The organism is Methylobacterium sp. Leaf104 (assembly GCF_001422885.1).
GTDB lineage: Bacteria > Pseudomonadota > Alphaproteobacteria > Rhizobiales > Beijerinckiaceae > Methylobacterium.
Window position 1 is genome coordinate 338,792 of record NZ_LMMZ01000023.1, and the last position, 56,916, is coordinate 395,707.

The window sequence follows — 56,916 nt, forward strand, 5'->3', positions numbered from 1 at the left end:
AGAGGCCTTCAGCGGTAAGGCCGAGACCGTCAAGATGGCCACCTCGGTCACCTGCGAGGTCTGCTCGGGCTCGGGAGCCAAGGCCGGATCCAAGCCGCGTCCATGCCAAACCTGTGGCGGCTACGGCCGCGTCCGCGCGGCGCAAGGCTTCTTCGCGATCGAGCGGACCTGTCCGAACTGCCACGGTCGTGGTGAAATGATCGATGATCCCTGTGGCGCCTGCAGCGGCGCGGGCCGGGTGACGCGCGATCGCACCTTGTCGATCAACGTTCCGGCCGGTGTCGATGATGGCCTGCGCATTCGCTTGGCTGGGGAGGGTGAGACGGGCCTCCGCGGAGGCCCGGCGGGAGATCTCTACGTCTTCCTCTCGATCAAACCGCACGAGTTCTTTCAGCGCGATGGGGCGGATCTGTTCTGCCGCGTCCCGATCTCAATGGTGACAGCAGCGCTATCGGGCGAGATCACCGTGCCGGTTATCGACGGCTCGCAGACCCAGGTCCGCATCCCCGCTGGGACCCAGACCGCGAAGCAGTTCCGCATCAAGGGGAAAGGCATGCCGGTACTGCGCTCGCGGGATGTGGGCGACCTCTACATCCAGGTCTTCGTCGAGACCCCGCAGAACCTCTCGAAGCGCCAGCGCGAACTGCTCCAGGAGTTCGATCAGTCGGCATCTGACGAGAACCACCCGGAGAGCGCGGGCTTCTTCTCCAAGGTCAAGGATTTCTTCGATGGGCTCGGTGGAGCGGCCAGGACGTAGACTTGCAATATCCTGCGGATCAAAAGTCGTTCGGCCACGGTTATCGCATGTGGCGGTCTGGCACCGCTTGCGCGATCCTTGTGAGCGCTGGGGCGTGTTCGAGAGTTGCAAGCTTGACTGCCGGAGAGCTTCGTCGTCTAGCCTTTCCTTCCCAACCCGTGATCTGAGGACATAGGGTCTTGCCGCCGCTACGCCGCTCCAGCGCAAAAGCCGACCTCGCCTCCGGTGCCAGCCGTACGAAGCGGGACCCGCTGGAGGACGAGGCTCGCTTTCTGCGTTCCTGGTTCGAGCGGCCCCTCGTTACAGGGGCCGTAACGCCGTCGGGCAGGATGCTTGCCCGCACGATGGCTTCCTATGTCGATCCGCGCGTCGGTGGACCCGTGATTGAGCTCGGTCCGGGGACTGGCCCCGTCACCGAGGCCTTGATCCGTCGCGGCATTGAACAGGAGCGTCTGATCCTGGTCGAGTACAATCCCGACTTCTGCAAGCTGCTGCAGAAGCGCTTCCCCCGAGCCACCGTCCTGCGGGGCGACGCCTACAACATTCGCGAGACCTTCGGCGCGATGCTGACGGAGAAGGCGGCGGCAATGGTCTCGAGTCTGCCGCTGTTCACGAAGCCGCTGGAACAGCGCCTCGATCTCCTGAACGCCGCCCACGAGATGATGCATCCGAGCGCGCCCTTCGTGCAATTCACCTACGCCGTAGTTCCGCCGATCCCGGCGCGTTGCGATGCCGGCACCTATACCGCCAGCCGCTCGAACCGGGTCTGGCTCAACCTGCCGCCGGCCCGCGTCTGGGTCTATCGGCGGCCATAAGCGCAACAGGGCTTTCCCGAACGCAGGCTGAAGGGCGCCATCAGGCCCGGTTCAGTGCTGACCTCCTATTCATGATCCGAGGGGTGCCATTCACCTTCGCGATCGCAACAGGAGTTTCACGATGACCACTTCACGCGCAGCCTCCTCTCGGGGACTGAAGGTCCTGTTCGTCGCGATGAGCCTCGCCGGTGGTTTCGCAGCGACCACGGCGCAGTCCGCGCCTCTGACCGCGCCCATCCATGGCGATCCGCAGAGCGTCGTCACATCTGTCCAGTATTGGGATGGCCACCGCGACTGGGGCCATCATCGGCACCATCATCACGATCACGGCTATGGCCACCATCGCCGCCATCACGGCTGGGGTCACCGCCATCACGGATGGGATCATCACCGTGGTTGGGACCGGCACCACCATCACCACCATCATCACCGTGGACACGGCCGCTACGACTACTGAGCGCCGCGGTCGTGGCGCTCTGAGCTCGGCGTGCGAGCTCAGCATCAGCCTATCCTGTAATCCGCTCCAGGATTGCGGGTCCTGACCCGGACGGCGCCGGCGCAATGCGATACGCCGACCGCAGGATGGCTTCGGCACGCTCGGCCGTCTGGATATCCCGGGCATGGATCGTCGCGAGCGGCAGACCGCGGGCGATTCTGGCTCCCACGCGCGGCAGATCGGTGAGGCCGACGCGCGGATCGATGTCGTCCTGCGGCCGGGTCCGCCCCCCGCCGAGCGCGATCACCGCGATCCCCAACTCCCGCGTCGCGACGGAGGCGACGAAGCCGTCCGCTTCCGCCAGAACGGTCCGCACCACCGGCGACGGCGGCAGGTAAGCCCCCGTTCGTTCGACGAAATCGACCGGGCCTCCGAGCCCAGCGACCATCCGGGCGAAGATCTCGATCGCGCGTCCCGAATTCAGAGCCTCCTCCAGCCGCATGGAGGCTTCCGCGAGGTCGGGGCTGAGACCGCCGACCACCAGCATCTCGGCGGCAAGCGCCAGCGTGACCGCGTGGAAGGCCGGCTCGCGGGCGCGGCCGGTCAGATAGTCGAGAGTGTAGGTGACCTCCAAGGCGTTTCCGGCGGCTGAGGCGAGGGGCGAATCCATGTCGGTGATCAGCGCCACCGTGCGCAGGCCCGCCCCGCCCGCGACATCGACGATGCTGCGCGCAAGGTCCTGGGCCTGCGCACGCTCGGCCATGAACGCTCCAGAGCCCGCCTTCACATCCATCACGAGTCCATCGAGGCCGGCGGCGAGCTTCTTCGACAGGATGGAGGCGGTGATCAGGTCGAGGGACTCGACCGTTCCGGTCACGTCGCGGATGGCGTAGAGGCGCCGATCCGCCGGCGCGAGATCCGCCGTCTGCCCGATGATGGCGCAGCCGACCTCCGCAGTGACCCGCCGGAAGCGGTCGAGACCCGGCATCGCGTCGTAGCCGGGGATACTCGCAAGCTTGTCGAGCGTGCCGCCGGTATGCCCGAGACCGCGTCCCGAGATCATCGGCACGTAGCCACCGCAGGCCGCGACCATGGGCGCGAGCGCGAGACTGACGGCATCGCCGACCCCGCCAGACGAGTGCTTGTCGAGGACGGGCCCGGGCAGGTCCCACCTCAGGACGGTGCCGGACTCGGTCATCGCCCGGGTCAGCGCCACGCGTTCCGACCGCGACAAACCGCGGAAATAGACCGCCATGGCGAAGGCGGCGGCCTGTCCCTCGGTGACCCGTCCCTCCGTCAGGCCAAGGACAAAGCCCGCGATCTCGTCGGGCGGGATCTCCCCGCCGTCACGCTTGGCGCGGATGAGTTCCTGAGGCAGCCTCATGGAGCGGCTTCGGCGGAGGCCGCGACCAGGGCCCCGTGCAGGCCGCTGGCGCCGAGGCGGAAGGTCCGGGGCGAGATCCAGTCCGGTCCCATGATCCGGTCCGCGAGGGCGAGGTAGGTTCCGGCATCGGCGACGCTGCGCAGGCCACCCGAGACCTTGAGGCCGACGGGATGCCCCGCGGCGTGGTCCCGGATGGCGAGGAGCATCGCCTCGGCTGCCGCCGGGGTGGCGGAGACCGGGCTCTTGCCCGTGGAGGTCTTGATGAAATCCGCCCCCGCGTCGATGGCGAGGCGGCTCGCGGCGGTGATCGCCTCCGGGGCCGCCAGCGTGCCGGTCTCCAGGATGACCTTGAGCAGCCGACCGGCATCGCAGACGTCTCGGACCGCGGCGAGCATGGCCTCCGACGGGCCGGTCTTGCCGGCCAGGAAGCTGCGATAGGGCAGGACGAGGTCGATCTCATGGGCGCCGTCGGCGAGCGCCTCGGTCGTGTCCTCGACGGCCCGTTCGATGTCGTCGCCGCCGGCCGGGAAGTTGATGACGGTGGCGACGCGCACCGGCGAGCCGGTGAGCAGCCGGGCGGCGCGGCTCACGTAGTGCGGCCAGACGCAGACGGCGGCGACCACGCTGGCCCGTGCGTCGCGGCAGAGCGTGTCGATGGCGCTCTCGGAGCAGGATTCGCCGAGGTCGGTGAGGTCGAGAAGGGGCAGGGCGCGCCGGGCGATGGAGGCGTCGTCGGTCATCGAGGAGCACTCGTGGACAGGCGGGCGACGAAGGCGGCGACGAGGCGGGCGAGATCGTCGCCGGCCCGGGCCGCGGCGGCCTTGGTCTCTTCGTGGTGGGGATCGCCGTCGCCGATGCCGGCGCCGAGGTTGGTCACCACCGAGAGGGCGGCGACGGGCAGGCCGTAGAAGCGGGCGAGGATGACTTCGGGGACCGTCGACATGCCGACGAGATCGGCCCCGAGATGGCCGACCATGCGGACCTCCGCCGGGGTCTCGAAGCTCGGGCCGGAGAACCAGGCATAGACCCCCTGGTGCAGGGCGATGCCGGATTCCCGTGCGGCTTCAAGGAGATGGGCACGAAGGCCGGCGTCGTAGGCCCCGACCATGGGCACGAAGCGGGCGTCGCCGGCCTCGCCGATCAGGGGGTTGAGGCCGGAGAGGTTGATGTGGTCGGTGAGCGCCACGAGGCTTCCGGGACCGACCGCCGGCCGCAGGGAGCCGGAGGCGTTGGTCAGGAGAAGCGCTTCTGCGCCAAGGACTTGGGCGACGCCGAGGGGCACCCGCATGACGGCGGCGTCGCCCGTCTCGTAGGCGTGGGCGCGCCCCTCGAGGACGAGGACCCGGCGCCCCGCCAGCCGCCCGGCATGGAGGCGGCCGCCATGGCCGCTGACGCGCGGGGCCGGAAACCCCGGAATCTGCGCGTAGGATACCGAGAGGGTCGCGTCGAGGTCGCGCACGAATCCGCCGAGACCCGTCCCGGTGACGATGGCACAGGCGAACGGTCCGCCGAACCCGCGCGCGCGCAGCAGGCCGGCGGCGGCCTGGACGCCCGGCTCCGGCTCACGCATGGGACACCAGGTTGTCCGGGCCGAAGGAATCGGGCAGCAGCGCCCCGACGGTGAAAGCGGTGCGGATGGCCGCCTCGTCGGCGACGTGGACCCGGACCTCGGGCCCGGCGAATTCCCGGATGCGCTGGCGGCAAGCGCCACAGGGGGTCACGAGGCCGGGACCCGGGCCGAGGACCAGCATCGCGGCGATCCGGCGCCCGCCCGCCGCCACCATGGCGGCGATGGCGCCGGCCTCGGCGCAGGTCCCCACCGGATAGGCCGCGTTCTCGACGTTGCAGCCGGCATGGACGGCGCCCGATTCGTCGCGCAGCGCCGCGCCGACGGGAAAGCGCGAATAGGGCGCATAGGCCCGCGCCTGCGCCGCGCGGGCGGCCTCGAACAGGCGGGACAGGTCCGGATTCATCGGGGCGGAACGTTGCGCGGCATCGCCCGACTTAGGCACCAAGTGGGGGGCCTGTCGAGGGCCGGGTTCCGTCGCGGAGATCCGCATCGACAGGGCGCGACCCGGCTCCTATGACGGAGCGGACGGGAGCCCGGAAGGCAGACGATCATGTTGGGACGTTTCGAGCGCGGCGCCTCCGGCGAGGCGGTGGTGGAGTACGGCGACGGCACCATGCGGGTGATCAAGCCCGGCAGCTTCGTGCGCTGCGCCGTGACGGGCGAGGCGATCGCCCTCGACGCCCTGCGCTACTGGAGCGCGACCCTGCAGGAGGCCTATGCCAGCCCCGAGGCAGTGATGAAGCGCCTCGCCGAGACCGGACGGCCGGGCTAGGGTCTTTCGCGGATGACAGGGCCACGAGCGGCGCGGTTCGTGATCCTTCCGTTCAGGCAGCGGCCGCTGCGGATGGGGTCGTCCGGGCAGACCGACCTCAACGACCCGGTGGGATGCAAACGAGAGCCTTCGCCGCTGGGCTGACAAGTCCGGGATGGGACCTTCGACAGGCATTCGCCCTGTTGCACGCTTGGGCGTGCCCCGGTGACGAGGCCTGAGACAGGCGAACCGGCCCGGAGCGACGACTGCCGAGCGTCCCGATCGGTCGAGCCTGGCCTATGACGGCTGCTCCTCGCCGACATGCTCCTCCTCATCGGTGAGGTCGGGCTTTTCATCGGCATCGTCTCCGATCAGTTCATCGAGTTCGTCGATAAGGTCGTTCACCTGATCTTCGGTGGCGACGATCCGGAAGATCTCCCCGTCCGAGGCTTCGAACGTCAATCGATAACCGCCTTCCGCCTCGTCGGTCAGGACACGAGCAAGCTTCTTCGTCGGGGTCATGCAGATTCCTCTTCTCTCGACATTGCGTCACCGTAGGATCGTGCCGAGCAACCCGGAGCGGCGACGCGCGGATGGGTTCGGTGGGGATCAGATCAGGTCGGAAAAGACGCGATCGGACCATGCCGTCGATGCGGCGGGACGAGGCGGTGCAGGCTGCAGTCCGGCGCGGGCAGGCTTCACGCCCCTCGGACCAGGGATCGTTTTCGCTTGCCGCTTGGACTTCTGAGGGCCGCCGACCGCGTCGTGTTCGAACAGGAGGCAGGCTCCGTCCTCGTCCGAGATCCAGCCGCGATCCGCCCAGCCAATGAAGCGGCCATCGTAAGCGTAGACCTTATCGTCCTGGATGAAGGCTGCAGCTTTGCCGCTCCAGAGATAAAGCGAGTGTCCGTCGTGGCAGAAGACCGCCTCGCTGCCGGCTCTGTCGAAGAATTCGATCATGAGTGGCTCAAGCCCCGATCTCGCTGTTGTGCAACGTGCGAAGGTCGACGTAGCTCATGGTCTCACTGCTCCAGGTCGGTCCATCACAATCATGCAGCCTCTTGGCGAGGGGCTTGTGCTTGTCGCCCTGGTAGAAGCCCATGACGACGGTCTGGCCATCGGTGTCGTCTCGCTCGATCCGGTAGGCCGGCTGGACGCCCGACCCGAGTCGACTGAGGCGAACGCGCAGCGTCGGATTGCGGGCCTGATCGGGGACCATGTTGAGGTAGACGCCTTTGAGATAATCGAGCCGGTCTGCTCTCCGTCCAGCAAGATCTGCGATCGAGACGTTTTGGGCGAGCATGTTGGGCTGAGTCATGGTGGATCTGCTTTCCGATGGATTCGAGGGGAGGTGGTCTGGCGGCATGGATCGACGGCGCCTCACGAGGCGTTCGGGGCTTCCTCGGTGGTGACCTGGAACTTCGTCAGCACGTTCGCGCCGAAGGTCAGCGTGAGGGGCACGTCGGCGGCGTCCCGGCCGTAGGAGATCAGGATGCGGCCGACCCGAGAGGCGTTGTTGCGCGGGTCGAACGTGTGCCAGCGGCCATCGAGATAGACCTCCATCCACGCCGCGAAATCGCCCGGTGCGTGCGGCAGCGGGAGTCCGATATCGCTGACGTAGCCGTTGCAGTAGCGGGTCGGGATGTTCAGGCAGCGGCAGAACGCGATGGCGAGGTGTGCGTAGTCGCGGCACACACCCTGCTGTTCCTCGAACACGTCGAACGCGGTTCGTGTCGGGCGGGCATGTTCGTAGCCGAACGTGATCCGGTCATGGACGTAGTCACAGATCGCCTGAACCCGGCTCCAGCCGGAGGGAAGGTGTCCGAACAGATCCCAGGCGATCTGCGAAAGCCGGTCGGTCTCGCAGTAGCGGCTGCCCAGCAGGAACAGGAGGCTGTCGGTCGGGAGCTTCGCGATCGGCGTCTCGGTGGCCTCGGGCACGGGCCGGTCGCCGCGGCCCGCGTCGCGCACGATCGTCTCGGTCTTCAACGTGAAGGCGCCCGCCGGGGCCGTCATCCGCTGACACCAGTTCCCATAACTGTCGCGGTAGCCCTCCAGCGGCACGGAGGGGATGGCTACGAGATGATCGGGACGCTCCAGATCCGAGATCCGCGACGCATGGACATTGAGCATCGCGATGACCGGCGTGGGCTGTGAAAAGCTGTAGGTCATTTCGCAGCCGACAAGGATGCGCATGGGCTCTCTCCAAGGAAGGAACGCCCGGGCCGTGAGCCCGAGCTCGATCGTCGACGCGCAACGGAGGACGTGGCTTGTTGTGTCAGTGGAGAACTGGCAGCGGTTCCAGGACCGCGCGCATGCCGCCACCTTCCTCGACGGCACCGGGGAAAGCCGCGAGCGCGTCTCCATCGGAGGCGAAGGTGATGCTCCGGACGGTCGAGCGACCTGACTGCTCGATGACATCGAGCGTCCACGGATCCTGGGTATCCGCGAGGCGATAGACGGTCACGGTGACGCCGCCCTGGGTCGCCCGACCCGTCAGGTCCGAGAATTCCATATCGGGCTTCTCGCTGGTCATGGGGTGTCTCTCTCGATTGACGAGTTCACCGCAGGAACCTGGAGGTGTCCCTATCTCATGAGCCGGATGGCTAGTCCTAACAGAATTCTCGAAGGAAAGGTTCGAAAATCTGACATTCGACGTGCGATGGACGCTCCAGGATTTCCGAACTGCGAAATCTTCGGATGCACAACTCTGGATTTTCGGCGGGTCACGAACGAAGAAATTGTCTTTCTCGGCTTTCAACCGGGGGCGCCGGTTCGGAAAGGTGAGCTCTCGGCTGTCGGGACCGGTCGCCTCGTCGTTCGACCAGGGCGCCGCTACAGCGCGAGGAGAGCCATGACGCGGAGAAGGTCGCGCTTCGGCTTGCGGCGAACCCGCCACAGCGATCTTGCGTGCGGACGGGCCTCGGGTGACGCCCCTCGCCGCGAGCGTGGAGCTTGCACCCGTCGGGCGCGACTCAACGACCGAATCCCTGCTCGTCCCGGCTCCGGCGAGGGGTCGATCCGATGCGAGCGCCACCCCTTCCCGGGGGGCGACACACACCGTCCGGCTCTGACGTGCGCACCGTCCGAGGCGAGGCCGTCGTCGAGCGCGCAGATCGTTCCGGATCCCGAGGCAGACGCGCTTCGATCTTGACCGATCGGGCCGCCTGATATCGCGACGGATGCCGGAAATCAGTGTTTCGTCATCCGCGGGACGCCCGCCCATCGCGCCTGTCCGATCCGCCTCCCTCCGATGTCTTCGCCCCGAGCGGACCGGGCGCATTCCTCTATCCCGGCGTCGATCCGATCAGGCTCCGCAACCGCACACGCAGCGGGCCTTCGTCGGCGAAGGCGAGGGTGACCGGCAGGACCGCGACACGGGCGGCGAAGGGGGGGGCGAGGCGGACGTGGTCCTTCTCGGTGGTGACGAGGTCGGCGCCCAGGCGCGCCGCCTCGGCCGCGAGGGTGGCCTCGTCCGCGGCGTCGTAGGCGTGGTGGTCCGGATAGGCGCGGCGGCCGGCGATCGTCGCGCCGGCCTCCTCGAGGCTCGCGAAGAATTTCCCCGGGCGGCCGATGCCCGCGAAGGCGAGGACGCGGCGGCCCGTGAGATCGGCGCCGGGGATCAGGCGGGCGCGGTGGACGGGCAGGCCGCGCGCTCGCGCCGCCTCGGCCACGGCCTCGCCGCGCGCTCCGGTCCCGATCAGCACCAGCCCGTGGACGTGGCGCCATTGCCGCGCGAGGGGCACCCGCAGGGGGCCGGCCGGGAAGGGCCGCCCGTTGCCGAGCCCGGCGCCGGCATCGACCACGGCCAGCGACAGCGTCTTGGCGAGGCTCGGGTTCTGCAGGCCGTCATCCATGACGATGACGTCGGCGCCTTCGCGGACGCAGAGGGCGGCGCCGGCCGGACGGTCGCGGGCGAGGATGGTCGGGGCGGCCCGGGCCAGCAGCCGGGGTTCGTCGCCGGTCTCGGCGGCGGTTTGGCGGGCCGGATCGACCCGGACCGGCCCGGCGAGGCGCCCGCCATAGCCGCGGGTCAGGAAGGCCGGGTTGGCGCCCAGCGCCCGCAGCAAAGCGGCCAGCGCCAGGGCGGTCGGGGTCTTGCCGGCCCCGCCCAGGGTGAAGTTGCCGACGCAGAGGACGGGGCAGGGGGCTTCGGCCCCGGGACGGTCCATGCGCGCGGCGGTGTGCCGGCCGTAGAGGGCCCCGAGCGGCGCGAGCAGGCGGGCGGCGGGGTGTCCGGGCGCCGCGTCCCAGAAGGCGGGAGGGCGCATCAGCCGGCGCTCACGAGGCCGCCATGGCCTTGAGGGTCATCTGGGCGATGAAGGGATCGAGCACCGCCAGGGTGCGGACGACGGCGCCCTCGAAGGGCCGGAGCGCCGCGGCCCCCGCCCGGTTCATCGCCTCGATGCGGGGGCGGTCGCCGAGGAGGCCGTCGAGGGTCGCGGACAGGGCGTCGGCATCGGCCACCGCCAGGGCGCCGCCGGCCCCGTCGAGGGCGCCGTAGACCTGGGTGAAGTTGTGGACGTGCGGGCCGTGCAGCACCGCGGCCCGCAGGCGCGTCGGCTCGATCGGATTCTGGCCGCCATGGGGCACCAGGGAGCCGCCGAGATAGACGATGCGGCTGAGACGGTAGAACAGGCCGAGCTCGCCCAGGGTGTCGGCGACGTAGAGGTCGATGCCGCCATGGGGGCGACCGCCCTGCGAGCGCCGGGCGCTCGTCAGGCCCTCGGCCCCGGCGCAGGCGGCGACGTCGCCGCCGCGATGGGGGTGGCGCGGCACCACGATGGTGAGGAGCCGGGGCCAGCGCGCCCGCAGGCTGGCATGGGCCCGGGCGGCCACGGCGTCCTCGCCCGGATGGGTGCTGGCCGCCACCCAGACGGGCCGGTCGCCGATGAGGTCGCGCAGATGGGCGAGCTGCTGGCCGTCCGCCGGCGGCACCTCGGAATCGTATTTGAGATTCCCCGAGATGCTGACGCGGGGCGCGCCGAGACGGCGGAAGCGATCGGCATCCGCGTCGGTCTGGGTCAGGCAGATCGCGATGCGGGCGAGGAGGGCCTCGGCGGTGCGCGGCGTCCGCGCCCAGCCCTTCGCCGAGCGCTCCGACATCCGCCCGTTGACGAGAAGGAGCGGGATGCCGCGCCGGTGCAGGCCCAGGATCGTATTCGGCCAGATCTCGGATTCGGCGACGAGGGCGAGGTCGGGCCGCCAATGGTCGAGGAAGCGGTCGACCCAGCGCGGCGCGTCGAGGGGCACGTACTGATGCACGGCCCCGGCGGGCAGGCGCTGCCCGATCAGGTCGGCCGCGCTGCGGGTGCCGGTGGTCACCAGCACCGAGAAGCCGCGGGCGATCATGCCGTCGACGAGGCCGACCAGGGACAGGACCTCGCCGACGCTCGCCCCGTGCATCCAGACGAGGCGCCCGACGGGCCGGGCCCGGCCGGGCAGCCCGCGCCGCTCGGCCAGGCGCCCGGGATCCTCCTTGCCCCGGCGCGCGCGCCAGGCGAGGAGGCCCGCCACCGCCGGTTCGCCGAGATAGAGCCCGGAGCGGTAGGCCCGCAGGATCGCCGTCACGGGCGGGGCCTTCGCCGTCATGCCGGCGCCCCGGTGCCGGGGCCGGCCCCGACCCGGTCGGGATGGGCGACGCGGTCGTGGGGACCGACCCGGTCGGGCCGGCCGACCAGGGTGTAGGCCCGGTCGTGGACGCGGTTCATCTCGGCCTCCAGCCGCAGGCGCAGGGCCTCGAGGGCGTCCGGCTCGATCTCCCGCGGCACGGAGATCGGCTCGCCGAACACCATCGCCCCCCGGCCGAAGGGCAGGCCGAGGCAGGCCCGGTCCCAGCTGTCGAAGCGCCAGTGCCGGCTCGTCACCACCGCCACGGGGATGATCGGCCGGCCGGAGAAGCGCGCCAGGGTGAGGATGCCGGCATCGGCCCGGCGCGAGACCTTCGGCACGTCGGCGCTGAAGGCCACCGACTCGCCGTCCTTCAGGGCGCGCAGCATGGCGCGCAGGCCCTCGGCCCCGCCCTTCGCCTTGGCGTCCCGCAGGGCGCGGCCGCGGGCGCCGGAGGCCCGGATCACCCGCACGCCCATCCGGGTGAGCGCGATGGTGTTGATGTTGCCGTCGGGCGAGCGCGAGATGATCGTGGCGATCCGGTCGTGCGGCCGGCGCATGAACGAGATCATCGTGTGCTGGCCGTGCCACATGCCGGCGATGAAGGGGCTGAGCCCGTCGAGCCAGGCATCCGGCGCGGCCGGCTCCACCGTGAAGCGGTTGGTGCGCCGCACGAGCCGGAGATAGCCGCCGGCGAGGATGCCGAGGGCCTGCTGGACCGCGGGCGCGCGGCCGATGCGTTTGACGAGGCTCATCACGTCGCTTTCGCGTCGCCGGCGCACCGGCGATGCCTTCGGGGAGGGGATGTCCACGGGGCCGGCCCGCGCGGCGCACGCCGGCGCACCGGGCGGGAAGCGGGCTGTCTAGCTCCGATCCCGAGGCCGGCGCAACGGCGTCCGCGGGGCTCGATCCGCCGTTTCGGAGACAGAAACCGGGCTTTGGCGCTTGTTTAGACCCATTCCAAGTTATAGATTAGAATCAATCCAAACAGGACTCGGGCCGCGAAAGGGCGCTCACGATGCTGATCTCTCCCGTCCAGGGCGCGCCGGATCCGGTCGACGCCATCGAGGCCGGCGCGGCCGAGGCGCACCGCGCCTTCGTCCTGCGCTACGTGCAGCCGGGCCTCGCCGGGCTCATCGACGGCTCGGTCTCGACCCTGGCGCCGATCTTCGCGGCGGCCTTCGCCACCCACAGCAACGGCGCCACCTTCCTGGTGGGGCTCGCCGCCTCCATCGGGGCGGGGATCAGCATGGGCTTCACCGAGGCGCTCTCGGACGACGGGCAGATCACCGGGCGCGGCACGCCCTGGATGCGCGGCCTGGTCTGCGGGGTGATGACCACGGTGGGCGGCCTCGGCCACACGCTGCCCTACGCGATCCCGTCGCGCTGGCCGAACGCCTTCGGCATCGCGACGGCCCTGGCGATCCTGGTGGTCATCGTCGAGCTGCTGGTGATCGCGGCGATCCGCACCCGCTACATGGCGACGCCCTTCTGGCGCGCGGCGCTGCAGGTCGTCCTCGGCGGCGCCCTGGTGCTGCTGGCCGGAATCGCCATCGGCAGCGCCTGAAGCGGCGGCACGGATTCGCGCCCCGAGGCTTGACCCCCGGGGCCGGATGGGGCGATGCGGAGCCCGAAATCCCGATCATCGACCATCCACCGGGGGATGATGTTCCGCCTCGCCCACCTGACCGATCCCCATGTGGGACCGCTGACGCGACCGCGCCTGCGCCAGCTCCTCAGCAAGCGCGCCACGGGCTACGTGAACTGGCAGCGCGGCCGCAAGGACGCCCACGACATGGAGGTGCTGGCCGCCCTGGTCGCCGACCTCCAGGCCCAGGGGCACGACCACATCGCCTGCACGGGCGACCTCTGCAACATCGGCCTGCCGAGCGAGTGGTCGACCGCGAAGGTGTTCCTCGAAGCCCTCGGCGCGCCGGATGCCGTCAGCTTCGTGCCGGGCAACCACGACGCCTACGTGCGCGGCTCCCTCGAAGGCCTGCTGCTGGCCTGCGGCGCCTGGACGGCGGGGGACGACGGCATCCACGGGCACTTCCCGTACCTTCGCCGGCGCGGCCCGGTGGCGCTGATCGGCCTGTCCTCGGCGATCCCGACCAAGCCCCTGATGGCGAGCGGACGCCTCGGCCCGCAGCAGATCGCCGCGACCGAGGCCCTGCTCCGGACCCTCGGGGCCGAACCCGAACCGCCCTTCCGCGTGGTGATGATCCACCATCCCGCGCATCCCGGCGGCACGAGCGCCGGGCGCGAATTGAAGGATGCGGGGGCCTTTACCGCCATGGTCGCCCATGCGGGCGCGGAGCTGATCCTGCACGGCCACAACCACGTGCGCAGCGTCGCGTTCGTGGCGGGACCGGGGGGCACGTCGATTCCGGTGGTGGGGGCCGCCTCGGCCTCGGCCCGGGGCGATGCCCGGCATCACCGGGCGGGCTACCACCTCTACACGATCACGCGCGGGGCGACGGGCTACGCCGTCGCCGGTATCGAGCGGGGCCTGACCGAGACCGGCATGATCGCGGATCTCGGTGCGCTCGCGCTGGCCCGGACCTGAGGCGACGCCGCCAGGGCATCGCCTCGGGCAAATGTCAGGCGTCCTCCAGGACCTTCGCCTGGGCGTCGATGCTGGCCTGATAGCGCTCCGCCTGCAGGCGGGTCAGGCCGCTGACCAGGACGGCTTCGCCGCGATAGACCGTATAGGTGCCGTCATGCGTCGGCTTCACGCGAATCACGTTGGACATGGCTGTCACCCCGTCAAAAAAGGTTAGACGCGTTATTATTTTGGCGGAGTTGAAATCTTAACTTCCGGTTCAGACTACGCAAGTCCTCGCCATCCGGGGCGGGCAGAATTCGATCCCGCGTCGCAGCGGAAAGACTGGCATTCCACGCGTATCCAGAAAATCCGTCAGCCTTCTCAACGAATGGCCACGCTTGCACCGCAGCATCGTTTCTTTTGGAGAGCACGTGGCCCGATGGACCGGTTCGGGCAGGTGGGACGCCGGCGCGGCCATCCGCGCGGCGCATCCGGCCCGGCACTGATTCTCGCGCGACGGCCGCTCAGCCGCCGCGGGAGGGCCGGACCGGGCCGCGGCCGAGATTGGCCTGCAGGAAGTCGCTGATCCGGCGCAGGTAGGATTCGAGGCCCCGAACCTCCGCCTCGGCGGCGCGGGCCTGCTGGCGGGCCTCGATCGCGGCCGCGTCGGCCTCGCGCTGGGCCATCTCGGCCTCGCGGACCCGCAGCTGGGCCTCGCGCAGCCGGATCTCCAGCTCCATGGCCTGGCGCCGCCAGGTCGCCGCCTCGGCGCGGACGCGGTCGAGCTCGCCCTGCTGTTCGACGCGCTCGCGGTGGGTGAGGCGGATCAGGTCGCGCGCCTGGTCCGAGATCGTCTCGACCCGCGCGTGCAGGGCCTGGATCGTCTCCATGCTGTGCTCGACGAGGCGCAGGGTCGTCGCCCCAAGCTCCGAGGCCGGGGTGGCCGCCGCAGGAGGTACCAGGGCCAGGGCCTGGCCGAGGGGACGCTGGGGCGCCGCCCGCTCCTCTGCCTCGACCTCCAGTTCGACCGCATCCGTCTCGACCTCCTGCGCCTCGGCCACGCGCGCCCCGGCCCTGTGCGTCTCGGCGCTCCCCGCCCCCTGGCGCAGGGGCAGCCGGGCGCGCGCGATGGCGACCACGGGCGACGGGAGAGGGGAGGCGGCAGAGGACAGGACGGCAGAGGGCATGGAAGCGGACTTGGAAGCGGACTTGGAAGCGGACTTGGAAGCGGACTTGGAAACAGACTTGGAGGTGGATTCGGAGGTAGATTCGGAGGCGAGCATGAAGGCGGGGACCCGGACGGGGGAAACGGTCGTGACCAACGGTCTCGGGCGGATGCGGGTCCGCGGATCGCGGCTCCGGAGCCCCGCGCGTCGGGAGCGGGCGGCCTGGACCGGACGGCCTAGACCGACGCGGCCTGGGCCGGAACGGTCTGCGCCGGGGCGGGCGCGGCCGGGGCGGACTCGTCCTGCGACGGGCGGCGGGTGAAGCCGTCCACCACCGCGTCGTGCAGGCGGGCCAGCCATTCCTCGGCCTCCTCGGCCCGGCGTTCCGCGAGGTCGGCCCGGGTTTGGGCGGCGGCGACCTGGGCCTCCAGGGCGGTCGCCCGCTCCAGGGCGCGGGCGACCGTGCGCTCCAGCTCCTGCTCCAGCTCGGTGGCGCGCTCCTCGCTGATGCGGATCGCCGCCGTGGCCTCGTGGATGAGGTCGAGGGAGGCGGACCAGTCGCGCTTCCGCCCGATGCCGGCCTCGTTCGGGGAGGCCGGCTGCGGCCCCGGCTCCGGCGCGGCCGGGCCGCGGTGCGGGCTCGGCAGGCTGCGCATCAGCCAGGCCCCGGCGGAGGAGGTCTCTCGGTCGCGAAGGGCGGTCTCGGACATCTGGGCTTTCCTGCGCGGGGTCTGCGCCGCGCCGTCTCTCGATGGGGTGAAGGGGTCGACGGGGCCGGGTCGGGGGCGGACCCTACTTCTCGGGCGCGGGCGTGAACGGGCGGACGTTGCTCGGCTCGGCCGGGACCTGGGCCTGGGCCGGCTCGGGTCGCGCCGCCTCGTCCGCCGCGAAGCTGCGGGCCGAGCGGCGCAGGGCTTCGTGCTGCTTCTGCAGGGCGACCCGGCTCTCGCGGGCGATGTCGAGGGCGCCCTGCGCGAGCTTGCGCTCCGAGCGCTCGTGCTGGAGCTCCTCGATCAGGCGGTGGTTGACGGTCTCGAAATCGGCGCGCTCCACCTCCTGGCGGTGGACGAGATGGTCGATGCGGTCGGACAGGCTCGAGGCCCGGCCGAGGGCCTGCTCCAGGGCCGCGTCCTTGGCGGCCATGGCCTTGGTCAGCATCTCGCAGCGGTGCTCGAATTCCGAACGGGTCCGCTGCATCTCGAGGAAGCGCTCGTTCTGGCGGGCGAGATCGGCCTGGGCGCTCTCCAGCCGGCGCTCCAGGGTGACGCGCTCGATCGAGGCCTCCTTGAGCCCGCGCTCGGCGGAGCGGCCGGCCTCGTCGCGCTCGCGCAGCTGGGTGCGCAGCTGGGCCAGCATCTGCTCGGTGGCGGCGAGCCGGCTCGTGGCCGCCTCCACCCGCATGGCGAGGCTCGCGCGCTCGGTGCGGTGATTGGCGATCTCGGCCTCGGACTGAGCCTCCGCCTTCCGGGCCGCGGCGACCTCGGCCGCCAGCTGCTGCTCGATCGTGTGCAGGGCGACGCGCCCGGCCTCGGCCTGGCCCTCGAATTCCTGGGCGCGAGCGATGAGTTCGGCGAGCTGCGCCGCCTGCGCCTCGCTGAGGTTCTGGAGCCGGAGGTTGTCGCGGTCGAGGGCGTGGCGGCTCTCGCGCAGGTCCTGCAGCTCGCTGTCCGACCGCGCGAGCGCCTGGTCGAGGGCCTTGGCCTCGACCCGCAGGGCCTTGCTCTCCCCCTGCAGGGCGCGGCTCTGCTCGGTCTCGGCGAACAGGCGCCGCTCCAGGTTCTCGGCCTGCTGGGTCCTGTCGCGCAAGGCGATCCGCACCTCCTCGGCCGCCGCATCGCGGGCCTGGAGGCTGGTCTCCAGGTGGTGCAGCTGGATCTTGGAGGCCGCGACGTCGTTCGTCACCGCGGCGAGGCGGCCGGTGGCGTCGGCGAGGTCGCGCCGCAGCGTGGCGGCATTGCCCTGCTCCATCGCCAGCAGGGTCTCGAGCTCCGCCGTGCGGACCTTGGCCCGCGGCAATTCCTCGGTGATGGCGACGATCGGCACCAGCAGGGCCGAGAAATCCGTCTGGAGCGACTTCAGGTCGTCGAGCCGCTCCGACATCTCGGCGACGCGGAAACGCAGGCTCTCGTTGTGCTGTCCAAGAGAATCCAGTGAAAGGTCTTCGCTCTCCAATGGACGCTCAGACGTCTCGACCTCTTCACCCATGCGGATAAAAGGCACCTCGGGTATTGGAGTACGAGCCGGCGCATCGACCTGATGGGAAGACGTCGCCCTGCTTTCACTTGCGGTGGATTTGCGGAGTGAAAGCCAACTCATTTCTAGGGTCCATCCTCTTCGCGCACGGCCCGCGAGGTGGATTCATCAGGGTTGCAATTTCTTCCGCCTGTCAATCAGGCCACACGGGGCGTGTTGGCAAAATCTTAACGTATGGCTTTTGTGGCGCACGACCCTGCGAGTGCTGCGAGTGCTGCGCTGTGCTTCATCGATGGGAAGGTGAACCGCCGCACTTCGACCGGATGCTGCAGCACAACGGCGCGCCAGGACCCGGACGGACTCACGCAAGCGTGAAGACTCAGCGGGGGACAGGATGGACCCGGCCCGCGGCGCTCAGCCCCGGCCTTCGGAATCCCATCCGAGCGGCGGCTCCGCCGCGTCGGGTCGGAAATCGCCCCAGGACTCGCGGGCCGCCCGCCAAGCCAGCAGATGGACGAGGGGAAGCCGCACCTCGACGACGAGGTCGTCCTCCAGGAGGCCGGGAATGACCTCCGTGGTCGCGTCGGGAAACCGGGCGACGACGGCCGCCTCGATCCGCCTCAGGCGCGGGAGCTGGTCCGCCGTCGGTTCGACGATGATGTGCTTGATGACCCGGATCATGCCCGGTCATCGCATGGCGGGACCGCGGCCGTCAGCCGGACAGGTTGTCCGGGCGGGGCGCGCCGCTGGGCGCTGGATCGCGGCTCGCGCGGAGGGCGGCCCGCCGGATCACGGCCACCTCCGGAACTATGTTGCACAAACGCACCACCCCGAGCCATCTCGCCCGCTCCCCCGAAAGTCGGGGAACCACAGGGGCGGCACTTGGTATACCCTTGCGCAGATTGCTCAAGGAATGCGCGTGCCGCCTGAACGCAACGCAACATAGTGCCGGAGCGTTGAGCATTGTCGGACGAGCGGCTCCGATCTTGGCGAGCCGGAAGGATAGACCCGTATGCTGTACCTGATGCGTGACGTCTGCGACCTGATGCTCATGCCGGCGCGGATGGCGGCCGGTGTCGCCAGAACGGCCTACCAGAACCCCTTCAGCCCCTTCGCCTACACATCGAGCAGCCGCGCGATGGCGGCCTCCTGCGAATTGTTCGAACGCACGACGCGCAGCTACGCCAAGCCCCGCTTCAACCTGCCCGCGGCCGAGCGCGTGGTCTGGGAGAAGCCGTTCTGCCGCGTCATCGCCTTCGGCGAGCCCTCGACCAAACCCAAGCTGCTCCTGGTGGCTCCGCTCTCCGGCCATTACGCCACGCTGCTTCGCGGCACCGTGAGCGCGTTCCTCGACACGCATCAGGTGTTCATCACCGATTGGGCCGACGCCAAGCAGGTGCCCCAATCGGCCGGCGCCTTCGATCTGGACGACTACATCGATTACTGCATGGCGATGTTCGAGGCGCTGGGCCCCGACCTGAACGTGATGGCGGTGTGCCAGCCGTCCGTGCCCGTCCTCGCGGCCATCGCCCGCATGGAGGCCGAGGATTCCCGGTGGCTGCCCCGCTCGGCGGTGCTGGTCGGCGGCCCCATCGACACCCGCCGCTCCCCGACCGCGGTGAACAAGCTCCCGCAGGAACACGCCATCGAGTGGTTCGAGCGGCACTGCATCCACCCGGTGCCCTGGCCGCAGATCGGCCACGGCCGCAAGGTCTATCCCGGCTTCCTCCAGCTCGCCGGCTTCCTGAGCATGAACCTCGACCGGCATCGGACCGCGCATTGGGACATGTTCGATCACCTCGTGCAGGGCGACGGCGACTCGGCCGCCAAGCACCGCGAGTTCTACGACGAGTACCTGGCGGTGATGGACCTCACGGCCGAGTACTACCTCCAGACCATCGAGAGCGTGTTCATCGAGCATCGTCTGCCGAAGGGCGAGATGCTGCATCGTGGCCGCCCGGTGGACCTCGCCGCGATCCACCGCTGCGCCGTGATGGCGATCGAGGGCGAGAAGGACGACATCACCGGCATCGGCCAGACGCGCGCGGCGCTGGACCTGACGCCGAACCTGTCACCGGAGAAGAAAGCCTACCATCTCCAGATCGGCGCGGGTCACTACGGGATCTTCAACGGCTCGCGCTTCCGGGCCGAGATCGTCCCCGAGATCAGCGCGTTCATCGCGGCGCACGGCAACGCCGCGGCGAGCCGGGCGGAGATCCGTCCGGTCGCGGAGGCGGTGCCGTGCCCGGAGGAGACTGCCCTGCCGCCCGTCCCGGCCTTCCTGGCGGAAGCCGCGCAGGCCACCACCGGCGTCCCGGCCAGCCTGCACGCCTGAAGCCAGCGCGCCACGTCCGGACGGCCCTGCACCGCTAAACGGGGTGCGGGGCCGTCTCGCAGCCGCAGCGAATGCCTCAGGCTCAATGGAGCGACGTCGGCTGCGGCCAGAAGGCCCGCATCCAGGCCGCCGCCATCGCGTCACCGGGGGCCATGCTTTCCGGAGACGGGCTTTCGGGCGCCATCGCTTCGGTCGTGCGCCGCTGGAGCTCGTCCAGGCGCCGGTCCAGGGCCGCACGCCGGCGCTGCCGCCGCTGCTCGATCTGCTGCAGGATCGTCCGCTTCTCGGCGGCGGGGCCGGTCCAGCCTTCGAGGCGCTCGCAATCCACGCGGTACGCGAACTCGACATCGGCCCGCGCGGCCAGGGTGGATTGGAGATCGCGCGTCAGATCGTCGAAACCGGGCTCCGGCCCGTCCGCGCCGAGGGTCTCCGGGCGGTCCCGCCGTCCGAGATCGGTGATCTGCACCAGCTGATTGGAGGCCGCGACCACGGCGCCCGACGCGTCCCGCAGGGGCGTGGGATAGGGCATGAACGAAATGCGCGTGCCATCCGGCCGCTCCAGCACGGCCTGGACACCGCGGACCAGCCGCCCTTCCCGGATCGCCACGGCCATCGGGCATTGGTCCAGAGGCAGCGGGGCGCCCTCGGTCGTGAAGATCCGCCACGCGCCGCACCAGCGGGTCTTGCCGAGCTCCGGACGGTAGCCCCAGAGTTCGGCCGCCGCATCGTTGTAGTAGGTCAGCCAGCCATCCGCATCGGTCGTGTAGAGCGGCGACCTGAACTGCTTGAACAACTCGGCCCGCGAGGGCTCGTAGTTCCAGCCGCGATCTGGACCAACGAATTCGAATTCGTCGTCATCGGGAAACATGGCACACTCCTCGACCGGCGGGCACGAAATGCCCGCACCAAGCACTTCGGTCGCCCCCCTCTGTCGCGGGTGCCTGCGAGCCGTTCCCGCCCTCGAAAGGACGAAGCCGGCCCGTCGGTGACGCACGCGGCGTCGCACTCCAGATCGTCCAGCGCCACGGGATTGTGCCTCGGAGCTCCCGGGGGCGGTCGCTCCTGGACGCCATGACCGGCTCACGCCGACCTGGGCTCTCCCGTCTCGCTCTGCACGGACACAGGTTCGTCGCACAAACCAGATGCCGCAGCAACGGGGCTCGTGACAAAAATTCCGAGCGGCCGCCCCAAGCATCTTCGTTGCCGACGGCAACAGATCTCATTTATCAATTCCCTGGAATACAATATTAGATCGGAAAATCCGATGAATGGGGGAGGCGGATCGACCCGAGTTGGCTCAGGTCTTGAGGATCGTTCGGTGGGAGATCCCGATGCGACGCCAGGAACCAGCCGTTCTGATCGTGACGATCTGGGGATTATTCGCAGTCCTCGCGCTGTTCGGCCAGGCTCGGATGCCGGCCGTGGGGTCGACGGTATCGGCTCTGGCCGATGCGGAAAGCCCGTTCGCGATCATCGAGACCGCGCGCCTTGAACGGGATCGTGACACCGCACGGGCCGCCCCCGCACCGGCGACCAGCCCGCAATCCGCCCCCCGCTGACCACGCGTGATTCGGCGATCCGCCGAGTCGGCGCCTTGGACGTGAGACCGGCGGAGGCTCCTTCCCGACGACCCTGAAGAGGTTCATCCAATGCGTCGATCGACCCTGTTCGCCGCGGCCCTGGGCGTGGCCACCCTGGCCTTCTGGGCCGTGATGTTCACGAGCCCCCCGGTCACCGAAGCGGGCGCCATCCCGGGGATCGACATCCGGAACCTCACCCTCGCGGCGCATCCGAGGACGGCCGAACCCTACGACGCCTTCTGATCCCCGGCCCCATCCGTCGAGCGGATCTCCGTCCGATCCAGGCTCGGGCAGGCGGCGCCCCGGCCCGATCGGGAGCGATGGCCGGCGCAGACGGAGGCGGGCGCCCGGACAGGAGGCCATCCGCGTCGGCGGTCGCCGACGCATGCGACATTCCGGGGAGCGCGTCCGGCACGCCCGACGGCACCGCACCGCTTCGGTCGTTCCGACGCCCGCGTTGGCCCAACATATGCGAAGATCGCGGAATGACGCGCCTCGACGGCACCCGAGACAACACGTTCCTGGCCGGCCCCCTGACGGAGGAGAATGTCGGCGCGGCCATCGACGCCTATCTGGCGGATCCCAGCATCACGGCCTTCGCGTTCGAGGACGGTGCCCGGATCGACCTCACGGACGGCGCCCCCCGTCAGGCATGGGCCTGCGTCGCCGACGCGGACGCGATGTCGGTCGCCCGATTGAAGCGCGGCGTCGTCCGCACCGCGATCATGCTGGCCCGGCTGGACCGGGACTGACGTCGGCCGACATCGCTCGGGACGAGAGCCCGCCGGCGCAGGCCCGCCGCTGCCCTCCGGAGCACGAGGCACCGATCGCGCCGGCTTGACCGCGGCGGATCACGGGTCGATGCCGGCCTCGGCTGAAACGGGAAGACGCGTGTGCCCCTGCGACGAATCCTTGTGACGGCTGGCGCGATCGTCGCCGTCCTGGCTCCGGTCCGGGCCTGGGTCCGGCTGGGCACCGGCCGCAGCGCGACGCGGGGCCGGCTCGCCGCGAGCCGGATCCGCGTCGACGGCCTGACGATGCAGGCCCGCGTCTCGGTGGACCCCGTCCCGGATGACCGGCTGCCCGTGATCCTCGTCCACGGCCTCGGGATGTCGAGCCGCTACATGGTTCCGCTCGCGCGCTGTCTCGCCCCCCACCTCCGGGTCTACGCGCCCGACCTGCCCGGTTTCGGCGCGAGCGAGAAGCCGGACCACGTTCTGACGGTTCGCGAACTCGCGGATGCGCTGGCGGCCTGGGTGCAGGCGGTCGGGGTGGAGCGCGCGGCCTTCGTCGGCAATTCGCTCGGCTGCGAGGTGCTGATCGAGCTGGCGCTGCTCCATCCCCGGCTCGTCGACCGCCTCGTCCTGCAGGGGCCGACGCCGGACCCGGAGGCGCGCACGCTGGTTCGGCAGGTCGTCGGCTTCCTTGCCATCGCGCCGTTCGAGCGCTGGTCGCTCGCCTGGGTGGCGCTCTCCGATTATGCCCGGGGCGGGATCGGACGCTACATCCTGACCCTGCGCAGCATGGTCGACAATCGCATCGCCGAGAAGGTGCGCCGGATCGGACAGCCGACGCTCGTGGTCTGGGGCACGCGGGACGACATCGTTCCCCGGTCCTTCGTCGCGGACCTCGCCGACGCCCTGCCGCGCGGCCGTCTCGCCGTCATTCCGGGCGCCGCCCACGGCATCAACTACTCGCATCCGGAAGCCTTCACCGCAGTCCTTCTCCCGTTCCTCCTCGCGGCGGGGGACGAGGCGGCGGAACGGGACCGAACCTCTGCGGTCGGCACGGCCTAGCGCATCGGTGGCGCGCTCGCCCCGCACCAGCCACCGCCACGGGGCCGGTCCGCTCGGCGCCGTCTGCGCAGCGCGCGTCGCGGTCCCGGGGAAGAACCTTCTCGCGCGACCGTCCGGCACCAATGGCTTCATCCTTGGCGGCACCGTAATTTGGTCTCTGCTTTCATTAACTTGATGTGGATCGGACGCGGATAAATGAAGCCCAGTCTTGTGCTTCATGAGACCTGCTCTCGTCTTCCGGCTCCTCAGGCTGGCAAGCGCGGGACCGGGCCGCGGATCATCCCCGTCCATGCCGTCAACCGCCCATCCAGCCGAAGCCGCGATCCGCTTCGAATCCGTCTCGAAGACCTATGCGCCCCGGCGCGGCGGCCCGGCCGTCGCCGCCCTCCAGGGCATCGACCTCGCGGTTCCGGCCGGGTCGATCCTCGGCATCATCGGGCGCTCCGGCGCCGGCAAGTCGACCCTGATCCGCCTGATCAACGGGCTGGAGCGGCCGAGCGCGGGCCGCGTCTGGGTCGGGAAATCCGAGGTGTCGGCCCTGCGCGAGCGGGACCTGCGCGCCCTGCGCGCCCGGGTCGGCATGATCTTCCAGCACTTCAACCTGCTCTCGTCGCGGGACGCGGCCGGCAATGTCGCGCTGCCCCTGGAGATCGCCGGCTGGGCGCCGGCCGCGATCCGGGTGCGGGTCGCCGAGCTACTCGATCTCGTGGGGCTGGCGGACCAGGCCGGGCGCTATCCCGCCGAGCTGTCGGGCGGGCAGAAGCAGCGCGTCGGCATCGCCCGGGCGCTGGCGACGCGGCCGGAGGTGCTGCTCTCCGACGAGGCGACCTCGGCCCTGGACCCGGAGACCACCCGGTCGATCCTGGCGCTCCTGGGCCGCATCAACCGGGAGCTCGGCCTCACCATCGTGCTCATCACCCACGAGATGTCGGTGGTGCGCGCCGTGGCGGACCGGGTCGCGGTGATCGAGCACGGCGCGATCGTCGAGGCGGGCTCGGCCTTCGCGGTCTTCACCCGGCCGCAGGCGGAGATCACCCGCTCCCTCCTGGCCGGTGAGATGGGGCACGGGCTGCCGCCGGCGCTGGCGGCGCGGATCGGGGCCGGCGGCCGCCCGGGCGCGACCGTGGTGCTGCGCATCGCCTTCGAGGACGCGCCGGACGGCAGCGCGATCCTGGCGCGGCTCGCCCGCGAGACCGGCATCGAGGCCGCGATCCTGGCCGGCACCGTGGACGAGATCGGCGGCCGTCCCTTCGGCTCCCTGGCGATCGGGCTGCCGCCGGCGCCCGACGTGGCGGCACGGGCGCGGGCCTATCTCGCGCAGCACGGCATCGAGAGCCAGGTCCTGGGATACCTGCCGCCGGCCCAGGAGGCGTCCCGTGTCGCCTGAGCTGATCCGCCTCCTCGTCCAGGCCACCCTGGACACCCTCACGATGGTGGCCCTGGCCGCCTCCCTCGGCACCCTGTTCGGCCTGCCGCTGGGGATCTTCCTGGCGACGAGCCGGCGGGGCGAACTCCTCGCCGCGCCGATCGCGAACGCGGTCCTGGGCTTCGTCGTCAACGCGACCCGCTCGACGCCCTTCATCATCCTGGTGGTGGCGATCATCCCCTTCACGCGGCTCGTCGCCGGCACCTCCATCGGGACCCTCGCCGCCACGGTGCCGCTCACGGTGGCGGCGACACCCTTCCTGGCGCGCCTGATCGAGGCGGCGATCCGGGAGGTCGATCCCGGCCTGGTGGAGGCGGCCCGCGCCTTCGGCGCCCGCCCGGGCCAGATCATCGCCAAGGTGCTGATCCCCGAGGCGCTGCCCGGCATCGTGTCGGGACTGACCCTGGCCGTGGTCTCCCTCCTCGGCTTCTCCGCCATGGTCGGCGCCGTCGGCGGCGGGGGCCTCGGCGACCTCGGCATCCGCTACGGCTACCAGCGCTTCCGGCCCGAGATGATGCTGGCCGTGGTCGTCGTCCTCGTGGTCCTCGTCCAGGCGGTGCAGACCGTCGGCGAGGGCCTGGCGCGCCGCCTGAACCGGCGCGTCCGGCAGGCCTGACGCCCCCCTCGCCCTTCATCACCCTCCCGCCCCCAATCCGGACGATCCGCCATGCTGCGCGCCCTGACCCTCGCCGCCCTCCTCGCCGTGTCCGCGCCGCTCCCGACCGCACCCGCGCGGGCCGAGCCCCTGACGCGGGTCCGCATCCGGGCGACGCCGGGGCCGCACGCGCAGATCCTGGAGGCGGTGAAGCCCATCGCGGCGACGCGCGGGCTCGACCTCCAGATCATCGAGTTCTCCGACTACGTCGTGCCGAACGAGGCGCTGTCGGCCGGCGAGATCGAGGCGAACTCGTTCCAGAACCAGCCGTTCCTCGACAACCAGAAGGCCGACCGGGGCTACCGGATCACCGGCGTCGGCCTCACGGTGAACTTCCCCCTCGGCATCTATTCGAAGCGCCACGGGAGCTTCGACGCGGTGCCGAACGGCGGCACGATCGCGATCCAGAACGACCCGACCAATGGCGGGCGCTCGCTGCTCCTCCTGCAGGACAAGGGGGTGATCAAGCTGGCGGCCGGCACCGGGTTCAAGCCGACGGTGGCCGACATCGTCGAGAATCCGCGCAAGCTGCGCTTCATCGAGGTGGATGCGGCCCAGACGCCCCGCGCCCTCGAGGACGTGGACGCCGCGGCGGTCAACACCAACTACGCGACGCCCGCCGGCCTCAAGCCCTCCGACGCGCTCCTGAAGGAGGCGCCGAAGGGACCCTACGTGAACATGCTGGCGGTGCGCGAGGCCGACAAGGACAAGCCCTGGGTCAAGGCCCTGGTGGAGAGCTACCGCACGCCCGAGACCAAGGCCTTCGTGGAGACGACCTTCGGCGGGGCGGTGCTCACGAGCTGGTAGGGCGCCGAGGCCCGGACGCGCCGCACGGCGTCCGGGCATACCCGTCAGACGGCCAGGGCCGCCCGGCGCGCGGATGGGGCGAGGGACTCGTCCAGCAGCGCCCGCAGGACCCGCGAGGTCCGGAGATGGGCCACGGCATCCCCCGAGCGCGGCGCTTCGACCGCGACCGTCCGGTGGATGCGGCCGGGATGGGGGCGCATGACCACGACCCGGTCCGCCAGGGCAGCGGCCTCGGCGACGTCGTGGGTGACGAGGACGATGGTCGGGCGGGTCTCGGCCCACAGCGCCAGCAGGTGGCGGTGCAGATCCTCGCGCGTGACGGCGTCGAGGGCCGAGAAGGGCTCGTCCAGCAGGAGGACCCGGGGGTCGGCCACGAAGGCCCGGGCGATGGCGACGCGTTGCTGCTGGCCGCCGGAGAGCTCGCGCGGCCAACGCCCCGCATGATCGGCGAGGCCGACGCGGGCGAGCGCCCGGGCGACGCGGGTTCGGCGCTCGGCCGCCGGCCGGTCCGCGAGGCCGAAGCCGACATTCTCGGCGATGCTCAGCCAGGGCAGCAGGCGCGGCTCCTGGAAGACGAGGCCGAGGCCGGGATGCGGGCCGGCGATGGTCGCGCCGTCGAGTCGGATCAGACCCGCCGTCGCCGCGTCGAGGCCCGCCACGAGGCGCAGGAGGGTGGTCTTCCCACAGCCCGAGCCGCCGACCACGGCGACGATCTCGCCCGGCGCGAGGGAGAGGGTCAGGCCGGCGAGCGCCTGCGTCCCGTCCGCGTAGGTCTTCGCGAGGTCCTGGATCGTCAGCATCGCCGTGTGTCCGAGGCACTGTCCATGGGGCGGTCCTAGAGGACGCCGCGGCTGACGTCCTGCCAGCGCAGCAGCGGGCGGGTCGCCAGGACGAGGAGGCCGTCGGCGAGCTTGCCCAGCCCGGCGAAGGCCAGGATGGCGGCCAGGATCTGGTCGGGCTTCCCGAATTGCTGGCCGTCCACCAGGAGGTAGCCGAGCCCCTCCGAGGCGCCCATCAGCTCGGCCGCGACCACGAACAGGAAGCCGAGCCCGAGGCCCGTGCGGAGCGCCACCAGGGTGCCGGGCAGCACCGCCGGCAGCAGGATGCGGCGGGCGAGCGCGAGGCGCGACAGCCGGAAGATGCGCCCGACCTCCACCAGCTTGCGGTCCACCGAGGCGATCGCGCCGGAGACCCCGACATAGACCGGGAAGAACACCCCGACGGCGATCAGCACCACCTTCGGCGTCTCGAGGATGCCGAGCCACAGGATGAAGAGCGGCACCCAGGCGAGGGAGGGCACCGCCCGCAGGGCCTGCAGGCTGGGATCGAGGAGGTGCCGGGCGACCGGCAGGGTGCCGGTGAGGGCGCCCACGAGGATGCCGGCGCCGGCGCCGGCCACGAAGCCGAGGGCGACGCGCAGCAGCGTCGCCTGGACATGCAGCCGGAGGTCCCCGGACTGGGCCAGCGCCAGCAGCGTGCCGAGGATCCGGCTCGGCGGCGGCAGCAGCCGCCCCTGGGCGAGACCGGACCGGATGGCGAGCTCCCAGCCCAGGGCGAGGGCCAGGGGGATCAGCACGCCGAGGACGAGGCGGCCGCCCGCGCGCCCGGCATGCCGGCGCCAGGAATGGTCCAGCTCCATCGTCGCCGGAGCGGCGCCGCCCGCGCCGGACGCGAGGAGCGGGGACGCGGCTCCCGCGCTCACCGCTCGGACCCGGCGGTGAAGCGGGGATCGATCAGCCCGTCGACCGCCGCGGCCACGTCGGTCTGCGCCGGGATCACGCCGGCCTGCTGCAGGGCGAGGCCCGCCGCCCGGATGCTCTCGGCCTGGACCCGGCCGATCCCGGGCCGGGTCAGGTCGGTGCGGGCGAGCTGGCGGGCGATCACGGCTTCGGGCAGCTTCGTCGCGGCGACGAGGGCGCGCGTCACGGCCTCCGGGTCGGCGATCGCGGTGGTGCGCGCCTGCTCGTAGGCGGCGATGACGATCCGGACGAGGTCCGGATGGGCCTTGGCGAAATCCTCGCGCACGTCGAGGACGCCCCAGGTGTTGGCGGCCGGGTCCCGGAAGAACAGCCGGGTGCCGCCCTCGATCTCGGAGGCCGCCATCATCGGGTCGAGGCCGGCCCAGGCATCCACGTCGCCGCGCTCCAGGGCGGTGCGGCCGTCGGCGTGCTGGAGCAGGACGAGCTTGGCGTCCTTCTCGGTGAGCCCGGCGCCCTGCAGGGCGCGGATGAGGAAGATGTGCGGATCGGTGCCCCGGGTCACCGCGATCCGCTTGCCCTTGAGGTCCGCGGGCGTCCGGATGCCGCTGTCCCGGGTGGTCACCAGGGCGGTCCATTCAGGCTGCGAGTAGGCGTAGATCGCCTTGACCGGGTTGCCGTTGATGCGCGCCAGCAGGGCGGCCGCGCCGGCCGAGGAGCCGAAGTCGATGGCCCCGCCGTTGAGGAATTCCAGCGCCTTGTTCGAGCCGAGCGACTGCGTCCAGCGGACGGCGATGCCCCGCTCCTTCAGGGCGGCTTCGAGGAAGCCCCTGTCCTTCAGGACGAGGCTGACCGGGTTGTAGGTCGCCCAGTCGAGGCGGACTTCCGTCACCTCGGCGGCCTCGCTCCGCCGGGCCGCGCCCAGCGGCAGGAGGACCGCGCAGGCGAGGGCGAGGAGAATACGGCGGGTGGGGGAGGTAACGCGGTGCCGCGGGCGGATCGTCATGGGCTCGGGGTCCTGGGGCGGAGAGGAGGGACGGGTCACGGGGCGGTCGGCACCCGGATCGCGGCGGCGGGGTGGCGATGGGGCGGGCGCGGCAATCCGAGGTTCTCGCGAAGGGTGCGGCCCTCGTAGTCCGTGCGGAACAGGCCGCGGCGCTGGAGCTCGGGGATCACCAGGGCGGCGAAGTCGTCGAGGCCGCCGGGCAGGGTCGGCGGCATGATGTTGAAGCCGTCCGCCCCGTGGGCCTCGAAGCGCTCCTGCAGCGCGTCGGCGATCCGCTCCGGCGTGCCGACCAGGGTCCAGTGCCCGCGCGCGCCGGCGATGCGCAGGGAGAGCTCGCGGATGGTCAGCCCGTCGCGCCGGGCGAGCGTCAGCATCAGGGCCTGCCGGCTCTTGCCGCCCTCGGTCTCGGGCAGGTCGGGCACCAGGGCGTCGTCCGGATAGGCCGACAGGTCGGCGCCGGCCAGCTGTTCGAGGAGCGAGCGGCCGACCACGGGGTGGATCAGCTCCTGCAATTCCCCGTAGCGGTCCTGGGCCTCGCCCTCCGTGCGTCCGACGACCGGGAAGGCGCCGGGCATGATCTTGAGATGATCCGGGTCGCGCCCGAAGCCGGCCATGCGGCCCTTCACGTCGGCGTAGAAGGCGGTCGCGTCCGCCAGGGTCGTCTGGGCCGTGAAGATGATCTCGGCGGTGCGGGCGGCCAGCGCCTTGCCGGCTTCCGATGACCCCGCCTGCACCACGACCGGGTGGCCCTGGGGCGGGCGCGGCACGTTGAGGGGCCCGCGCACCGAGAAGTGCGCGCCCTCGTGGGCGAGGAGGTGCAGCCGGTCCGGGTCGAAGAACCGGCCGGACTCCCGGTCGCGCACGAAGGCGTCGTCCGCGTAGGAATCCCAGAGGCCGCGGACCACGTCGACGAACTCCTCCGCCCGGGCGTAGCGATGGGCATGGGCGAGGTGGCTCTCCCGGCTGAAGTTCCAGGCCTCGCGCGGATCGGCGGAGGTGACGAGGTTCCAGCCGGCCCGGCCCTCGCTGAGGTGGTCGAGGGAGGCGAACTTGCGGGCGACGTGGAACGGCTCGTTGTAGGTGGTGGAGGCGGTGGCCACGAGGCCGATCCGCTCGGTGACCGCCGAGAGGTGGGAGAGCAGGGTCAGGGGCTCGAACTGGCCGACGTAGCGGATCGCCGTGCGGCTCAGGGCGTCGATGTCCTCGCCCCGGACCGCGACGCCGTCGGCGAGGAAGATCAGGTCGAACTTCGCCGCCTCCGCGGTTCTGGCGATCCGCCGGTAATGCGCGGCGTTGACGCCGGCATCGGCCTCGGCGGACGGGTGGCGCCACGCCGCGACGTGGTGCCCGCCGGGATACAGGAAGGCGCCGAGGCGCATGCGGTCGGAGCGGGCCGGCATCGCGGGTCTCCCTCAGGCCGCGCCGACGCGGTACTCGCGCGGCGGCGCGGTCCCGTTGACCGCGAAGGCCCCGACGATGCGGTCGCGGTAGATCCGCGGATTGTGCGAGGCGATGGTGCGGGCGTTGCGCCAGTAGCGGTCGAGCCCCAGCCCCTCCTTCACCGCCGAGGCGCCCAGCGCGTCGAACAGGCCGGTGGTGGCCTCCAGCACGAGGTTCGTCACCACGGTGACCGCCTGGTTCACCTCGACATCCGCGAGCGCCGCCGGTCCCGTCGTCTCGGCCCCGTCGCGGCGGGCCTCGAACACCCGCTGCAGCGCCTCGGCCGCCTTCAGCACGATGGCGCCGGCCGCGTAGGCGTTGCCCCGGACGCGACCGACCACGGCCTGGATCTGGGGATCGTCGCCGCTGCGTCCGGCATTGCCGTGGCTGTAGACGCGCCGGCGCTCGGCCACCAGCCGGGCGACGTCCTCGGCCGCCGCCCGGCCGATGCCCGCCAGCGTCGCGAGGTGGACGAGCTGGAAGAACGCCATGGCGTAGGGGAAGCGCGCCGGGTCCGGCTTGATCCAGTCGGGCTCGACCACGACCCCGGTGAAATGCGCGGTGCCGCTCGCGGTCAGCGCCTGCCCGAACCCGTCCCAGTCGTCGACGATCTCCACGCCCGGGGCCTGGGTGGAGACCGCCGCGACCACGGGCGCGCCGTCCTCGTCCTGGGCCGAGAGGTGGATCCAGTCGGCGAACAGCGAGCCGGTGGTGTAGAATTTCCGGCCGTCGACGACCCGCTCGGCGCCGCGCCGGCGCAGGACGGTGTCGAACTGGCCGACCCTGGCCTCCCCGGTCTCGGAGACGCCGCTGCCGATGGTCTGGCCGGCGGCGATCCGCTCGGTCCAGCGCGCCCGCCAGACGGGCGAGGTCGAGCACAGCACGTCCTCGGTGAAGCCGAAATGCGCGCGGAGCGCGTTGGTGACGTTGGAATCGGCCTGCGACAGCTCGATCAGCAGGTTGAACAGTTCGGGCAGGCTCGCCCCGTGCCCGCCCGCCGCCTCGGCCAGGCGCAGGGTTGTGAAGCCCGCTTCCTTGAGCCAGCCGATCTCGGCATGCGGCAGCCGGCGTTCGCCGTCCCGCGCCACGGCGGTGGCGCGGATCTCGGCGAAGGCCGGGCGAAAGCGCGCGGCGAGATCCTCGTAGCGGGCGCTCGGGCCGGCCCCCCAGCCCGCATCCGTTTGCGACATGATCCTGCAATCCCGTCCTGAGCTGCGTCCGCACCCCGCCCGAGCCGGCTGGACAATACGGGCAGCAGCCGTTGAGATCCGGGATTATCGTCAGAAACTCAAGTCTTCGTCGCAGGAATGACGTGCAATCGCATGCATTTGGAACACAGATCTCCAAGATCATCTTTGGAAGGACGATCATGCTCTGGAGGATGCGCTCGGAAAAAGAAGGTTCTTGTTGACCGGATGGCCGGGACCAATACCCTGAACCTCGCAGCCTCCCGCCTGCCCGTGGCTCCCGCCTGCCCGGGCCAGATCCGGCGCGGCCACGCCCCCTCCGGACGGATCCTTCGATGACGACGCGCCGAGAACTCCGGCTGAACGCCTTCCAGATGGCCTCGCCGGGCCACACCTGGGCCGGCCTGTGGCGGCATCCGCGCGACACGGGCAGCGCCTATAACAGCCTCGACCATTGGGTGGACCTCGCGCACACCGCGGAGCGCGGCCTCTTCGACGGGGTCTTCCTCGCAGACGTGCTCGGGCAGTACGACGTCTATGGCGGCACCGCCGACGCGGCCCTGGCGCGGGCGGCGCAGGCGCCCAACCTCGACCCGTTCCTGGTGGTGCCCGCCATGGCGCAGGCGACCCGCCACCTCGGCTTCGGCGTCACCGCCAACCTGACCTACGAGCACCCCTATCCCTTCGCCCGCCGGATCACGACCCTCGACCACCTCACCGGCGGCCGGGTCGGCTGGAACATCGTCACCGGCTATCTCGAGAGCGGCGCCCGCGGCATGGGCCAGGACTCGGCCCGGGCGCACGACACCCGCTACGAGGCGGGGGACGACTTCCTCGAGGCCGCCTACAAGCTCTGGGAGGGCAGCTGGGAGGCGGGCGCCGTGCGGCGCGACCGGACTGGCGGCGTCTTCACCGATCCGGCACGGGTCCACCGCATCCGCCACGACGGGCCGTACTACCGCGTCGACGGCCGCCATCTCGCCGAGCCCTCGCCCCAGCGCACGCCGGTGCTCTACCAAGCGGGCACCTCCCGCCGGGGCAAGCGTTTCGCGGGGCGCCACGCCGAGGCCGTGTTCCTCAACGGCCAGACGAAGGCGCTGGCCGCCAAGGCCGTGCGCGACCTGCGCGAGGCGGCCCGCGCCGCCGGGCGCGACCCCTACGACATCCGCGTCTTCCTCGGTGCCACCGTCATCGTGGCGCCGACCCGCGCCGAGGCCCTGAACCTGCGCGACGAGTATGCGCGCTACATCGATGTCGAGGGCCAGCTCGCCCTGGTCTCGGGCTGGACCGGCATCGACCTGTCGGCCCTGGGGCCCGACGAGGCCCTGGCCTACGTCAGGACCAACGCCATGCAGTCCCTGGTGGAGAACCTGACGCAGGCCGGGGAACCGCCCTTCACCCGGGCGGACTTCGCCGAGTTCGGCCCGCGCGGGGCGCGCGCACCCTTCATCGTCGGGTCGCCCTCGGAGGTCGCCGACGAACTCGTCGCCTGGGCCGAGGCCACCGACGCCGACGGCTTCAACCTGACCCGCGCGGTGGCGCCCGAGACCCTGGCGGCCTTCGTCGACCTCGTGGTGCCGGAGCTTCAATCGCGCGGCGCCTTCAAGACCCGCTACGCGGAGGGTACGCTGCGCGAGAAGCTGTTCCCGGGCAGCGGGCCGCTCCTCAAGGCGACCCATCCCGGCGCCGGGTTCCGCCGGGATGCTGCAGCAGCCCTGCTGGCGGCGTCGTGAGGCGGAAACCGGAGATTTCCGGCTTGCGGCGAACCGCCCGCCGCCATCGGTCGAACACCTATCGGCTGTCTCCAGTCCGCCTGTGAGAGGCCGGCCGGCATCGAGGCACCGGCACCGGCCCGACCAGGACGCAGTATTCAGGTTTCGTGGAATCCGGGAGCGGTCACCCGACCACTCGCTCCGGTCGTAGGATCCGGAGGCCCGATCCGTCGAGAGCGAAGCGCGCCGGCCTCAGAAGACGGAATGATCGCCGCGCTCGACCACGGCTTCGCCTCGGACGAGGCGCGCATAATAGTCGAACAGTGTCTGCGAACCCGTCGAAGGGGTGGCGCTCGCATCGTACCGACCCGTCGCCGGATCCAGGACGAGCATGGATTCCGTCGCGTAGTAGCGCCCGATGCGGGCGAGCTCCGCTTTCGCGGCGAGGGACGGCACCAGGCGCCCGAACGCACTCAGACCCGCTATGATCACGTCCAGCAGCCTGACCGGGACATGCCTGAATCGCGGCTCGCGCCCGAGCAGGGCGAACAGCCGCTCGCCCTGTGCCTTCGGCGTGATCGCCTCGCCCGGTCCCCCGATCGGGAGGACGCGATTGCGCCGGTCTTCCCGATCGAGGCACGCGGCGAGATAGGTGCCCAGGTCGTCGTCGCTGATCGGCTTGCACGCCGTCAGCATTCCGTCACCGAACACCAGGAACGGCTTTCCGCGTCGCACGCGGTCGAGCTGCCCGGAGAGCGACTTGAAGAAGGCCGTGGGCCGCACGATCGTGTAGTCGAGATCGGATGCGATCAGCGCCCGCTCGAAAGCCAGTTTGGCGTGCTGGAAGGCGAGGACCGGCCTCTGAACGCAGATCGCCGAGAGAAGGACGACGTGCGTCACGCCCGCAGCCCGGCTCATCTGCAACGCGCTCATCTGCGCCCGATAATCGATCGCCCACGCATCGTCCGGCAATCCCGTGCGCGACGCGAGGCACGAGACCAGGACGTCGAAGGACTCACCGCGGAACCCGTCACGGTCGAGCGACGCGGGATCGGTGACGTCCGCGTACCGCACGGCGGCACCGGAGAGCAGCCGGGCAAGGTCCGCTTGTCCCGAAGGATCGGCGCGCTCGGCGCTGCGTCTCACGAGGCATGAGACCGCGTGACCGCGGGCCACCAACGCCCGCACGGTCGCACGACCGATCGTGCCGGTCCCGCCGAGAACGAGAACACGTCTCGGTCGGCCCTCCTGCGGTCGATTCACGCTCACACCTCCCGTGCCGAATTCGACCAGCTCCGGCAGTTTTCAAGGCACGTTAGCATCCGCGACAGAACGAATGGCGAGTTCCCTGGAGCGTGGCCCTGCCTGCGGCATGGCTCTGCGCGACGTCGCGGACGAATCCCGGAACGGACGGGGCCTGCGGCCGACGAGTGTGCCGCAACGCTGCGCCCAGTCTCGCCGGCGCTCCGGACGGGTGGGGCGGCTTGATGGCCTGGCGCGAGCGGGGTTCGAGCCGGAAGCGTTCGTTTCAGCGTGTCCGGCGGTGGCGACGATTGATTTCGTCTCGCGGATCTATCGCCGCCTCACATCAAGGCCCATGGAAAAGCGGGCAATCCGCGCAGTCCTAGCGAACGAGGGCCACCACGAGCGTGAGAGCACAGCTCAGCGCCAGGCAGGCTGAAATCGGCAAGATCCGCAACGCCTTGAAAAAGGAACCTGGGTTGTCGTTGGCAGCACGGCCGCAAGCATGCAGTCTGTAGCGATCGAGCGCAGGCTCGGGCGGCGTGATCCACTGCTCAGAAGCTTCGAGATTTCTGACGGCAGACATGCAGAAACTCCAATCCTTTCGCGAGCGAGGACCGATATCCACGCGATACGCACGAACTCGGCTGTTTCTCGGGCGCGTTTCCGAACCGGATTAAGCAGATCGCCGACCCCCTGTCCATGCAAAATAGCGCGTCGCGGGCCGAGAGCGTCGAACTATACTACTTGAAAGTAGGGGCTGGGCCTGCCTTCGGGCCTGTGCATGCGTCCAGCGAATAACTGGTATTTGGCATCTGGCATACCAAAGCCGCGAGGTCGGTGTCATAGATGCTGCACCGCAAACGACCACCTGGGCCCCGCACCATGATCACCCTGCTTCTCGCCGTTCTCGCTGCCGGCACTGCCAACGTCGCGCTGGTGGCCTTCATGGCCGATCGCCTCGGCCCCAAGGCCGGTGCCGCCGCTTCTGCCGGCGAGCTCGTCGCCACGAGCCTGGGCGCGTCCGCCAAGGCCGGCGCCGTCAAGGTCGGAAACCAGAACGCATCGGCCGGCAGGGCCGCGGTCGCCGCCTGAGCCAGCCTCGGCGCCCCATTGAAGCTCTAAGTCCAAGAGCCCTGCCAGTTCCTGGCGGGGCTTTTTTCATGCGCGCCGCGACCGAGCTCGACACGGACCGACGACGGCGACACGGGCGGCCCGCGCGACGGCTCCCGCGTCGCGGAGGAATTCGCGCAGATCCCGCGGCGCGCTTTAACCTCTCGCTTACCCAAAGCCACGAGGTTGCGGGTCGGAACAGCCCAGGGAGAGAGCATGTCCGACACCATCGATACCGTTGGGGTTGCCGGCGACCGTATCCGCTCGATCATCGAGCGCGTCGAGAAGGTCGAGGAAGAGATCAAGGACCTCATGGAAGCCAAGAAGGAGATCTTCCTCGAAGCCAAGGGCGAGGGCTTGGACGTGAAGATCCTCAAGGAGATCTTGAAGCTGCGCAAGCTGGACCAGGATGCGCGGGACGAGCACGAGACGCTGCTCGACGTCTACCTGCGTGCGATGGATGCTCCGAGCCCCGCTCCGATGGCCGAGGCGGCCTGAGCGGCCGATCGCGAACCCGACCCGGCGCCGCGCCGTCGTGGAGGTCCGAGGATCTCCACGGCAGTGCGCCTGAGGATGGCCAGGGCCGAGATCCCGGCCTGCCGCGCCGAACGATTCTGAGTGACGGGCACGGGCGTCGACGGGGCAGGGGGCGGCGCGCGCCGCCCGAAAGCGGATGCGTCGGCCGCACGCCCTGCGCCGATCCAGGGCTCCCGAGCCGTCGCCGCTGGTGATGAGCGGAGTGCTCCACGGGGCTGCGGAAACGGAACATCCTCGGGAAACACCGACATCGCCCTGGGAACGGCCCCTCCGCGAAGGCGCGGTGACAGCCTCGGCCATTTCGCCGAGGTCGCCGGTCGCGAGCCCGGCCTCACCGAACCGGAATGTCACCCTGCAGCCACCCCTGCAGGATCGCGAACTGGACGATCTGGGCTCTGCTGGTGATGCCCAGCCTGCAGCAGGCCCTGGCCTTCTGGGTTTCGACGGCCTTGGCGGTGGCTCCGAGGCGATCCGCGACCTCCTTGCTGGTGAAACCGAACGCCACGTAGCGAAGGATGTCCCGCTCCCGGTCCGTCAGGGAAGCCCTGTCCTCGTCATGGACGGGACCGGCCACGAGGCGATGAGGCCCCGCGGAGCGGGCCGGCAGGCAGGGGTCGATATAGGTCCCACCGGCGCAGACCGCCCGCACCGCCTGCGCGATGTTGAGGAAGGCCGAGCGTTTCAGGACGTACCCCCCCGCTCCGGCCTCGAACGCCTGATCGATGTAGACCCGGCTCTCGTAGACGCTCAGGATGATCGTGCGCGCCGGGCTTTGCCGCTCGCCGAGCCTGCGGATCACCGCGACCCCGTTCAGCTCGGGCATGGGGAGGTCGAGGATGGCGATGTCGGGCGCCAGGTCCAGGGTGGCCTGGACCGCCGCCGTCCCGTTGTCCACGGAGGCGACGATGACGACCTCGCCCGTCTGGGCGAGCAGATCGGCCACGCCGTGACGGAACACCGGATGGTCGTCCGCCAGGACGGCCCGGATGAGGGTCCGCTCAGACATCCTCGGATGCCTCCTCCGCCAGCCAAATCCGCGCCATGACGGTGGTTCCGCGCCCCGGCGAGGATTCCAGCTCCAGACTGCCGCCGACCAGGGCCATGCGTTCCCGCATCCCGACCAACCCGAGCTTGCCCTGGGCGACGAGGGCGAGGGACGAGGCATCGTCCGCCTCGAAGCCGATGCCGTTGTCGTCGACCGTGAGCGTGAGATGGGTGGGGCCGAACAGCAGCACGACCGAGACGCTGCTCGGCGCGCCCGCGTGCTTGGCGACGTTCGTGAGGGCCTCCTGGGTCAGGCGATAGAGCGTGATGGCGACCTCGGTCGACAACGCCGCTTCGGGTCCGACCATCTGGAACTCGGTCGCGACAGCGGTGGTCCGGCCCCATTCACCCACGAGATGACGCAGGGCCGTGACGACACCGAACTCGTCCAGCGCCGCCGGCCGCAGTTCCAGGGTGACGCGCCGGAGGGCCTGCCCGATGTCCTGGGCCTGCCGCAGAAGTTGGTCGATCTCGGACTTGGCCTTGGGATCCGCCAGCTGCGAAGTGAGGCGCCGCAGCCCGAAATTGAGGGCGACGAGATGCTGTCCCGCATGGTCGTGGAGATCCCGGGCAAGCCGGCGCCGCTCGTCCTGTCCCGCGCGGTACAACCGGTTCAGCACCTTGTCGCGCTCGCGTTCGGCCGCCTCGCGCGCCGCCGCATCCTCCTCCAGACGGCCGAGCAGGCGTCCCCGCTCCTCCAGGAGGACCTGCATCTGCCGCGCGCGGCGCCTGCGCTCCTGCATGATGCGCCGGGCGTCGTGAAGCTTGCCGGACAGGACCTTGAAACGCCGGTCGAAGGCCGCTCCGTCGAGATGGAGCAGGACCGAAACGCCTTCGCCCAGTTCCCGGAGGCGTGCGCGGGCTCCGAGGCAGGTGTGGCGCTCCGGGACGCCGTCGACGCCCTCCAGGAACACGGCACCCGGCACGAGGGCGCCCGTCGTGGCGCAGCAATCGAGGTAGCGGAGGAAGGCGTCCCGCCTCGGGCCATGCGCCACCGGGATCTCGCCGACCCGGAGCGCGGGAAGGGACTCGCGGGCGGCCGAGTTGAGGGCCTGCAGCGGCCCCCCACGGCGCACGATCAGGATGGGGCCGGGGACGAACTCGAAGAGCGCGTGGAAGTCGGACCTAGGCGTCGCCCCGTCCGTAATAGGCCTGCCCTCCCTCGCCAGGAGCGTCGGCATCGAGGTCGATGACGATCCGGCAGCCGTCGGCGCCGCGGGCGAGGGTGTCTGCGAGGGTAACCCGTCCATAGCCCTGGCTCTCCGCAACCATGTGGCCGAACACGTGCGAGGTCATCTTGCAGAGCGCCGGGCACGCCCTGGCGAGGTCTCCGAAGGGACAGCGGTGATTGCCGAGGACGATGCGGTCGTCGGAGTCCTCGATGACGTAGAACTCGCCGCCCAGCCGTCGCTTCAGGTCGACGAGGGCGCCCGGAAGCACCTTGCGGTTCAGCCGTGGCGTGCCCGCCGCCGCGAGGTACTGCTTCTGGATCTCCTCGGAGACCGCAAGGCCGACGAGGTTGATGAAGCCGCTCGCCTCGCGCGTTCCGACGGTGTCTTCGAGGGTCGCGCTCAACGCCTTGACGACCAGGGCGAGATAGCCCTCGCGGTCGATCGAGATCGGCGCCTCACCAAATTCAGAATCGCTGGTCGCTTGATTCGCCATAACACGAAGCCCCCTTTGCACTTAGCTTTTCAAATCGATAGCACCACCTTTCGACAAAATCTACATGACTGTACAGTAAACACGCAATCACCCAGTATATGTCGTGTTGAAAGCATGTGCGCCGCGCAATCGTCGGTTACATCCTCCGAAGGGATCTATCGCTCGCGGAAAGTCCGGGTGAATTGGTCCTGGATCGGCTTGACTAGATAAGACAGGGCCGAACGCTCCTCCGTGGCGACATGAACCTCCACGGGCATGCCCGGAACCAGGCGCTTACCTTGCCCGAGGCGGTCGAGTTCTCCCTCGTCGAGCTCGACGTAGCCTACGTAGTATGCGTCGTCCCTGGCCCCCTTCGTCGTCGAGGGCGAGACGTAGACGAGCCGGCCCTTCAGTTCCGGCGTCGTGCGCTGATTGAAGGCGGAGAACCTGAGCTTGGCCGGTCGTCCGACCCCGACCTGGTCGATGCTCGACGGAGCGATGTGGATCTCGACCTTCAGCCGGGCATCCTCCGGAACCACGGTGGCCAGCACGTCCGCCGGGGTGATGACGCCTCCGACCGTGTAGGTCTTCAACTCATGCAGGACGCCGCTGGCCGGCGAGCGGATCTCGGTCCGGGTCAGCCTGTCCTCCAGGGCCACGCGCCGGTTGGTCAGTTCGGAGAGTCTGGCGTCGACGGTCCCGAGCTCGCGCTGGGCCTCGGTCCGGGCCGTATCGGAGATTGCCAGGAGCTGGACCCGGATCTCGCTCGACCGGACCTTCGCCCGCGCGATCGAGGCTTCGAGCGAGCCCTGCTCGCCGGTCAGCCGATGGCGGTCGCGGTTGATGGGCAGGACCTTCGAGGCCTCGAAGAGACGCTTGTCGACCAGGTCCTGGAGCTTGCCGTGCTCGCTCGTCAGGATGATCAGCTCCTCGCGCTTGGCGTCCTTCTGCTTGACCAGGCCGGCGATCTCCTCGGTGACCTGGCCGATCTGGAGCTCGAGCTGCTGGCGCTGGCTGTCGCGGCTGGCGAGGTTGCCCCTGAACATCCGCAGCTCGCCGTCCACGATGGACACCGTCTCCGGTTCCGCACCCGCGAGGGCGGGCGGGATGGACACCGCGCGCAACCCGTCGCGCTCCGCGAGGAGCCGGGCCTTCTTGGCGGATAGCTCGACGAGCTGCCCCTTCACGATGGCCAGTTCGGCCCGCGTCTGGGCATCGTCGATGCGGATGAGCACCTGATCCGCGACCACCGCCTGCCCGTCTCGGACCAGGATGGCGCCGACGACGCCCCCGTCCCGATGCTGGACCGTCTTGGCATGCTGCTCGACGGTGACGGAACCCGGGGCCATGACGGCGCCGTTGAGGTCGGTCGTCGCCGCCCATCCCCCCACACCGATCACGAGACCCATCCCGAGGGAGAACCCGACCAGGATGCGGGGCATGACCGAGAAGGACGCCTCTCCCTGCTGGTCGAGGTCGATGACGGATCGCGGGCGGGGACGGCCGACGGGTTGCGTGCGCATGATCTGGTCCTCCCGGGAACGCGGTCAGGTGGTCGGCGAGGTGGCGGCGATGCCGGCGGCGTGCTCCGGCGTCTCGACGAAGAGCAGCGTGTGACGCCCGTCGAGGACGATGGTCGTCTCGAACCGGTCGTCGTGGTCGAGATCGGCCGAGATGACCGTCACGTCGCCCGCGTCAAGGATGGCGGACTTGTACTGAATGCCCGACATGATCCCGTCGCTGCGCTCCATCGCCTCCGCGAGCGAGTGACCGATCGTGGTCGGGCCTTCCTCGAAGAGCGTCCATTTCAGCAGGTCGACGTAATCCCCGACGGAGAAGTCGGTGATCTGGACGGCCCGGGTCGCCTCCGGCTTTCCCGCCACGGCGAAGGCGTATCCGTCGTTCCCGCCGCCGCCCGTCAGGACGACGTCCTCGTCCCCGATGACGAAGCGGTCGTGGCCGGAGCCGGACACGATGGCCTCCATCGATTCCACCCGGTCCGCACCGAGCTCCGTCCCCGACACCACATGGTGGACGAGGTCGACGAGCAGGTTTCCGGTCGCGGCGCCGACGTCGAGGGTGTCGAACCCTTCCCCGCCATCGACCCGGTCGTCGTCGCCGTCGAGGGCCAGGACGACCCGGTCGTTTCCCGCGCCCGCGCGGACGATGTCGCATCCGGCTCCGTCGAGGACCGTATCCGCTCCCGCGCCGCCCTCGAGGACGTCGTCGCCCGACCGGCCGGCGAGGCGGTCGTCGCCGCCCCCTCCCGAAAGGCCGTCGTTCCCTTCGCCGCCCGAGAGGACATCGCCACCCGCCCCCCCGATGACGGCCTCCAGGGCGGAGACCAGATCCTGGCCCGTCTCCGCGCCGCTCGACGCGCCGGCAGCCAGGTCGACCGTGACGCCCTCGCGGGTCGCCGAGAGGTCGAGGGTGTCCCGTCCGTCGCCCCCATCGAAGCGGTCGGCCTCTCCGTCCAGCGCCACCGCGACGGCGTCGTCGCCGGCGCCGCCGAACACGACGTCCGAGCCGGCCCCGTCCGAGAGGATGTCCGCCCCCAGGCCGCCATCGAGGCGGTCGTCGCCGCCACCCCCGGCCACACGGTCCTGTCCGGCTCCACCCGAGAGCGCCTCTCCCGCGGCGCTCCCGAGCAGGACGTCGTCGCCGGAGCCCCCCAGCACCGTCTCGATCGATACGAGGCGGTCGTGGCCGGTCTCGGTTCCCGACGACACACCCGACGCGAGGTCGACCGAGACCCCCATGGTGGTGGCCGTGAGGTCCAGGGTGTCGGCGCCATCCCCTCCGTCGAGGACGTCCTCCTCCCCATCCCGGGCGGCCACGAGGACATCGTCCCCGTCCTGCCCCAGCGCGACGTCCCGACCGCCACCGTCCGCCAGGACGTCGTCCCCTCCGCCGCCCTCCAGGCGGTCGTCTCCGTCGCCCCCCGATACGATGTCGCGTCCGAGGTCGCCGAAGGCTTGGTCGTTCCCGTCGCCGCCCTCGAGACGGTCGTCCCCCGTATCGCCGAACAGGAGATCGGCCCCGCTCCCGCCCACCAGGACGTCGTTGCCCTCTCCGCCGTCGACCAGGTCGTCCCCGGCATCCCCGAACAGGATGTCGTTCCCGGCTTCGCCGAAGATGCGGTCGTTCCCGGCACCGCCCGATACGACGTCCGCACCGGCGCCGGCGAAGATCACGTCGTCGCCCGCCCCACCCAGGACGGTGTCGTCGCCCGCGCCGGCGACGATGTGGTCGTCGCCGTCCCCTCCGTCGATCAGGTCCGCCCCGGCACGGGCATCGATGACGTCGCTGCCGGCGCCGCCCTCGATGTCGTCCGCGCAAGGGGTCCCGAGGATGATGTCGTCGCCGTCCGAACCGGCGATCGCGCTGCGGCCAACGACGTTGAAGCTGGCCGTCTGGGCGATGGCGAACTCGCCGTCCGTCACCTCGTAGGTGACGGTGACCGGACCGGGTCCGTCGCCGTCGAAGACCCAGCCGTCGCCGTCCCGGGCCAGCGATCCCGACGAGACGGTGACGTTGCGGACCGTCAGCGGATCGCCATCGGGATCCTGGACGTTCTGCAGGAGGTCGTTCATCGCGATGGCCAGGAGGGCGCAGGCCGTGGTGTCCGCCAGATGAACGGGTCCGGTGGCGACGGGCGCACGATTGCGCCGGCTTCCCGGATCGCCGGTCCCGTCGCCCGCCGGCGCCTTGTCGGTCGGACCCGCACCGCCGCCGTCACCCCCGTCGCGGGGGAGGGCGCCGCGATCGCCCTGGGCGTCGGCCGGGTGCTCCGGGCCGGACGGCTTCGGCGTGTCCGGACCGGAGCCGTTCGGGATCGCGCCTTCCTCGGGATGCGGATGGATCTCGGACTCGGCTTCGCCCGATGGCTCGTCGTCCCGACCCCCGCCGCTCCCACGGTGAACGCCCCCGCCCGAAGGCCGTCCCCCGTTGTCGTTGGTGGGCCGCGGGATGACCGGCGAGGCCTTGAAGTCGTTGAGGTTCGGCTGGGGGTCGTGCCTGGCGAAGTGCAGCGCCTGGGCGTGGGGATGCGCCGAGTCGTATTCCGATGCCGGATTTTCCAGCAGCGGCGCGATCCCCGCCGATCCTGTCGGCCGGGGTTCGGACGGCCCCTCGTCCGAGGCCTGCTCGGAGGCGGGCAGAACGACCAGACGGGGGCCGGCGGCGTGCGGCGGCTCCGCCGCCTCGGCCACCGCCTCGGCATGCACGGGCTGGTGGAAGAGCGATTTCAGGTAGGCGGCCAGGGCGGCGACCGCCAGGGCGAGGTAGTAGGGCGTGCCGGGCCTGGGTCCCGCCCCCTGGGAGGCATACTTCTCCGCGCAATCCGCGCCGGTCTCCGTCTTGGTGCCCTTCGTCTCGATCATCATGCCGTCACCCGCTCCATCGAGGAGCGCTCCCTTGCGACATTGGCGGGCTCGGTTCCCTGGGCCACCTCGCGCGCGGCCTTGCCCAGGATGGCGTCCTTCGGCCCGAAGGCGGTGAGCTTCCCGTCCTGGATCACCGCGATGGTGTCGACGGCCGCCAGCACGCTGGGGCGATGCGCGATGACGACCGCGATGCCTCCGCGGGCGCGTACGCCCAGGATGGCGTTCGCGAGCGCCGCCTCGCCCTCGCCGTCGAGGTTGGAGTTCGGTTCGTCGAGAACGAGGAGGAACGGGTTGCCGTAGAGTGCGCGGGCCAGCGCGATGCGCTGGCGCTGCCCACCCGACAGGGACGTGCCGAACGGACCGAGCTCGGTGCGGTAGCCGTCCGGCATCCGCAGGATCATCTCGTGGACCCCGGCGGCCCGGGCGGCCGCCACCACCAGGGCCGGGTCCGCGGTCTCCGCGAGGCGGGAGATGTTCTCCTCCACCGTCGCGTCCATGAGGCAGACTTCCTGAGGCAGGTAGCCGACGATGCGCCCCAGGCTGTCCTCGTCCCATTGCGGGAGATCGGCGCCGTCGAGGCGGACGCCGCCGCGCAGCACCGGCCATATGCCCGTCAGCGCCCGGCTGAGCGTGGTCTTGCCGCCGCCGCTCGGGCCGATGACCCCGAGCGCCTGGCCCGCCTTCAGCTCGAAGCTGATGTCCGACAGCAGCACGCGCCCCGAGCCCGGTGCCGCGACGGTGACCGAGCCGACCCGGAGCGAGGCCTGCGGCGGGGGAAGCGGCATCGGCTTCTCGGCACTCGCCAGGGCCACCAGGGTCTCACGCAGGCGGTCGAAGGCCGTCCTGGCCACCGAGATGGCCTTCCAGTTGCCGACCGTCTGGTCGATGGGCGCCAGGGCGCGCGCCGACGTGATGGACGCCGCGATGATCGACCCGGCCGAGAGCTCGCCGCCGATCACGAGGTAGGCGCCGAGGCCGAGGACGGCCGATTGCAGGATCATGCGCAGGACGCGGGAGACGGCCGCGAAGGTGCCGGTGATGTCCGTGGTCCGGGTCTGGAGTTCGAGGTGCTCGTTGTTCGCGATGCGGTAGCGGTTCACGGCGCGCTCGGCGAAGCCCATCGCCTTGAGGACGTCGGCGTTCCGGGCGTTCGAGTCGGCGATGGCGTTGCGGGCCACCACGGCCTGCTGCGTCGCCCCGGTCCAACGCCGGGTCAGCAACTCCGTCACGACGGTGAGGAGCGTCAGCAGGACCGCGCCGGCCACGGTCAGGGCGCCGAGATAGGGATGCAGCAGATAGACGAAGACGAGGAAGACCGGAGTCCAGGGCAGGTCGAACAGCGCCACGAGACCCGGGCTGCCGAGGAACCCGCGCACGGTGTCGACGTCCCGGCTTCGTTCCATGGCCTCGGCCGACGAGAAGCCGAAGCGCGGCATGTCGATGGAGACGCGCTGCGCGAGGGGCGCGACCCGGCGGTCGAGCTGGGCGCCGATCCGGACCAGGATCTGAAGCCTCAGCACGTCGAACATGCCTTGCGCCAGGTAGAGGCCGATGGCGAGCGTGGAGAGCCCGACCAGGGTCGGCAGGCTGCCGCTCGGGAGCGCCCGGTCGTAGACCTGAAGCATGTAGAAGGAGCCCGTCAGGGCGAGGATGTTGATGATGCCCGACATCCCGAACACGAAGGCGAACGGCATCCCGAAATGCCGGGTGAGCCGCTCGTTGCAGCGTTTCCTGGCGAGTTGCTTCTGGTCCTTGGAGCGCATGTCGGAATCCCCCTGCGGCCGGGTGAACGGGTCGGGCCCCTGGGCGGGGCCCGGCCGGCGTCAGAGCGCGAAGTCCGCGGCGGTGGCGGCGGGCGTTCCCTTGATGCTGAACTTGAACTCGGGTGCCGCATCGCCCCCCGTGTTCCCGGCCACCACGGTGTAGTCGCCGTCGGCCCGGCTCTCCTGGGTCACCAGCAACTGCCCCACCCCGGTGAAGGCGGCCCCGGCGGCGAGCGTGAAGGCCTGGTTCCCGGCGACGCCCTGGTTCGCGTCGATGCCGCTGAGGTCGACCTTGTCCCCCGGTTGGAAGCTCGCGATGGTGTCGCCGTTGGCCGCCGCGGCGGACTCGAAGCGGTAGACGTCGGCGCCCAGCCCGCCATCCATGACGTTCACCGCGTCGCTGGCCGTGATGTGGTCGTCGCCGGACCCGGTCACGATGTTCTCGATGCCCCAGAGGGTGTCGGATCCCGACTGGCTGCTGGCGACGCCGCCCCGGCCCGCGAGGCCGGTGCCGAGATTCGCCGTGATGTTGGCGGTGATGGCCGACATGTCGAGCGTATCGATGCCGACGCCGCCGCCCACCTCGTCACCCCAGTAGGTGTCGTCCCCGTCTCCCGTCTCGGCCACGATGAGATCGTTGCCGTCCCCGGCGATGACCGTGTCGTTGCCGCTGCCGGCGGTGACGAGGTCGTTTCCGGCCCCCGCGAGGATGCGGTCCGCGCCGCCGTCGCCGTAGACCATGTCGGCACCTGCGCCGGCGAGGATGTCGTCGTCGCCCGCGCCGCCGAAGACGACGTCGCGTCCGTCGCCGGCGTCGACGAAGTCGTTCCCGTCGCCTCCCCGGACCACGTCGGCCCCATCGCCGGCGAGGATGTTGTCGTCCCCGCCCAGGCCGAGGATCGTGTCCGCGCCGTCCGTGCCGACCAGGACGTCGTCGAGGGCGGTGCCCGAGACGAGGTGGGTCGTCGGTTGCGGCGGAGGCGTCGTGCCGCCCCCCGTCGCGCCTCCGCCTGCGGTGCCGCCTTCAGTGCCGTGACCGTCGTCCTGCCCGGAGCCTCCGGTGGCGGTCCCGCCATGGCCGTCGCCGCAGGCCGTGCCGTGATCCGCGTCCCCGTCGTCGTCCTCACCGGTCCCGGCGCCCGCGCCTGCCCCGGAGCCCGACCCGGTTCCCGAACCCGAGCCGGAACCGCTCCCGGTATCGGTCCCGGCACCGCTGCCGGTGTCCTCCCCGGTGCCGGAGCCGCCTCCATCCCCGGTCCCGGTTCCCGTTCCGCCGCCGCCATCGCCCGTACCGTCACCGGTTCCGGAACCGGATCCGGCCCCCGTTCCCGATCCGGAATCGCCCGGGCCGTCCTCGCGACCGACGGCGAAGATGTCCTCCTGAAGTCCGGTGAGGCCGGTGTTGCGAGCCACGATGTCCGAGAAGCTCTGGCCGTCGACCTGGTTCTGGTAGAAATCGAAATTGTCGAACCGGTCGGTGTAGTAGAAGCGGTCGCCCTCCTGCAGGCGGTCGAGCTGCTCGTGCAGGACGATCCAGAAGGTCTGGCCGACGACGCCGTCGTTGATGTGCTTCTCGGCCAGGCCGCCGACCCAGAGATCGACCCGGTCCATGCCCGAGACGTACTCGGTCCCGTCGGCGCGGATGTGGATGGCGATGTCGGGATTGGCCTCCACGAAGGCGGCACGCTGTTCGGACGTGGCGAGCACCAGGTCGGGATAGGCCTGCTGGAACTGCGCGATGACCGCGTCGCTCAGCCCGTTCCGCGCCTGGAAGTCCGCCCAGGAGGCGTAGGGGGTGAGGTTGCCCGCATAGCCCACCGCCTCGTGGACGTAGGGGTCGGTCGACGCCATCAGGTCGGCCCGGACCTGGTTCAGCGTGCCGAGCCCGACATCGCGGCCGCGGGCCACGTTGAAGGCGAACAGGTCGGCGTTGATCCGCACCAGGTCGTTGCGCACCGCGTCGACGATGTTGAAGTCGACGGCCTCGGCCGGCTGGGTCGCGACCCCCGCGAGGATGGCGTTCGCCCCGAGCTGGGCGTAGCCCGGCTGCGGCACGTAGCCGGGAGGCAGAGGGGCCGTGAAGGCGCCCGGGTCGTTGGTCGGGTTGAGGAAGGCGTCGACGAGCTGCACCTGGTGCGGCTGGCCGTCGGCGCCCATCACGGTCAGGGTCTGGCCGATGAGCGAATGCCCGACGCGATAGACCGCGGAGGCGAATTCCTCGGAGATGCGGGCATCGACCCCGGGATTGTAGTCGCTGTGCCCGTGCGAGCCGCTCCCCTTCATCCCGCCGATCAGATGGTCGGCGAACTCGGTGAAGACGACGCGCTGGTACTCGGCCTCGTTGATCATCTTGGCCGCCTGGAAGACCTCCTCCGGGCTGCCCTGGAATCCGGCTTCCATCAGGTTGTCGACGTGGAAGTTGTGGTTGCGCGCCCAGATGGTGTGGATCGCGGTGAGGCTCACGTTCTCGTTCGCCCGCCCGTCGCCGGCCACGAAGTGGTCGAGCAGGCTGACGAAGGGGTTCGTGTCGAGGAGCAGCGCGTTCCCGCTGCCCATGAAGTTCGAGGCGAAGGCGCTGACCGCCTCCGGGTCGAAGGCGCCCGCCGCGTCGAGCAGGGAGCCGGTCCTCGTCTCCGAGATGGCGAAGTTCGAGAAGTAGTCGCGGAAGCTGACCGAATGGGTCGGACCCGGCAGCGAGGGGTCGTGGAAGATCGTGTTCGCGGCCCAATGGTGCTCGATCAGCGCGCGCAGGGTCGGCAGGAGGTTGAAGGCGGGATTGGACGGGTCCGGCAGCCCGGCCAGGAGGTGGGCGCCCACACCCTGGTGCCCGTCACTCTCGCGGAGGAACTGCCCGACGAGTTCGTGCGAGCCGTAGGCCTGGTTCTGGTCGACGAAGGGGGAGGTCTTGTTCAGGTGCTGCGGGACGCCGTCCGGTCCGATTCCCGATACCTCGCCGCGGGTGAGGTCCGTCGGGTTGTCGCTGGTCGGGCTGCGGACGGCGCCGGGGCCGCCGATCTCGACGATGCCGTTGGCCGAGGTCTTGGGCAGGAAATCGAGGCCGTGGTCGAAATACTGCCCGAACGCCATGAAGAAGATGTTCGCGCCGCTCGCCTCGTGCGGCAGGTTCGGCTCCTGGGTCCCGAGGACGTTGCTGATGGCACGCGGGTCGAGGCCGGCGAAGAGCGGATTCAGGGCGTTGTTGCCCGTCGCCGGGTCGTAGGTGCCGTAATGGGCTTCGGTGAGCCGGATGAACGGCTGGTCGGCCGCCCCGTATTCCGGATGCGCCAGGTTGTTGCCGGCACCGGACAGGTGCCGGATGCCGGCCGCCCCGTTGGCGTCGTCGTCGCCTCCGGCGACGGGCTGCCCGGTGACGAGGCCCTTGAGCCCGGCGAGGTCGGAGACCGTCAGGGCGAAGGCGCCGCCCGGTCCGGGTGCCTCTCCATTGCCGCCGGGCTGCTGTCCGCCGTTCGCCGGAACCGTGCCGAAGGTGGGCGTCCCCGTGCTCGCGAAGGTGATGCTGTGCGCGCCGCGCGTCAGGGTCGTCATGCCGTTGGCATGCGCCTCGACGTAATCGGCCCGCGTCGTGCCCGGCGCCAGTTCGATGACGTCCTGCGGACGCAGCGTTCCCACGATGGTGTCCGTGCCGCCGCTGGAGCGGAAGACGATGCGGTGGGCCGATGTCAGGCCGGAGATGTCGACGGTGTCGTTCCCCTCGGTGCCGTCGATGGTCACGGTGTTGAGGTTCAGGCTCGTCGTCGAGAAGTTTCCGATCAGGAAGACGCTGTCGCCCGCCCCCGCGTTGGTCGGCGGGTTGGGGACCGAGACCGCGGCGGTCCCGATCCGGATCTCCTCGATCTCCTGCAGCTCGGCGATGATCGTGGTGACCGCACCGATGCCCGTCCCCGTGGTGCGGGTGACGACGATCTCGGTGCCGGGGCTGAGGGTGGCGACGTTGTTGCCGGCGACCTGTCCCCATGCCGCGACGGTGTAGACCCGGAAGGTCTCAGAAAGACCGAGGGTCCCGTTGACCACGAAGGTGTCTCCCACGGCCCCCTCGGTGCCGCCCCTCACCACGTCGCGTCCATCGTTGGCGACGAGGGTGATCGGCCCGAGCGCGGCGCCACCGTTCCAGGTCGCGACGTCGTCGCCGGCTCCGGCATCGATGGTGTCGTTGCCGGTCCCGCCCTGGAGGGTGTCGTTTCCTGCGGCACCGTTGATGGTGTCGGCGCCGGCGCCACCGTCGACGAAGTCGTCGCCCGCCCCGGCATTCACCGTATCGTTGCCGCCGTTGCCGAGGATGCGGTCGGCCCCCGCCGTGCCGTTGATCGTGTTGCCGGCGCCGTTGTCGACGATGTTGTCGCCGACCACGTCGGTCGGTGCCGAGAAGACCCGCTCCGCATAGCCACCCTGATCGGTGAAGCTCACTGCGACCCGGACCTGGAACCCGACCTGGGCCTGCTGCGGCGTGAAGGTCTGGCCGGTCGCCCCGGCGATGTTCGTCCAGGTTCCGGCGGCCGACAGGACTTGCCACTGGAAGCCGAAGGTCGCGGGCAGGCCGTTCAGGTCGGCGATGCCCGCCACGTTGGCTCGGATCGCCGCCAGTTCGGTCGGCGTGGTGTCGTCGATGGTCGGCGCACCGGTCGCAGGCACGTTGGTGAGGAACACGGCCCCGTCCGCGAACTGGGCCCGCTCGATGTTGTGGAGCGTGTCGATGCCGTCCGACAGCTTTAGGGTCGGGGTGACGGCGAAGCCGGTGTGGTCGACCCAGAAGCTGCCGTCGCCGAGGTTGGTGATGGTGTAGTTGGCCCGCACGTCGGAGAAGACCGCCGTGTCGACGTCCGACCCGGCCCCGGCGTCGAGGATCTCGCGGACGATGTTGAGCTGGCCCGGATTCACTGCCCGCGTCATCAGCGCGGTCTGCAGGCTCATCCCGCCGAGATAGAGCGGACCGGTGCCGCTCGCGAGCCCGGCCGGTGTCGTGAACATCTGGCCCGCGAGGCTGTCGGCGGTGGCCACCTCGGTGCCGCCGGCGTCACGGATGCTGATCCGCACGTTGAGCCAGCGGTCGCCGTCGATGATGTCGTTGCCGGCTTTGGCGTCGAAGGTGTCGCTGCCGGCGCCGCCGAGCAGGATGTTGCCCCCGTTCTGGGGATCGAACACGGTGGTGTCGGGCGCCAGGCTCGCGAAGGGCGTCGCGTCGCTGCCGACGGTCTGACCGCGGATCGCCCCCGGGGTCAGCTTGAGCAGGGCCTCCAGGCCGTCGATGAGGGCGACGTTCTGGGACAGCAGCATGCTGTCGGTCGCCGGGCCGTTGATGATGCCGGCCAGGCCGGGGCCGTTCGCGCCCGTGGGCCTGTCGGTCCCGATCAGCGTGTCGTCGTGCTTCCAGCCCGAGGCAGCCTCGACCGAGTCGTTGCGGTCACGCAGGATGAGCGCCTGCTGGGTGGCGAACTGGGAGATGCCGAGATCGATCAGGCCGTCGTTCGGGTCGCCCTTCTGGATCGACCAATCGAACCCGAGCATGCCGTTGTTGCGCTGGATGCCGGCGCCCTGGACCATGATGTCGTCGCCGGACTCGCCGTCGTAGTCGGTGTCGTTGCCCTGTCCGTTGAGGACGTCATGGCCGATGATGATGCTGTTGAAGAACAGCTGCGAGTTCTCGCCCGAGAGGCCGTCGAAACCCTCGCCCCCCTCGATCCAGTCGTCGCCCTCGTTGCCCATCAGGTTGTCGGCGGCGCTGCCGCCGAGGACGAAGTCGTCCCCGCGCCCGGCGAAGACCTCGCCCGGATCGGTCGCGTGCGTGATGAAGTCCTTGCCCCCGCCGCCGAACAGGATGTCGAGGCCCGGTCCGCCCGAGATGGCGTCGTTGCCCTCGCCGCCCCGGATGAACTCGTCGCCGAAGGGGTCCTCGATGACGTCGTCGCCGTCGCCGCCGAAGATCTGGTCGGATTCCATCCCGCCGTTGAGGTAGTCGTCGCCGCCGTCGCCCCAGAGCGTGTCGATCCCCTTGTCGCCGATCAGGCGGTCGTTGCCCTCGGTCCCGCCGAGGACGACGTGCTCGCCGCCGCTGAACTTCAGCATCCCGCCATCGGCATGGCCGTCGCCGTCGACATCGGCGCCCGGTGCGACGCGCACGACCTTCGGGTCCAGGATCTGCAGGAGCAGATCGTCCTGCACCGGGTCGTCCCCGACCTGCTTGACCTGGTTCAGTTCGAGGATGTGGTCGGCGCGCCCGAACAGCGACCCGTTGAGGTGCGAGGATCCCTCGTCGCCGAGGTCGGTGTTGCGCTGGACCAGGGCCGAGAAGGTGTTGGCCTCCAGTTCGTTGAGGAGGTTCATGCCCTGCGTGCGGCTGAGATAGTAGAAGCGGTCGCCGTTCTGGAGGTTCTCCATCTGCGTCTCGAAGACGAAGTTGAAGGTGTTGCCCAGCATCCCGCCGAATTCCATCTTCTCCTCGGCCAGGCCGCCGATCCAGAAGTCGACGTCGTTCAGGCCGGAATTGGCCGCGTTCCAGGCGCCCGTGCCGGTGAGGAAGTCGAGCCGATCCGCGGGCGGCGCGATGGTGTGCGCGTCGTTCACCGGGGTCGACGGATCGTCCGGCACGTCGACCGAGACGCCGAACACCAGGGCGGTCGCTGCGGCGCGCTTGCCCGCGAGGGTGCTCTCCTGGGTGATGAGGTCGTGATCGCCGTAGGCCGCGATGAAGTTGAGCACCGAGGCCGGGTTCTTGATGTTCTGGGCGAAGTCGATCCAGCTCGTGTAGGGCTTGAGCTTGGCGTCGGCGGTCATCGCGTAGAATTCCGCGCGGGCCTCGTTGAGGGTCGGCACGCCCTGTTCCCGCGAGCGCGCGATGTTCAGCGTCGCGAGGTCGAGGGGAAGCCCGAGGAGGTTGTTGCGCAGGGCATCGACCACGAACTCGTCGATCTCGTTGCCGATCTGCCGGGTCATGCCGCGGATGATGGCACCGGCCGCGGCCTCGGTGTCGACGCCGCTCGCCGTGAAGGCCACCGGGTTGAGGAAGGCCTCGATCAGGCCGAGTTCCTGGGTTCCGGCGACGGTCAGGTCGGCGTCGACCGGCGTCATGTCGAACCCGATGCGGTCGACGGTGTCGGCCAGCATCGAATGCCCGAACCGGTAGACGACGTGCGCGAACTCGGCCGTGATGGCCGGGTTGAGGTCGGCGCTGTTGGTGAACACGAACGGGTCGACGTTGGGCTGGACCGTCCGGGCGAATTCCTCGAACACGAGGTGCTGGTACTGCATCTCGGTGACGAACTTGGCGGCCTGGAACAGGCGCTCGCCGTCCCATTGCAGCGCGGCGACCTGGGCCGGGGTGGTCGGCAGGGCGGTCAGGTCGACCCGCAGCCATTCGTTGACGAAGGCGAGGTCGCCCGAGGCCAGGATGGTCTGCTTGTTGGCCTCGACGAGCCGGTTGTGCTCCGAGTGGAAGATGGTGTGGACCGCGGTCAGCCCGATGTTCTCGTTGCCGCGCCCGTCGCCGGTGATGAAGTGCCGGTCGAGGAGCTCGTTGTCGTAGGCGAGGTTCGCCCCGGTCTGAGGATTGACGCCGACCGCATTGCCGGTGAGCGTGTCCGCGTCGGCCGCCACCGCCTGCCCCTGGACGATGGGGTCCGCGGTATGGGCGATGTCGTCGAGGAAGGCGTGGCCGGTCATGACGGCGCCGACCGTGCGGATGCCCTCCGCCGTTCCCTCCTTGAACCACGTGGTCGGATGGGTCGCGTCGGGCTGCATCAGCATCTGCGCGTAGCCGTGGGCGCCCGGGATGAACCTGCCGTAGGGGTCGGTCATCAGGACGGGCACGTTGTGGATGTCCGTGTCCACCAGTTCGATGCCCAGCATCGCCTTCGCCTGCGCCTTGACCTCCGCCCAGTTCGCGATGGCCTTGCCGTCGGCGCCGCCGTTGAGGAGGTTTCCGGTCGCCAGGGTGACGGGATCGGCGATGCCGTCGGCCGGGGTCACGTCGACCCGGACATACTCGCGCAGGAAGACCTGGTGCGAGGGATGGGAGGTGTAGGTCTGGTTCTGGTCGATCCAGGGCGTGGTGGTGTTGACCGCGGTGCGGATGTCGTCCGCCGTGCCGAGCACACCGTCGGCGCCAGGCCCCGCCACGGGCGTGGCGCGGGTCAGGACCATGAAGCGCTGGGCCTCCGGCAGGTCGTCGGCGGTGCCGACCACCCCGTGGCCGCCGGCGATCAGCGGATCGTCGGGCATCAGCGGAACGATGACCGAGCCGTTGCCGCCTTTGGTGACGAGGTCGAGCCCGTGGTCGAAGAATTGCCCGAACAGGGTCATCCACCCGTTGAAGGGCGGCGACAGACCGATGTCGGGCGACTGGTTCGGGATGAAGGCGACCTCGGTCGCCGTCGGGATGTAGCCGGCGGGTGGGGCCTCGCCGCCATGGGCGGCGGCATAGGCGGCCTGCGCGATGGGATTGGCGAACCAGGCGGCCACGGCCGCCGGGTTATGGGGGCTCATGTCGACGATGAGGTTGCTGGCCGTCCGGATGCTGGTGTCGATGACGGTCCCACCGACACTGTAGTCGTTGTTGGTCACGATGCCGCCGGGAGCCGGCCCGTTGACGTCGAAGGCGCCCGTGCCGGTGGTGTACTGGGCCGACAGGAGCCGCGGAAACGGCTGGTCGGCCGCCCCGAGAAGACTCTGGCCCGGCAGGAGGTTGTTGTTGCTTCCGTCGACCGCCCGCAGGCCGGCGGGAAGCAGGGCGGCGTCCGGTCCGATGATGTCCTGGAGAGTCCGCGTATTGCCCGGCGCCGCGAATTCCTCGGCGATCCGGATCTGCGCCAGGATATGACGGAGGTCGTTGGTGTCGACCGTGAAGGTGACGGACATGGCGGTCTCCATTGGCCATAGGGATGCGGCAGCGCAGGCCATGGCTCGCGGCTGGGTGGACGGGATTCAGGTCCGGGCTCACGCCGTGGCGGAGACCGGCTTCGAGTTCGAAGGGCTAGGGGGCGTCGGCGCGTAGGGCGGACCGACGCCGCCGAACGCGGACCGTTCGGCGCGGAAGACCGCGGGAGGCATCCCGGACGTCGTGTCCGGCGAAACCGGCGCGTTTCGCAGTGTCGCGCGCGGCGCGAGAAGCTGATCCGCGTGTCATCGCTTGCTCCCTTGAACCGCGTTCAAGCCCACGACTTCCGCCGCCGTCCTGTCCGACAGTTGCTAGGGCGAACCTTGCATGATTCCACCCCCGCGTGATCAGTAAAAAAACCCTTACGATTGGGAAAAAACCTTCCCAGGAGGGTTTTTCCTTCATCGGGATGCACTCCGCCGCCTCGCGCGCGTCTGCAAGGATGACGGGCGATACGGGAAGGGCGCGGTTCCAGCCTGCTGGTCGGCCACGGCCGGCCGACGTCTTCGTTGCCGGGCATCGAAACCGAGCGGACGTCGCCCGGATCTTCTTGCACCTCGCTCAGCCATGCTCACACGATAGGACACATGGTCGGTCGACGGATCGCGGACCGCGCAGCCGTGCACCCGATCCGGCTTGTCGTAGGAGCGTTCAGATGGACATGTCCGGGGGAGCGACGCGGCAATCGCACGCCCGAAGTCGCCGGCACCGGACGCCGTGCCACGTCGAGTGGCCGGCCCGACGCGGGTCAGTCCCGCGAGGGAGTTATGAACTTGCGACGGCCGGAAACCAGATGACGAGGCGCTCGTCGCGCCGCGCCCGCCCCGGAATATCTCGATCGTTGACGCCGACCCATTCCCGCGCACCGGTCGCCAGAGATGCATCACCGCCCGACGTAGATTCTTCCTCGGCGGATCTTTCCGAGTGCCGCCATCCCGTCATCGTCCTTCGATGGGTCGCGCCCGCGTGACGCAGCCACCTTCTCCGAGCCGGTGATTTTTCGGCTTGTCCTGATTGATCGGGCACGCGACAGGAGAATGGTGGGCCCGGCAGGACTCGAACCTGCAACCAGACCGTTATGAGCGGTGTGTAGGGACCGAATTCCGCAGAGGGAAGGCCGAGAACGAAGGCGGTACCGGAACCGCTATTCCCCCCGGTTTCCGCCCATTCCGGTTCCGGTTCGGTTCCGGTACCGAAACCCTCAGGCGGCCTTCGCCGCGGTCGTCAGGGACCGACGCTTCAGACCGCGCCGCTTGAGCCGGGCGTCCCGGTTGGCCATCGCCAGGGCGAGGTCCTGGTCGCGGTGGTAGTGGACCGAGAAGGCGTCGTGGAGCTCAGCCGCCGGCCGCTCCCGCTTCCGTCCGCCGGCGATGCTCGCCTGATAGCTGGCGTGCCAGTGCGCGTACGTCTCCAGGAGGATGCGCTCCGACATGCCGAGGTAGTGCGCGGCATCCCAGGACCGCACGCCGCGCTGTAGGAGCCAGCTCGCGCAGGTATGGCGGAGCATGTGCGGCGAGCCCTGGAGGCCCGCGTCCGCGAGTGCGACGCCGAACCCCTTGTTGACCTGCTCGACCGGCGCGCCATTGAACTCGACGACGTAGTCCTTCGAGACGCCGAGGCGCTTCCACCGACGGATGTGGGCGAGGAGCCTGTCCGGGATCCGCACTGGAGGCTGCCGCTTGTTCGTCTCGCCTTGCCCGACAGCGAGACGGTGGAACATGCCCGTCTCAAGATCGAGCCAGGACCTGCCCGGGATCCGCTCGAACGCCGCCGTTGCAATCGCCCCGGCGCGGGTGCCCGTGTAGATCCCGAGCAGCGTGAACCGGGTCAGGTGCCGGTGCGGCCGCTTCTTCGATAGGACCTTCTCGCCGGCGCGCGTCGGCGAGTCCTTCCGCACCGACATGACCTCGCGCTTGCGCCACATGCCCAGCAGCAGGTGCGCCGCGTCGTGGCGGGTGAGGTGGTGCTCCTTCTTCTTGCCCTTGGCAGGCAGCGAGACCTCCACGATCTCGCGGCAGTACCCCCGGCCCCGGTGCCAGTTGATGGCCGCGCGCATGTCCTCAAGCTCGCGCCGGGCGCCCTGGGGCGAGACCGTCCGCGCCTCGTTTCCGGTATCGTCGGGGCGCGCCGACTTCCAGGCCTGACCGCAACGCCATGCCACGTACTCGTCGCAGGAATCGCCATCGACGTCCGCGAGGGTCTTGCCCTGCCACCACTCGCCTAGCTGGACGAGGCGCGCCATGCACCTGACGGCGCGCCCCTCGTAGATGGCCGGCTTGGCGTGGACGAGGCCCGCCTTGGCGTCCTCGGCACGCAGGTCCTCGACCTTCTTCTGGACGACGCGCTCGCCCCACATGAGCAACACGTCGACGACGAGGATCTCGCCGGCGCCGCGGCCCTTCTGGACGGAGGGGGTGTGCTTGGCGGTGATGTAGGCGGCAAGGGCCTGATGGGCCCGCGCCTCCTCGGCCTCATTGAAGGCTAGGGCTTCGGCCTTCGCGGCGCCCTTGAGGCCGCGGACATCGCGCGCAAAGCATCCAACGGGCTTCCGGACCCCGCCGTCGTCTTTGAGGTGCCATTGGGCGAGGCGCTCGGTGCCCCCGTCCTTGCCCTGCTCGGCTGGCCTGAGCCAGAGCCTGGGCCCACTGTTCCTGCGCGGCACGCTTCCCTCCATTCCCGGATGTGTCGGCGCGTGACGACGATCTTCCTCCCGTGCCTCTCCGGCCGCAGGTCGCCCCGGTCGATAGCCTCGCGAAGCTGCCGTACCGTGAGGCTGGGCCACCAGAACGTGCCCGAGACGCCGTCATGCGTCTCGGGCACGAGGAGCTCCGGGAGCCACACCGCGGTCTCCAGGTCGAGAGGTGTCTCGTCGAGAGCGGCGGCCGCAGTACGCGGCCGCCCCTCGAAAACATCCTCTGACACGATGAGGGAAAAGGTCGTCTTCTGCGCCATGGCACACAGTCCAGGAGAGACCGGAACCGGTCAACGGTGATCGTCGCAGGTTCTCTACGCAGGGTTAATCGCGTTCCCCCGGGCGGGGCTCTCGCCGCCCATGAGGGGGATGGCCACCCTCACGACCCTGTTCGCCTGGAGTGGTGTCAGGCCATGGAGCGCGGCCCGGACGGCGGGCGGGTCCGTGTCCGCCAATGCGGCCGCGAGCCTGGCCGCCCGGACCCGAGTCTCCGCGGCCGTCACGCGTACACCCCGGGGTGTCCCGCCTCCGCGGCGACGTCGGCCCGCACGAAATGGAGGGCCTCCTCCGGCGGGATCCCACACTCGCACGCGAGGCGGTACGCCAGGGCGAGGTCCTCCAGCCCGAGGCGTCCGCCAATGCGGACAGGCTCCGGCGCCCGGGCCTGGATGACGACCCGGGACGGGGGCGGGGGCGCCGCGGGGAGCTCGACGGCCTCCCGACGGATAGCGACGACGTTGG

General features: G+C 70.3%; 50 protein-coding genes and 1 pseudogene (2 of these 51 only partly in view). 17 read left to right on the plus strand and 34 right to left on the minus strand.

Going from position 1 to position 56,916, the window contains the following annotated elements; genetic code table 11:
* The 3 genes from dnaJ to ASF49_RS23140 form a co-directional block, all read left to right on the plus strand.
* Positions 1–757 carry the 3' portion of a molecular chaperone DnaJ gene (gene dnaJ, locus ASF49_RS14085; RefSeq protein WP_056473782.1) on the plus strand. The gene continues 404 nt to the left of window position 1, outside the view, so only the last 757 of its 1,161 coding nucleotides appear in the window; its start codon lies off the left edge, out of view; its stop codon occupies positions 755–757.
* Between the two features lie 179 nt (positions 758–936).
* Positions 937–1,572, plus strand: a complete 636-nt coding sequence (locus tag ASF49_RS14090; protein ID WP_056473785.1) for a class I SAM-dependent methyltransferase — start codon at positions 937–939, stop codon at positions 1,570–1,572.
* A 121-nt stretch (positions 1,573–1,693) separates the two neighbouring features.
* Complete coding sequence (locus tag ASF49_RS23140; protein WP_082511274.1) at positions 1,694–2,029, plus strand: hypothetical protein; 336 nt, start codon at positions 1,694–1,696, stop codon at positions 2,027–2,029.
* A gap of 49 nt (positions 2,030–2,078) precedes the next feature.
* Here the strand turns inward: ASF49_RS23140 and deoA are convergent, their stop codons facing one another.
* Genes deoA through ASF49_RS14115 form a run of 4 tightly spaced genes read right to left on the minus strand, consistent with a single transcriptional unit; the run spans position 2,079 to position 5,365 of the window.
* Positions 2,079–3,392 (minus strand): thymidine phosphorylase, encoded by a 1,314-nt coding sequence (gene deoA, locus ASF49_RS14100; RefSeq protein WP_056473789.1) that lies wholly within the window; start codon positions 3,390–3,392, stop codon positions 2,079–2,081.
* Entirely contained in the window at positions 3,389–4,132 is a 744-nt protein-coding gene (gene deoC, locus ASF49_RS14105; RefSeq protein ID WP_056473792.1) for a deoxyribose-phosphate aldolase, read from the minus strand. Before deoC ends, deoA begins: the two co-directional genes overlap by 4 nt.
* Positions 4,129–4,962, minus strand: a complete 834-nt coding sequence (locus ASF49_RS14110) for a purine-nucleoside phosphorylase (protein ID WP_056473793.1) — start codon at positions 4,960–4,962, stop codon at positions 4,129–4,131. The genes deoC and ASF49_RS14110 overlap by 4 nt, the downstream gene beginning before the upstream one ends.
* The gene (locus ASF49_RS14115; RefSeq protein WP_056473795.1) at positions 4,955–5,365 is read right to left on the minus strand and encodes a cytidine deaminase; all 411 of its coding nucleotides are present in this window, start codon (positions 5,363–5,365) and stop codon (positions 4,955–4,957) included. The genes ASF49_RS14110 and ASF49_RS14115 overlap by 8 nt, the downstream gene beginning before the upstream one ends.
* 147 nt (positions 5,366–5,512) lie before the next feature.
* Between ASF49_RS14115 and ASF49_RS14120 the strand changes: the two genes are divergently transcribed.
* Positions 5,513–5,734: a DUF2093 domain-containing protein gene (locus ASF49_RS14120; protein WP_056473797.1), complete on the plus strand. Its 222-nt coding sequence runs from the start codon at positions 5,513–5,515 to the stop codon at positions 5,732–5,734.
* A 276-nt stretch (positions 5,735–6,010) separates the two neighbouring features.
* Here the strand turns inward: ASF49_RS14120 and ASF49_RS14125 are convergent, their stop codons facing one another.
* From ASF49_RS14125 to ASF49_RS14160, 8 genes are all read right to left on the minus strand, one after another.
* A complete protein-coding gene (locus ASF49_RS14125) occupies positions 6,011–6,235 on the minus strand; it encodes a hypothetical protein (RefSeq protein WP_056473799.1) in 225 nt (74 codons plus the stop codon).
* An 87-nt stretch (positions 6,236–6,322) separates the two neighbouring features.
* Complete coding sequence (locus tag ASF49_RS14130) at positions 6,323–6,673, minus strand: 4-fold beta flower protein (protein ID WP_056473801.1); 351 nt, start codon at positions 6,671–6,673, stop codon at positions 6,323–6,325.
* A 7-nt stretch (positions 6,674–6,680) separates the two neighbouring features.
* Positions 6,681–7,031 carry a hypothetical protein gene (locus ASF49_RS14135; protein WP_056473803.1) on the minus strand — a complete coding sequence of 117 codons (351 nt, stop codon included), beginning with the start codon at positions 7,029–7,031 and terminating at the stop codon, positions 6,681–6,683.
* Between the two features lie 62 nt (positions 7,032–7,093).
* Complete coding sequence (locus tag ASF49_RS14140; protein WP_056473804.1) at positions 7,094–7,909, minus strand: transglutaminase-like domain-containing protein; 816 nt, start codon at positions 7,907–7,909, stop codon at positions 7,094–7,096.
* An 82-nt stretch (positions 7,910–7,991) separates the two neighbouring features.
* Positions 7,992–8,249 carry a hypothetical protein gene (locus tag ASF49_RS14145; RefSeq protein WP_056473806.1) on the minus strand — a complete coding sequence of 86 codons (258 nt, stop codon included), beginning with the start codon at positions 8,247–8,249 and terminating at the stop codon, positions 7,992–7,994.
* 751 nt (positions 8,250–9,000) lie between these two features.
* The gene (gene lpxK / locus ASF49_RS14150; RefSeq protein ID WP_056473808.1) at positions 9,001–9,984 is read right to left on the minus strand and encodes a tetraacyldisaccharide 4'-kinase; all 984 of its coding nucleotides are present in this window, start codon (positions 9,982–9,984) and stop codon (positions 9,001–9,003) included.
* Positions 9,985–9,994: 10 nt separating this feature from the next.
* Positions 9,995–11,305 (minus strand): 3-deoxy-D-manno-octulosonic acid transferase, encoded by a 1,311-nt coding sequence (locus ASF49_RS14155; protein WP_056473811.1) that lies wholly within the window; start codon positions 11,303–11,305, stop codon positions 9,995–9,997.
* A complete protein-coding gene (locus tag ASF49_RS14160) occupies positions 11,302–12,078 on the minus strand; it encodes a lysophospholipid acyltransferase family protein (RefSeq protein WP_056473813.1) in 777 nt (258 codons plus the stop codon). The genes ASF49_RS14155 and ASF49_RS14160 overlap by 4 nt, the downstream gene beginning before the upstream one ends.
* Before the next feature lie 224 nt (positions 12,079–12,302).
* Here ASF49_RS14160 and ASF49_RS14165 point away from each other — a divergent pair.
* Positions 12,303–12,890 (plus strand): annotated as a pseudogene (locus ASF49_RS14165) (VIT1/CCC1 transporter family protein); the annotation flags it as partial.
* Positions 12,891–12,989: 99 nt separating this feature from the next.
* The gene (locus ASF49_RS14170) at positions 12,990–13,889 is read left to right on the plus strand and encodes a metallophosphoesterase family protein (protein ID WP_056474421.1); all 900 of its coding nucleotides are present in this window, start codon (positions 12,990–12,992) and stop codon (positions 13,887–13,889) included.
* A 34-nt stretch (positions 13,890–13,923) separates the two neighbouring features.
* Here ASF49_RS14170 and ASF49_RS24210 read toward each other — a convergent pair whose 3' ends face one another.
* From ASF49_RS24210 to ASF49_RS14190, 5 genes are all read right to left on the minus strand, one after another.
* On the minus strand, positions 13,924–14,076 hold the full coding sequence (locus tag ASF49_RS24210) for a hypothetical protein (RefSeq protein WP_200930052.1): 153 nt from the start codon (positions 14,074–14,076) through the stop codon (positions 13,924–13,926).
* A 316-nt stretch (positions 14,077–14,392) separates the two neighbouring features.
* On the minus strand, positions 14,393–15,055 hold the full coding sequence (locus ASF49_RS14175) for a hypothetical protein (RefSeq protein WP_156653010.1): 663 nt from the start codon (positions 15,053–15,055) through the stop codon (positions 14,393–14,395).
* A gap of 215 nt (positions 15,056–15,270) precedes the next feature.
* Positions 15,271–15,744, minus strand: a complete 474-nt coding sequence (locus ASF49_RS14180) for a hypothetical protein (protein ID WP_056473820.1) — start codon at positions 15,742–15,744, stop codon at positions 15,271–15,273.
* An 82-nt stretch (positions 15,745–15,826) separates the two neighbouring features.
* Positions 15,827–17,239: a chromosome partitioning protein ParA gene (locus tag ASF49_RS14185; protein WP_156653011.1), complete on the minus strand. Its 1,413-nt coding sequence runs from the start codon at positions 17,237–17,239 to the stop codon at positions 15,827–15,829.
* A gap of 402 nt (positions 17,240–17,641) precedes the next feature.
* Positions 17,642–17,908: a hypothetical protein gene (locus ASF49_RS14190; protein WP_056473824.1), complete on the minus strand. Its 267-nt coding sequence runs from the start codon at positions 17,906–17,908 to the stop codon at positions 17,642–17,644.
* A gap of 331 nt (positions 17,909–18,239) precedes the next feature.
* Here ASF49_RS14190 and ASF49_RS14195 point away from each other — a divergent pair, with 331 nt between their 5' ends.
* Complete coding sequence (locus tag ASF49_RS14195; RefSeq protein WP_056473828.1) at positions 18,240–19,562, plus strand: polyhydroxyalkanoate depolymerase; 1,323 nt, start codon at positions 18,240–18,242, stop codon at positions 19,560–19,562.
* 82 nt (positions 19,563–19,644) lie between these two features.
* On the opposite strand, the gene ASF49_RS24510 is transcribed toward ASF49_RS14195, so the two are convergent.
* The gene (locus ASF49_RS24510) at positions 19,645–20,475 is read right to left on the minus strand and encodes a histidine kinase (RefSeq protein WP_243214440.1); all 831 of its coding nucleotides are present in this window, start codon (positions 20,473–20,475) and stop codon (positions 19,645–19,647) included.
* Positions 20,476–20,893: 418 nt separating this feature from the next.
* Between ASF49_RS24510 and ASF49_RS14205 the strand changes: the two genes are divergently transcribed.
* The 7 genes from ASF49_RS14205 to ASF49_RS14230 all read left to right on the plus strand — a co-directional run bounded on the left by ASF49_RS14205 (position 20,894) and on the right by ASF49_RS14230 (position 25,826).
* Positions 20,894–21,121: a hypothetical protein gene (locus ASF49_RS14205; RefSeq protein ID WP_156653012.1), complete on the plus strand. Its 228-nt coding sequence runs from the start codon at positions 20,894–20,896 to the stop codon at positions 21,119–21,121.
* 90 nt (positions 21,122–21,211) lie between these two features.
* Positions 21,212–21,385 carry a hypothetical protein gene (locus tag ASF49_RS23705; RefSeq protein WP_156653013.1) on the plus strand — a complete coding sequence of 58 codons (174 nt, stop codon included), beginning with the start codon at positions 21,212–21,214 and terminating at the stop codon, positions 21,383–21,385.
* A 242-nt stretch (positions 21,386–21,627) separates the two neighbouring features.
* A complete protein-coding gene (locus tag ASF49_RS14210) occupies positions 21,628–21,894 on the plus strand; it encodes a hypothetical protein (RefSeq protein ID WP_056473834.1) in 267 nt (88 codons plus the stop codon).
* A 162-nt stretch (positions 21,895–22,056) separates the two neighbouring features.
* Entirely contained in the window at positions 22,057–22,938 is an 882-nt protein-coding gene (locus ASF49_RS14215) for an alpha/beta fold hydrolase (protein ID WP_243214437.1), read from the plus strand.
* 289 nt (positions 22,939–23,227) lie between these two features.
* Positions 23,228–24,325 carry a methionine ABC transporter ATP-binding protein gene (locus ASF49_RS14220; RefSeq protein ID WP_056473838.1) on the plus strand — a complete coding sequence of 366 codons (1,098 nt, stop codon included), beginning with the start codon at positions 23,228–23,230 and terminating at the stop codon, positions 24,323–24,325.
* Positions 24,315–24,980 (plus strand): methionine ABC transporter permease, encoded by a 666-nt coding sequence (locus ASF49_RS14225; RefSeq protein WP_056473841.1) that lies wholly within the window; start codon positions 24,315–24,317, stop codon positions 24,978–24,980. The genes ASF49_RS14220 and ASF49_RS14225 overlap by 11 nt, the downstream gene beginning before the upstream one ends.
* A gap of 51 nt (positions 24,981–25,031) precedes the next feature.
* Complete coding sequence (locus ASF49_RS14230) at positions 25,032–25,826, plus strand: MetQ/NlpA family ABC transporter substrate-binding protein (RefSeq protein ID WP_056473842.1); 795 nt, start codon at positions 25,032–25,034, stop codon at positions 25,824–25,826.
* Positions 25,827–25,870: 44 nt separating this feature from the next.
* On the opposite strand, the gene ASF49_RS14235 is transcribed toward ASF49_RS14230, so the two are convergent.
* The 5 genes from ASF49_RS14235 to ASF49_RS14255 are packed head-to-tail and all read right to left on the minus strand — an operon-like array spanning position 25,871 to position 31,159.
* Entirely contained in the window at positions 25,871–26,626 is a 756-nt protein-coding gene (locus ASF49_RS14235; protein ID WP_056473846.1) for an ABC transporter ATP-binding protein, read from the minus strand.
* Positions 26,627–26,661: 35 nt separating this feature from the next.
* The gene (locus ASF49_RS14240; protein ID WP_056474423.1) at positions 26,662–27,465 is read right to left on the minus strand and encodes an ABC transporter permease; all 804 of its coding nucleotides are present in this window, start codon (positions 27,463–27,465) and stop codon (positions 26,662–26,664) included.
* Between the two features lie 59 nt (positions 27,466–27,524).
* Entirely contained in the window at positions 27,525–28,529 is a 1,005-nt protein-coding gene (locus ASF49_RS14245) for an aliphatic sulfonate ABC transporter substrate-binding protein (RefSeq protein WP_082511279.1), read from the minus strand.
* Between the two features lie 35 nt (positions 28,530–28,564).
* Positions 28,565–29,929, minus strand: a complete 1,365-nt coding sequence (locus ASF49_RS14250) for an LLM class flavin-dependent oxidoreductase (RefSeq protein WP_056473848.1) — start codon at positions 29,927–29,929, stop codon at positions 28,565–28,567.
* Positions 29,930–29,941: 12 nt separating this feature from the next.
* A complete protein-coding gene (locus tag ASF49_RS14255; protein WP_056473849.1) occupies positions 29,942–31,159 on the minus strand; it encodes an acyl-CoA dehydrogenase family protein in 1,218 nt (405 codons plus the stop codon).
* Between the two features lie 332 nt (positions 31,160–31,491).
* On the opposite strand from ASF49_RS14255, the gene ASF49_RS14260 reads away from it, so the two are divergent.
* Positions 31,492–32,889 (plus strand): LLM class flavin-dependent oxidoreductase, encoded by a 1,398-nt coding sequence (locus tag ASF49_RS14260; protein ID WP_056473851.1) that lies wholly within the window; start codon positions 31,492–31,494, stop codon positions 32,887–32,889.
* Between the two features lie 231 nt (positions 32,890–33,120).
* Here ASF49_RS14260 and ASF49_RS14265 read toward each other — a convergent pair whose 3' ends face one another.
* Positions 33,121–34,131 (minus strand): NAD(P)H-binding protein, encoded by a 1,011-nt coding sequence (locus tag ASF49_RS14265; protein WP_335338465.1) that lies wholly within the window; start codon positions 34,129–34,131, stop codon positions 33,121–33,123.
* A gap of 361 nt (positions 34,132–34,492) precedes the next feature.
* A complete protein-coding gene (locus ASF49_RS23710) occupies positions 34,493–34,696 on the minus strand; it encodes a hypothetical protein (protein WP_156653014.1) in 204 nt (67 codons plus the stop codon).
* A 299-nt stretch (positions 34,697–34,995) separates the two neighbouring features.
* Between ASF49_RS23710 and ASF49_RS14270 the strand changes: the two genes are divergently transcribed.
* Entirely contained in the window at positions 34,996–35,205 is a 210-nt protein-coding gene (locus ASF49_RS14270; protein WP_056473860.1) for a hypothetical protein, read from the plus strand.
* A 234-nt stretch (positions 35,206–35,439) separates the two neighbouring features.
* Positions 35,440–35,721 carry a DUF2312 domain-containing protein gene (locus ASF49_RS14275; protein ID WP_056473862.1) on the plus strand — a complete coding sequence of 94 codons (282 nt, stop codon included), beginning with the start codon at positions 35,440–35,442 and terminating at the stop codon, positions 35,719–35,721.
* Positions 35,722–36,091: 370 nt separating this feature from the next.
* Here the strand turns inward: ASF49_RS14275 and ASF49_RS14280 are convergent, their stop codons facing one another.
* From ASF49_RS14280 to ASF49_RS14325, 9 genes are all read right to left on the minus strand, one after another.
* Positions 36,092–36,766, minus strand: coding sequence for a response regulator (locus ASF49_RS14280; protein ID WP_056473863.1), 675 nt, complete (start codon positions 36,764–36,766; stop codon positions 36,092–36,094).
* Positions 36,759–37,985, minus strand: a complete 1,227-nt coding sequence (locus ASF49_RS14285; protein ID WP_243214434.1) for a sensor histidine kinase — start codon at positions 37,983–37,985, stop codon at positions 36,759–36,761. The genes ASF49_RS14280 and ASF49_RS14285 overlap by 8 nt, the downstream gene beginning before the upstream one ends.
* Entirely contained in the window at positions 37,930–38,469 is a 540-nt protein-coding gene (locus tag ASF49_RS14290) for a methanogen output domain 1-containing protein (RefSeq protein ID WP_243214432.1), read from the minus strand. The genes ASF49_RS14285 and ASF49_RS14290 overlap by 56 nt, the downstream gene beginning before the upstream one ends.
* 155 nt (positions 38,470–38,624) lie before the next feature.
* Positions 38,625–39,971: an HlyD family type I secretion periplasmic adaptor subunit gene (locus tag ASF49_RS14295; RefSeq protein WP_056473869.1), complete on the minus strand. Its 1,347-nt coding sequence runs from the start codon at positions 39,969–39,971 to the stop codon at positions 38,625–38,627.
* Positions 39,972–39,995: 24 nt separating this feature from the next.
* Positions 39,996–42,833, minus strand: a complete 2,838-nt coding sequence (locus tag ASF49_RS24735) for a calcium-binding protein (protein WP_056473871.1) — start codon at positions 42,831–42,833, stop codon at positions 39,996–39,998.
* Entirely contained in the window at positions 42,830–44,596 is a 1,767-nt protein-coding gene (locus ASF49_RS14305; RefSeq protein ID WP_056473873.1) for a type I secretion system permease/ATPase, read from the minus strand. Before ASF49_RS14305 ends, ASF49_RS24735 begins: the two co-directional genes overlap by 4 nt.
* Positions 44,597–44,656: 60 nt before the next feature.
* The gene (locus ASF49_RS14310) at positions 44,657–53,464 is read right to left on the minus strand and encodes a peroxidase family protein (RefSeq protein WP_056473875.1); all 8,808 of its coding nucleotides are present in this window, start codon (positions 53,462–53,464) and stop codon (positions 44,657–44,659) included.
* A 1,220-nt stretch (positions 53,465–54,684) separates the two neighbouring features.
* Positions 54,685–56,145, minus strand: a complete 1,461-nt coding sequence (locus tag ASF49_RS14315) for a site-specific integrase (protein ID WP_200930053.1) — start codon at positions 56,143–56,145, stop codon at positions 54,685–54,687.
* A gap of 529 nt (positions 56,146–56,674) precedes the next feature.
* Positions 56,675–56,916, minus strand: partial view of a hypothetical protein gene (locus ASF49_RS14325; protein WP_056473881.1) — the final stretch only. It continues 916 nt past the right edge of the window; the window shows 242 of its 1,158 coding nt (coding positions 917–1,158); its start codon lies off the right edge, out of view — the gene reads right to left on this strand; the stop codon is at positions 56,675–56,677.

Coding starts and splice junctions, on each gene's coding strand:
- ASF49_RS14295 (WP_056473869.1), bottom strand. CDS start 39,971: ATGCGCACGCAACCCGTCGGCCGTCCCCGCCCGCGATCCGTCATCGAC.
- ASF49_RS14135 (WP_056473803.1), bottom strand. CDS start 7,031: ATGACTCAGCCCAACATGCTCGCCCAAAACGTCTCGATCGCAGATCTT.
- ASF49_RS14240 (WP_056474423.1), bottom strand. CDS start 27,465: ATGGAGCTGGACCATTCCTGGCGCCGGCATGCCGGGCGCGCGGGCGGC.
- ASF49_RS14170 (WP_056474421.1), top strand. CDS start 12,990: ATGTTCCGCCTCGCCCACCTGACCGATCCCCATGTGGGACCGCTGACG.
- ASF49_RS14305 (WP_056473873.1), bottom strand. CDS start 44,596: ATGCGCTCCAAGGACCAGAAGCAACTCGCCAGGAAACGCTGCAACGAG.
- ASF49_RS14235 (WP_056473846.1), bottom strand. CDS start 26,626: ATGCTGACGATCCAGGACCTCGCGAAGACCTACGCGGACGGGACGCAG.
- ASF49_RS14290 (WP_243214432.1), bottom strand. CDS start 38,469: ATGGCGAATCAAGCGACCAGCGATTCTGAATTTGGTGAGGCGCCGATC.
- ASF49_RS23705 (WP_156653013.1), top strand. CDS start 21,212: ATGCGTCGATCGACCCTGTTCGCCGCGGCCCTGGGCGTGGCCACCCTG.
- ASF49_RS14310 (WP_056473875.1), bottom strand. CDS start 53,464: ATGTCCGTCACCTTCACGGTCGACACCAACGACCTCCGTCATATCCTG.
- ASF49_RS14110 (WP_056473793.1), bottom strand. CDS start 4,962: ATGCGTGAGCCGGAGCCGGGCGTCCAGGCCGCCGCCGGCCTGCTGCGC.
- ASF49_RS23710 (WP_156653014.1), bottom strand. CDS start 34,696: ATGTCTGCCGTCAGAAATCTCGAAGCTTCTGAGCAGTGGATCACGCCG.
- ASF49_RS14145 (WP_056473806.1), bottom strand. CDS start 8,249: ATGACCAGCGAGAAGCCCGATATGGAATTCTCGGACCTGACGGGTCGG.
- ASF49_RS14220 (WP_056473838.1), top strand. CDS start 23,228: ATGCCGTCAACCGCCCATCCAGCCGAAGCCGCGATCCGCTTCGAATCC.
- ASF49_RS14190 (WP_056473824.1), bottom strand. CDS start 17,908: ATGATCCGGGTCATCAAGCACATCATCGTCGAACCGACGGCGGACCAG.
- ASF49_RS14160 (WP_056473813.1), bottom strand. CDS start 12,078: ATGAGCCTCGTCAAACGCATCGGCCGCGCGCCCGCGGTCCAGCAGGCC.
- ASF49_RS14120 (WP_056473797.1), top strand. CDS start 5,513: ATGTTGGGACGTTTCGAGCGCGGCGCCTCCGGCGAGGCGGTGGTGGAG.
- ASF49_RS14130 (WP_056473801.1), bottom strand. CDS start 6,673: ATGATCGAATTCTTCGACAGAGCCGGCAGCGAGGCGGTCTTCTGCCAC.
- deoA (WP_056473789.1), bottom strand. CDS start 3,392: ATGAGGCTGCCTCAGGAACTCATCCGCGCCAAGCGTGACGGCGGGGAG.
- ASF49_RS14250 (WP_056473848.1), bottom strand. CDS start 29,929: ATGCCGGCCCGCTCCGACCGCATGCGCCTCGGCGCCTTCCTGTATCCC.
- ASF49_RS14185 (WP_156653011.1), bottom strand. CDS start 17,239: ATGGGTGAAGAGGTCGAGACGTCTGAGCGTCCATTGGAGAGCGAAGAC.
- lpxK (WP_056473808.1), bottom strand. CDS start 9,984: ATGCGCCCTCCCGCCTTCTGGGACGCGGCGCCCGGACACCCCGCCGCC.
- ASF49_RS14195 (WP_056473828.1), top strand. CDS start 18,240: ATGCTGTACCTGATGCGTGACGTCTGCGACCTGATGCTCATGCCGGCG.
- ASF49_RS14155 (WP_056473811.1), bottom strand. CDS start 11,305: ATGACGGCGAAGGCCCCGCCCGTGACGGCGATCCTGCGGGCCTACCGC.
- ASF49_RS14180 (WP_056473820.1), bottom strand. CDS start 15,744: ATGTCCGAGACCGCCCTTCGCGACCGAGAGACCTCCTCCGCCGGGGCC.
- ASF49_RS14270 (WP_056473860.1), top strand. CDS start 34,996: ATGATCACCCTGCTTCTCGCCGTTCTCGCTGCCGGCACTGCCAACGTC.
- ASF49_RS14285 (WP_243214434.1), bottom strand. CDS start 37,985: ATGCCGACGCTCCTGGCGAGGGAGGGCAGGCCTATTACGGACGGGGCG.
- ASF49_RS14125 (WP_056473799.1), bottom strand. CDS start 6,235: ATGACCCCGACGAAGAAGCTTGCTCGTGTCCTGACCGACGAGGCGGAA.
- ASF49_RS14140 (WP_056473804.1), bottom strand. CDS start 7,909: ATGCGCATCCTTGTCGGCTGCGAAATGACCTACAGCTTTTCACAGCCC.
- ASF49_RS24735 (WP_056473871.1), bottom strand. CDS start 42,833: ATGATGATCGAGACGAAGGGCACCAAGACGGAGACCGGCGCGGATTGC.
- ASF49_RS14230 (WP_056473842.1), top strand. CDS start 25,032: ATGCTGCGCGCCCTGACCCTCGCCGCCCTCCTCGCCGTGTCCGCGCCG.
- ASF49_RS14255 (WP_056473849.1), bottom strand. CDS start 31,159: ATGTCGCAAACGGATGCGGGCTGGGGGGCCGGCCCGAGCGCCCGCTAC.
- ASF49_RS14280 (WP_056473863.1), bottom strand. CDS start 36,766: ATGTCTGAGCGGACCCTCATCCGGGCCGTCCTGGCGGACGACCATCCG.
- ASF49_RS23140 (WP_082511274.1), top strand. CDS start 1,694: ATGACCACTTCACGCGCAGCCTCCTCTCGGGGACTGAAGGTCCTGTTC.
- ASF49_RS14210 (WP_056473834.1), top strand. CDS start 21,628: ATGACGCGCCTCGACGGCACCCGAGACAACACGTTCCTGGCCGGCCCC.
- ASF49_RS14115 (WP_056473795.1), bottom strand. CDS start 5,365: ATGAATCCGGACCTGTCCCGCCTGTTCGAGGCCGCCCGCGCGGCGCAG.
- ASF49_RS14245 (WP_082511279.1), bottom strand. CDS start 28,529: ATGACGATCCGCCCGCGGCACCGCGTTACCTCCCCCACCCGCCGTATT.
- ASF49_RS14175 (WP_156653010.1), bottom strand. CDS start 15,055: ATGCCCTCTGCCGTCCTGTCCTCTGCCGCCTCCCCTCTCCCGTCGCCC.
- deoC (WP_056473792.1), bottom strand. CDS start 4,132: ATGACCGACGACGCCTCCATCGCCCGGCGCGCCCTGCCCCTTCTCGAC.
- ASF49_RS14275 (WP_056473862.1), top strand. CDS start 35,440: ATGTCCGACACCATCGATACCGTTGGGGTTGCCGGCGACCGTATCCGC.
- ASF49_RS24210 (WP_200930052.1), bottom strand. CDS start 14,076: ATGTCCAACGTGATTCGCGTGAAGCCGACGCATGACGGCACCTATACG.
- ASF49_RS14205 (WP_156653012.1), top strand. CDS start 20,894: ATGCGACGCCAGGAACCAGCCGTTCTGATCGTGACGATCTGGGGATTA.
- ASF49_RS14260 (WP_056473851.1), top strand. CDS start 31,492: ATGACGACGCGCCGAGAACTCCGGCTGAACGCCTTCCAGATGGCCTCG.